Below are 44104 nucleotides of genomic sequence, written 5' to 3' on the forward strand. Positions count from 1 at the left end.
TTAAATAATTCGCGCCTTGAAGCCGACCCTTTTAAAGGGAAAAAAAGCGGTCGATCTTCGTAGCTTCCCGCAGGGTGGGATGGCTCCGAAACCTGCGCTGTCCTCCAATCGACCAAGACAGCGGTCGAGGGATGGCTCCGAAACCTGCGCTGTCCTCCAATCGACCAAGAAAAGAAAATATTCCTTATATTCAATTCCGTAGCGGTTAAAACCCGAGGTAATTATCAATTATCCATTAATGAAATATACCTAATGTATAGCTAAAATGATACCTATTTAAAAGGAATTAGTATTCAGAAGCTGATACCTGAAAAGCCGTTCCCAGTTTCAATGCTCTTATCAGGACATGATGTTACTCGATATACTGGCAAGGTTAGCTGATCTGCTTTTATATCAAATCCAGTTAAACAGTTATAGATTGGTTAAGTCTTTAGGAGTCAGGAGTCAGGAACAACAAGTCAGGAGGAGAGAGAATCACAAAGATTGAGTAGTTATGACAATTCGATATTTTTTGATGTCCAATTCCCCCAAATTTGATATTACCCATACTTTCTTTAAAGACAATGAAGCTTATAGAACCCATTTGGTATTTTTCGGCGATTCAGTTTTTTGCGAGGAGTCAGGAGTCAGGAACAACAAGTCAGGAGGTGGAGGGAAGGCATAAGGGAAAAAACGGATGCGACCCCGCGCCCTTCGGGTTTGGCAGTTGCGTGACTGTCGGGGGACCCGCAAGGGCGCACTGCACTCACCGTCGCACGGCGCAAGCGGTCAGACCCCGGCGTTAGCGGAGCGGCTCTGTCAAGAGCTGGTTTCCTCGCCATGGGAATGCTGACCAACAGAGGGAACGTGCACCAAGCAGGTTGAAAAATACTCCCATCTCCCCATCTCCCCAACTCTTTTTAAATAGCTCTCAAATGGGTTCTATAGCTGATGGGTGACGGCTGAATGCTTACATATTAACTTAATCAAAAAAATAATTAAAAAAGTAATTATCCGAGTTTGAACTCAAAAAAACGATTAAGATAATTTACCAATAAACAATTAAAAGGAAATCAAGATGGAAATTAGAGCAATCAATACACCTCTGTTAGAATGGACCGGAGATGCCCTAGCCATTGGTTTATTTGAAGATACCGATAGCATATTAACCGGGGATATGGCCTATTTGAATGAAAAGCTGACTGACACTTTATCTGAACTAATTGAAGAAACAGAATTTAAGGGTAAAGTCAACAGCAGTGCTTCGACTCGTGTGGGCAGCAAAAAATCCATCCGCAAAATTATTATAGTGGGCCTTGGTAAATCGGAAGAGCTAAAATTAGAAACTCTGCGCCAAGCAGCAGCAACTTGTGGACGCTTGGCAAAAAAGGAGAGGTGCAAAACTCTAGGCATTAGCTTGCCAATATGTGACAATGCTGAAGCTACAACTGCAGCCATTACAGAAGGCATTGAGTTAGTCCTCCATCAAGATCATCGCTTTAAATCTAAACTGGAAGACCAAGGGCCAGATGTAGAAAAAGTAGAGTTAATTGGTTTAGCTGGCTCTGATGAAGCCATTGCCCGTGCCCGAAAAATCTGTTCTGGGGTGATTCTAGCCAGGGAACTTGTAGCTGCACCTGCTAATTCCTGTACCCCAATAACTATGGCTGAAACTGCTGAAGCTTTGGCTCAAGAATTTGGGTTAACTATAGAAATTTTAGAACAAGAAGATTGTGAAAAATTAGGCATGGGAGCTTTCCTGGGAGTTGCTAAAGCTTCCGATATTCCACCAAAATTTATTCATATCACCTACAAACCAGAAGGTACTCCTCGTAAAAAGTTAGCAATAGTAGGAAAAGGCTTAACTTTTGACTCTGGTGGCTTAAACTTAAAGCCTTCTGGTAGTGGGATTGAAATGATGAAAACCGACATGGGTGGAGCTGGTACAACTTTTGGTACTGTTAAGGCGATCGCTCAGTTAAAACCAGATGTGGAAGTTCATTTTATTAGCGCTGTCACTGAAAATATGGTTAGTGGCCACGCTATGCACCCTGGAGACTTCCTCACTGCTTCTAATGGCAAAACTATTGAGGTTAACAATACGGATGCTGAAGGGCGTTTAACTTTGGCCGATGCTTTAGTCTTTGCCGATAAATTAGAAGTAGATGCGATCGTTGATTTGGCTACTCTCACAGGTGCTTGTGTTGTGGCATTGGGTAATGATATTGCTGGTTTATGGAGTCCGGATGATGATTTAGCTGGGCAACTGGCGACAGCGGCAGAAAGTGCTGGTGAGAAACTATGGCGGATGCCTTTGGAGGAGAAATATTTTGACGGGTTGAAAGCTATGCACGCTGATATGAAAAATACTGGTCCTCGCCCTGGTGGTGCTATTACTGCTGCTTTATTTTTGAAGCAGTTTGTTCAAGATACACCTTGGGCGCATTTGGATGTTGCCGGTCCTGTATGGATAGATGCTGAGAATGGTTACAATAATGCTGGTGCAACTGGTTATGGCGTTCGGACTCTGGTGAATTGGGTTTTGAGTTAGAATTCAGGAGTTATCACTTGTTCGGATAAGCTATAATAGCGTAGGTTGGGTTAAGCGACAGCGCAACCCAACAAAAATCGGATAAGCTATACAGCGCTTTTCATATTGATGAACCACATCTTCACAATCACAACCCAGTAGGGGCGATTTCCTACGGAATGCTCCGCAAACGCGAATCGCCCCTACTGTAGTCTACGCAAATGAAAACCGCTGTAATACCGTAGGTTGGGTTAAGCAGCAGAGAAGGGAGCAAGATGCTCGAAGGGATGGGAGCAAGATGCTCGAAGGGATGGGAGCAAGATGCTCGAAGGGATGGGAGCAAGATGCTCGAAGGGATGGGAGCAAGATGCTCGAAGGGATGGGAGCAAGATGCTCGAAGGGATGGGAGCAAGATGCTCGAAGGGATGGGAGCAAGATGCTCGAAGGGATGGGAGCAAGATGCTCCCACTACCGTGATCATACCGTAGGTTGGTTTTTGTTTCGCAACAGTCTAGTAGTGGACTGTTTCAACTAAAATGATGCAATAGGAAATTGGCTAGAGATTGCTTCACTATCGTTCGCAATGACAATTCTAATGCACTATTTAAGATGAAACAGTCCAGTAGGGTGCGTTACATTTCATTAACGCACCGCCTATCTCAAATTTTTCGCTCAGTTACGCTACCGCTAACACACCCTACTGGACTGACTAAAAATATACCAAATGGGTTCTATAAATAAATGACGGAGTCCTCAGGAGTCAGAAGGTAGAAAAATGCTCCCCTAACTCCCCCACTTCCCTACTCCTCTACTCCCCTACTCCCTATACCCCGATCGCTTAAACTATTTACCGTAGCAGCTACATCAATACCAGTAGTTTGTTTGAACTCCTCAATAAAGGCAGCCATTTTTGTGGCATTGCTCCCACCTTGGGTATTAATCACAGTCACATTATCCACTTCAACCTCCGGCACAGTAGATACCATAATCTTTAGCAACTCTTCCAACTTCTGGTACAGAAAAACTTCTCGTGCATTTGTACCAGCAGCTTTCCAAGATTCTGCCAACTTCTTAATACCTTCAGCTTGTGCTTTTCCTGGTTCGACAATAGCAGCAGCATCTCCTTTAGCACTAGCGATCGCTCGCTTACATTCAGCTTCTGCGGGAGCAACGACATCTGCTTGTAACTGTTGTTCTACTTGCTTAATACGCTCATTCTGCACTGCTACTTCAGCTTGAGTCCGCGCTACTTCTGACCCAATGTCAGCCTCCGCTTCCGCTACCACGGCTTGCCGTTTTGTCACCGCATCTTGAATACGTTTTTCAGCTTCTGCACGAGCTACAGCAACTTTAGTTTCAATCTGTTTGAAAGAAGTATTTTTTTGGTTTTCTGCCTCTCGAATAATTGATTCTGCCTGGGTTTTTGCTTCAGCAATACGAGAATCTCGCAACAATTCTGCTTGTTGTTTTCGACCAATAGAATCAAGATATCCTACATCATCAGCAATATTCTGAATTTGTAGAGTATCCAAAACTAAACCTAATTTTTCTAGGTCGTCTTCTGCTTCCTCCAGTAAACTTTTGGCAAAAGCAATTTTGTCTTCATTTACTTGTTCTGGTGTCAGAGAAGCTAACACACCACGCAAATTTCCTTCTAGAGTTTCCTGGGCTAATTTTTCAATTTCCTGGCGAGTTTTGCCTAGCAGCCGCTCGATCGCATTGTGAATAGTAGGTTCTTCGCCAGCAATTTTGATATTTGCCACACTCTCAACTGTGAGAGGAATACCACCTTTAGAATAAGAATTATTAACCTTGAGTTCAATAATCATATTACTCAAGTCCATGCGGAAAGCTTGTTCCAACAGGGGGACGCGAATGCTACTACCTCCCTTGACGAGACGATATCCAACTTTTTTATCGCTGTCTCCCACACGGTGACGACTTCCAGAAAAAATTAGGACTTCACTTGGTTGACAAATGTAATAAAGGTTGCGAATGACAAAGACACCTGCACCAGTACCAAGACCGAAAACTGCTAGTAATGCTAATACTATTTCCATGATTTTTTTACTCCGTTATTTTAGTTATTGTAAGAAGGAAGAGGGAAGAAGGAAGAAGGAAGAAGGAAGAACTGGATGGAGAATTAATACCATTTCACGGCAGTCAGAAGTCAAAACTCATATCAAGTCTCATGAAGAACGCCATAATAAATTAGCTATCTTGAAGATGACTAAAGATGAATTCTGCTGAACTTAGAAACTTATGGCATTGCATAATTGCGGGATGATTTAATTCAGAGAGGATCAACTATAATCCCCGTGTCTCCGTGTCCCCGTGTCTCCGTGTCTCCATGTCCCCGTGTCCCCGTGTCCCCATGGATGAATTTTGAGCCTCCAGAGACTTAATTTCTTTCCCATTCCCATTGCTGAAATTACCTGTCACATCAACGCCAAGGGTTTGATTAACATTGTTGAGAAACTGGCGGAAGATTTCAGGATAAGCATTCACCAAACTAGCGATCGACTTGCCATCTCCACTATCAATAACTTTGACATTTTCCAATTTAACTTGTTCTGTCACTTTCGCGGACTCACGCAAAATCATACTAATTTGCTGTAAGTAGAACAACTCCGCAGCATCGTTGCCAGTTTCGTGCCAAACCTGGGAAAGCATATCGTTAACTAAAGCTTCAGCTTGAGCATTTTCTGAAACAGAAGCAGCATTTCCTTTTGCTATGAGTTCTTTTGCTTGCCGTTGTGCTTCTGCTGGCAATACTTCATCTGCTTCTAAACGCAATCTCTCTAACTCAGCGCGGACTGTTTGCAATAGTTGTTCTGCTCTTGCCCTTGCTTCTTTAGCTGCTGCTTTGGTTCGTTCTTCTTCCGAACGAGCTTTCTGATCCCATTCTGCTCGAATTTTGCGGAGTTCGTTTTCTTTCTGGACGATCAATGTTTCTGACTGAGTTTTGGCAATTTCTGACTGTCGTTGGCAGTCAGCTTCTATTTGTTCTGCTTCTGCTTTGGCGTTAGACTCAGCTATTTCTGCATCTCGGCGAATCATGGCAATTTGTTGACGGCCGATGGAGTTTAGGTAGTCTACGTCATCGGAAACGCTTTGAATTTTCAGGATGTCGAGTTGTAGACCCAATTTTGCTAAGTCGCGACTCACGTCTTCGGCAATGCGTTCGGCAAATTGAAGGCGGTCTTCGTTGAGTTGTTCAGGGGTCAGGGTGGCGACTACACCCCGCAGGTTTCCTTCTAGGGTTTCTCTTGCTACACGGGTAATTTCTGAGCGGTCGCGGTCGAGAAATCTTTCTATGGCATTGCCTACTATTTTGGGGTCATTGGAAACTTTGATATTGGCGATCGCTTGAATATTTAGTGGAGTACCGCCTTTGGAGTAAGCATTCCGCACTTCCACAGGTACTGGCATGGTGCGTAGGTCCATTGTTTTGGTTGTTTCTAGAATTGGGATGGGAATTGCTCTACCACCGAAGATTACGCGATAACCAACTGTTTCTCCTTCTTTTGTCCGCCGTTTTCGACCGGATAAAATTAGTATTTCATTGGGTTTACAAATTTGTATGAATGTGTTGATAAACCAGATTAAAACTATTACTCCAAATATAGATAGAGCGATGGGTAAACTTGTAGAAATTTTTCCTGTAAAATTCTGAATTGGCTGCTTTTGTATTACAGGAGGAATTTGTGCTATTTCTACAGTGGTTAATTCTGCTTGATTTGATTCTAAATTTTTACTTTTCATTAGTTAAGTTTCCTCATTTATTTTTGTGAAATATAGTATTTTTCATGTAGTAGTATGGAAGTTCGAGTTAACTGGCCTACAAATCGTTTTTTTACCTAAAAATATTTGTGGTTATTCATTATCTTTGTCTGTGGTGGGTTTAATACCCCACCGTCAAGGGGGGTGCTTAAAATTGTTTGGGGTTTGTAGACACGGAGTGGCGTGTCGAAGACTATCCATAAGCAATTTTCCCTTCTGCCTTCTGCCTTCTGCCTTCTGACTTCTGACTTCGTTAAGCCTTCTGCCTTCTTCATTTATGATTATTCCTGGTGTTGAAAAGATGATTTGGAAATTACCCACACCTGATTATTTTCTGTGCCAATAATAAATACTTCTTCTCCCTTAGTAAATTCTTTAGATTCTTCTGTTGTACGGGCAATTAATCCTATGCTAGTTCCTTTAACATTTAGACTAACTTTACCTTTACTATGAGTATCAAATGGAATTTCCACAGTGCAGGGTAGACCTAAAAAATCTTGAGGACTGACAAGACTATTTATGACTTGGTTTTGTCGAAAAATCGACAACAATAATACTATTAACATCCCACCAAATATTCCTACTCCCACTGAAATATAGGCTAACATTAAAAGTTGATTTTTCATGCTGATTTATTCATATCGCAACTATATTTAATACCAAGCGTGAAAAAAGAATGTTACAAATAAACTGGCTAGTAAATAATTAATAATTAATAATTTACCGAATAATTAAGGTTTAAAGCCTCTCACTCGCTGTGGAGAAACAAGCGGTCGTTTGCGGAGCATTCCGTTAGGATGGGATGGATGGGTTTCCTCACCATATCTAATCGACCAAGAGAGAAAAAATTTTCCTTTTATTCAATCCTCTTCCTTTTGGGGAGAGGTAATTATCAATTATCAATTATCCATTATCCATTATCAATTATTGAACACGCCACCTAGAAAGTTATTTGTAGCAAACATTTATCAATTTGGTATAAGTTGTGCAGAAAACCTCTTGAAATTGGGGAATTGGGAAATAGTAATAGAGGATAGCTTAAAAATATTAAGATTCATCCTCTGATGTTCTATCTATATAATCTTCTGATACTACCCATACTCTATGATTTTCTATTCCCACGATAAATGCTTTTTCTCCTCTAGTAAATTCCCTAGATTCTTCAGTAAAAGCCATCAATTCTATAACAGAATTTTTCACATTTAATCTAATTTTTCCTCTACTATTTTTATCAAAAGGAATCTCCACAATTCCAGAAAGACCTACAAGGTCGCCACTACGCACCAAGCTATCAGCTTGACGGTTTTTTAAGGTATATAATACCCATGCCATAATTGTGCCACATAAAATACCAACAATTATAGAAATAATGGCAATTATTGTTGGTGAAAGAGTGGAAGAAATATAGGATAACAAAATTCCAGTTAGCCCAAAGAAACAACTGCCAAAAGTCCAAAATTTGAGGCTGAACAATGGTAGCCATAATCTTCTGCGACGCTGATATATTGAAGTATTAACTTGTCTACTTGATTGGTCTGTAATTTCTAAGTCTGGGTCAAAGTCTTGGTCAAAATCTACACCATCTAGACCCGCAAAGGCGGAGAGTGCCACAAATGCTCCACCAATAATTAGACAGAAAAAATAAGCTGATTCCATAGGTTGTCCTTCATAATTTTTAATAGCCTCTTGGTCTATTTATATTCTGGCAAATTAGTTTCTATTCAGCCTATTTGTAAAAAAAATTTGTGTTTGACTAGAAAACTACTTTGTTATAGCCATCCTATTTCAGTTATGAAAAAAATATTTTTGAATTTAAGGAAAAGGGGTAAACTAATACGCATTTTAAATGCGTATTAGCAAGCCAGAAGTCAGAAGTTAGAAGTAATAAGGCTTCTTCCCTCTTGCTTCTTGCTTCTTACTTCTTCCTTATTCCTTCTACGATAACAATACTGACTGTTGATAATTAGGATTATAATTAGGTAAAACTTCTACGCTAGGTTGAGTAACTCGTAAAGTTAAGGATAGTCTAACTTTACCGCTAGTATTACATACAGAGCGATGAATAAGTTCATCTGTAAACATCACAAATTGACCTGGTTTGAGAATGACGGGTACTGAATTTTCTGCCAATTTTTCTGTAACTTCAAAGAAATTATTGCCACTAAAAGGGTCTGTAATTTTTACAGATAAATTGTGGTCTTTTTTAGCATTTGGTATAAATTCAAAGCCATTAAATTTATTGACTTCAGTCAGAGCAATATAAACATTAATTGTTTTACCTACACCAGAAAGCAATTTTGGATAAGAGTCTCTGTGCCACAAGGGGATTAATTGTTTTGCGGGATAATTTACCCAGAGTTCAGAACGCCATAATACTAATTTTTCTCCTAAATATTCTTGCAATTTTGCTAATAATTTTTCATCCTGACATATTTTCCAAATTTTAGGGGAATCAAGATGTCTTTCCATGTGAAATTCTTGTTTCCAAATTTTAACTAATAATAGAAATGCTGAACCAAGTTTCAATTTCCATAAAAAATTTAAAAAGCGTAAAAATAATAATTTTCCTGGAGGTTTTGGTAAGATTTCTGCAAAAATTGTTTTGGTAATTTGACCAATTTCTTGACTGTCTAGTTTGAGAGTGTAGGGACCGGAGATTCCAGAATAATTATCATAATTAATTGTTTCGTTAATTGTTGTATTCTGGCATCCACTCCAGAGTAAACTTCTTTCCCAAAGTTGTTTTGCTAGATCAATATCTGTTGCTATTTTTGGCAAATGAATTTCCTGGGTTTGGGAATCAAAAAACTTACCACTTATCTCTTTTAGTTGACTAGACTGGGCACAGAATAATGTACTATTTGCACATTTTTCTGGAGAAATTCCTAAACCTAAATATTTGCTCAGACTATGCCAAATTGTAATATTAGATTGTACAAATCCTGGATGAACAGGATTAACAGTTACATTTGTATTTTCTAATTTTCTGGTAAGTTCAGTTGTCAACAGCAATAAACATAATTTAGAGACAGAATAAAGTTCTAAAAAGTTGAGAGATGTTTTTTTGACTAATAAATTCCAAGGAATAGTTTTTGGTTTTAATGCCAAATCGGAAGCCACCATAATAATTTTACTAAAAGCAGAACTCTTGAGTTTTTCTAACAAAAGATATGTCAGTAAAAAATGACCTAAATAGTTGGTACCCCAAATTAGTTCAAATCCTTCTTGAGTAATACCTCTTTGATTAAAAATTCCAGCATTGTTAACTAAAATATGTAGAGGAAGTTGCCTAGCTACAAACAAATCAACAAATTGACGAACTGAATCTAAAGAAGCTAGATTTAAAGGTAAAAACTCAACGTTTTTATTGCCACTAACTTGACGAATATAATCTACAGCTTTCGTGGCTTTACTAATAGAACGACAGGCAATAAATACATGACATCCAGCTTTGGCCAAACCAACAGCAGTCATTAAACCAACACCAGAATTACCACCCGTAACAATACATACTTGATTTTGTAAATCTTGATTCATAACTTACAGCAGTTTTCGAGTCTTGGAGGTACAAAGTTTTATTGCCCCAGGGAATAGGGAACAGGAAGTATAACAATAATCTTACAACTGTACCTCAATATTGACAATGAACAATTAATAATTGCCTTTCCTTATAGCTGATTTATAAAGTAAACATTAAGAGGCTGGATGCTCTACAGTGCAAAGGTTTGGTCATATATAAGCCTTTGGGCATAATTTCCAACAAGCCTAGTCGAGAAAGAGGTGTAAACTAAGTTTACAAATTCAGTTCTAAACACGCTAGGAACCAAATAAATGATACCTAAAATCACTCGTCTCAATCAACATCAGTTAGAAGTTTTTTCGTTTGCTTGTAAGCATTCAGGTATATCAGATATACAGTTAATAATTTTGAAAGCCAGATAAAGCACCCGGTCATCATAAAAAAAGCAATATGTAATTATCAAAAAGCAATAGATTGAGCAATTCGTAATTATCAAAAAGTAATAAATTAAGCGATTCGTAATTATCAAAAAGCAATAGATTAAGCAATTCGTAATTATCAAAAAGCAATAGATTGAGTAATTCGTAATTATCAAAATTTAATTATATAAATAATATACAAATTAACCGGATTTTTTCAAAATATATAGATAGTTTGATTACAAGTCTAATAACCTGATTTAATATTGCTAATACTGTTTTAGTTTGACAAAATTAGAGTTTATTAGGAACTTACAAAATTAAACAAAATTAATCTATGACTAGACCTACACCCACTACTACAAAAAAATATCAAAAAATAACCAGCCTATTAAGCTTAAACAGACTGGTTGAGGTTTTAATTGTCTCTTTAATCTCATCTAGCATAACTTTGCAGGTTCAACCAAATGGTATCCAATTACAGGTTAAACCTAACGAAGTAATAATAGACGTTAATACGTCTAGTAAATCTTTAGCAATTCGATCTTTAGAAAATCGATAGAATTGTCGATCAGATGAATTCTTACTGCCAATAGGAATTCATCTTAAGCTAGATAATTTATATTTGTCCTAATCACTATAAACACTCTATAAAAGTAATCAGCAAGGAGGAAGGTAAATTAACTCTAAAATATGCCGTTAAAAATTTATCGGAAATTCACTTCTGTAGGATGACCAAATCCCTTTTGTTCAGGTACTAGAGGCTTGAGTATTTCCCATTATTTATATCTAAAAGTTAACTTTTTGAGAAAACCACAAAAATAGGGAACAATAATTATTATCAGCTGAAATTGAGGCAAATATTTATGAATAGGCATCGTTATGGATTTTTACTAAGTTTACTATTATTAGGAACAGGCTTAATATTATCAATTATATTTAATCCTACTATCGGTATTGAAGTAACATCTATAAATATTGAAATAGACTCTCAACGAAATTTAGTCAGTCGTATCTATACCCCCACCACAGCAAAACCTCATCCAGTAATATTGTTGTGTCATGGTGTCAACAATAGCAAAGAAATGATGACACCTTTAGCAGTAGAATTGGCAAGACATGGAATAGCAGCGATCGCTTTTGACTTTGGCGGTTATGGCGAGTCTTATTCACTGAAAAATAGAGAAAAGTCTATAGAAAACTTAGACAAAAACACCAAAGCAGATGCTAAAGCAGTTCTCGCATACATTCGCGATCGCCCAGAAATTTTTGACCAAGACCGCATTGGTATTCTTGGTCATTCTATGGGTGGTGCAACAGCATTAAAGTTGGGGCAAACAGAAGAACTATTGCGCTCGACAATTATTTTAGGTATGAGTGGCAGCGCTACTATCACTACTCCTCGAAATCTATTTTTGGGCGCTGGTGTATACGAACAAATTAACCCTCCTGAAGATTTACGAATTATGTTGCAGCAAGCAACGGATAGCAAAAACTCTGTTTGCATCAACGACAGTAATAATATTTGCGGTAGTTTCAGTAATGGTACTGCTCGACTGTTAATAATTTCTGGCACTGCTGACCATATCATTGCCACCTACGACCCACAGTTAATGACGGAAGTTATCAAGTGGGTGCAACGTAGTTTAGATGTTAATTCTGCTAAGGAGGTAAAATTAGCTGCACCCGGTTTAATCATTTCTATGTTATTAACATTTGCAGGTGGTATTGCTTCTGGTGTTTGTGTATTGCTCCGACCTGATGAAAAAATCAGAATGCAGACTACAGAAACGAGAGGAGAAAGTTTGGTAGAAGAAATATATTTTCGTCAGATCAAAAAAGCAGCAACGTTAAAAGTACAGTTATTATGGCGACGTTGCGTTACCTGGTTATTGGCAATACAAATGACCGTTATTTGGTTGATGGCAATAAGAGGTCTGGCACTGACCAGAAGCGCGAGTAATATGCTGGTGTTTTGTTATGTTTTGCAACTGTGTAGTAATTATGCTTTACGTCGTTCTGACAAGTTGACTTCTATTTTGCGAGTTGTCTGTTTATATGTTTTGCTTTTGATAGTGGCGTTTTTATTGCCGACATTATTATGTGGAGTCAATGAAATTTTAACTACGCCAAATTATCTGGTAAATTTACCTCAATTTTTGCTCCAGTGGCCGTTTTTTGCCTTCTATAACTACACCATAGCAGCTAAACTAATTTTGATTCCTACTTATACTTTAGAGTTACAGGTTAGTTGGTTATTTGTATTATTAGTGTTGTTAGAGTTGATGTGGTCTGGGATAACTTTGCTAATAGTGGAGCAAATTTTAGTGGGGAGTGTGAAATGGTTACGTCGTCCGTTTGTTTTCACTGGAGTGAGTAATATTTCCCAGAAACAAATTGGTTTATTAGGGTTATTATTGTTGGCTTTTTTCGGGGTATTGTATCAGCGAGCGAGCGACGGTTTATTGATAGTAGTAATGAGTAAAGGAATATTAGCATTACAGATGCTTGGATTATTTTTATTTTTGCCTATAGGAATTATTGTGGTTACTGTTAGGTCTTTCTGGTTTCAAAATTTAGAGTCTCTATTAAAAGAAGAGGGAAGAAGGAATACCGTTTCACGGAAGTTATAACTCAAAACTCAAAACTCAAAAATAAGATTTTATAGCAGAAAAAGGAATACCATTTCACGGAAGTTATAACTCAAAAGTCAAAAGTCAAAAATAAGATTTTATAGCAGAAAAAGGAATACCATTTCACGGAAGTTATAACTCAAAAGTCAAAACTCAAATTTTATAGCAGAAGAAGGAAGAAGGAAAAATATTGCGTTGTCTGAGTTTTAAGCTCTTGAGCTGTCCTAACTTTTCCTTCGACTTCTATATCAGCTTAGTTTCGTGCCTTGTGCGTAAGTCTTGATCGAATTAATTTTTCCGAAATTTATTAACAGTTTAATGTAGTTAAAATTGACAAAATATAATCATTTAATTGATGCTAAGATTCGCCAATATTTTTAAACAAAAACAAAGACTATTGAACAACTATATTTATTTATAAGCAAAAAAAATGAGTATTTCAAAATATCTATATATACCCATTGTGGCTGAATTAATTAAATACTGTGTAAGCATTCAGCAGTCAGCTAACCTCATAAGCGCAGAACTGCGGACTTCAGTTATCAGCTTTATAGAATTAAAAGTATGGAAAAAGTCCATCACTTAACCTTAGCAGTCTATCGAACCACATCTACAATTTCCCTCCATATAGTTGAAAATGTAATAGAAGTTAAATAAATGCTTGTTTCATTCATTAAAAAGCTGTTTGCGCAGCATTCCGTAGGAAGAGCTGACCGCTAATAGCTGAATACTTACAATATTATATACTAAAAATACTGAGGTGCCTGAGGAAATAAAATATGACAATACAACTTCCCTTATCCCAAACTAACTCAGAAATAGTTTATCCAGATAGCGATGGACAACCCATAGCAGATAATACAATTCAATTTCGTTGGATTACAGTTATTCATTATAATTTAGCTTGGTTATTTGCAGATAATACTGAAGTTTTTGTGGCAGGAGATTTACTTTGGTATCCGGTAGAAAATAATCGTAAATTACGACAAGCGCCAGATGTCATGGTGGTTTTTGGAGTGCCAAAAGAAGACCGAGGTTCTTATCAACAATGGAAAGAAAATAATATTGCTCCACAAGTAGTATTTGAAATTCTTTCTCCAGGAAATACACCTAAAGAAATGGAGCGTAAATTATTATTTTATGACCGCTATGGAGTGGAAGAATATTATTTATATGACCCGCAAAAAAATAGTTTAACGGGATGGTTACGTTCTGAACTTTTCCTAGAAAGAATTGATGAAATAAATGGTGTTGTTTCGCCTAGGTTAGGAATTAGGTTTGAGTTAACAACAGAAACACTAATTTTGTACCGTCCTGATGAACAACCATTTACAGATTACATTGAAGTGCAGCAACAACTTGAGGTGTCAGAAAATCGTGCTTTAGAAGCAGAAAGTCGTGCCACTGTTGCTGAAGAAGAACTTCAACAGGAACGTCAAGAGAAGGAAATTGTTCAAGAGCGCGCTAAACGGTTAGAACAATTATTACGAGAAGCGGGTATCGATCCAGAAAGCAATGGATAGGTTGAATTTTGAGAGAAAATAGGCGTTCGCGGAGCGTTGCGTCAGCAGTATCGCTAAATAATTTGTAGGAGTAAATTTTATGAAAATTAAAAAATTTCTGAATCTGACTTTTTACAGTATCTTTTGGGTCTGGAATGTGACATTTTTGGGAGCTGTATATTTCTGGATTTTGCCAACTATTGGATGGTCTTTAATTGAAGATACTTTCTCTGGTTTAATTCCCAGTCAATTTTTAATTACTTTCATTGGAATAGTAGTAATTCCTACTGTTTTTACTATCATTGGTGGATGGCGGTTTCGGAAACAACCTCTGCAATTAATTCGTTTATTTTATGGGGTTGAAGCTCCCTTATTTTTACTCTGTCTTTTACGTTTATTCGTACTGCGAGAACTTACTCAAGCTAGCACTTTAATTTTAGCCACAATATTCATTAGTATTATCGCTTTTGGTCTGGAAATGTTAAATGGTTATGCTAATCAAAATCGGTTATTATCATGGCTACAAATGTTTGCCCACACTCTAATGTTATTAACAGGTTTATATGTGGGAGCATTACTACTATTCTATGCCGTGCCAGTATCCGTAATGTTAGTACGAGAATTTTTCTCATTTTACTGGCTTCTAGGAATTATTGCTGCTTTAACTTACTCTCCTAGCGATGTATTTCTATACCTCTTCTTGTTATTTATATTGGCTTTAACAACAACTTTATTTGTGTTTATGCCCTCAGCATTAGCCAGTTTATACGTTCATTCTGGACAAAAAATACTCAGAATATTTGCTAATCAATATAGTCATCAACGTACATTTCAGGGAATTATTGCGGTAATAACTGCCTGGATGATTTTGTTTGTTTCATTTCAACAACAACCCCAAGTTGTAGCTTTTCAAATGTTAGATTTACCAGTCAGAAATGAAGGCGATCGCCAAGAACTTTTAGCTAATTCTAATTTAATTAAAGATGGATTAGTCAATGCCTATTTATCCTCATATCGTTATCTCGGTACAGCCGCCCAAAGTAACCAAATTCGGATTATGTATAGAAGCACACTTGGCTTACCAGAATCGATAAATCAATCATTACAAAATTACTTCAATCATCTAATTTCACCATTCTTATATCAAGGCTCTTCTAAAGACAAAGAAAAAGCAGGAAAACTATATAGTCAATTTTTCGATACTCCCATCCAAAAAGGAGAACAAAAAACAATTCTTCAGGCTATCCAATCAACAGCAAATCGAGATGAAGTTAAGGCGGGATTATTAAATATTGGTCAACAAAAAGTCTGGCTAAAAGAACAAGAAATTACAGTGACAGAACATGGAGACTGGGCAGATATAGAACTATATGAAATTTATGAAAATCAAACCTTTGAACCCCAAGAAATACTCTATTATTTTACCCTTCCAGAAAGTGCAGTTATTACAGGTATTTGGTTAGGTGATACTGACAACTTAGAAAAACGTTTTCCTTTCAAAGTTTCGCCCCGTGGTGCAGCTCAAAAAGTTTACACTTCCCAAGTACGACGAGAGCGACCCGTTGACCCCGCACTCCTAGAAAAAGTCGGACCCAGGCAATATCGTTTACGAGCATTTCCCGTACCAGCAAAATTGTCCGCAACCCAACAAGAAGAAAACCCCGAACAACCCACTCAAATGCACCTGTGGTTGACTTATCAAGTAATGGCACAAAACAATAGTTGGGCATTACCGCAGTTGACAGAAAAACGCAACATATATTGGAATAAAGACACTCAACGAATGTACAACGCCGAGTTTGTCAGAAATTATCAAGAAACATGGTTGCCACCCACGGTATCAGCGATCGCCGAACAAACTCCCCGACAACATCAGATAAATTTCCCTAACAACTACAGTATTTCTGCTCAACCCCTAGAAACACCAGAGGAATTTTTAGTAGAAAGCGGACGTTTTGCAGTGGTACTTGATACTTCCTATAGCATGAAAGCTCAAACCAAAGAACTCAAAAAAACAATTAACTCCTTGCTGGAAAATGGTTTTGGAGACCTGAGTTTTGGCAATGGTGATGCTGACTTATATCTGACTAATGTTACACTGCCACCCGAACGCATTGACGATATTAGTCAGTTTGATGTAGAGAAAGTAACATTTTTCGGTACACTCCAATACAAAGAAATGCTGGAACAGTATCTCCAGTTACGAGGTGACACTCGCTACAAAGGAGTAATATTGGTCAGCGATGAAGGTAGTTATGAATTATCTAGAAACAACAAAGAGATGCCAAATTTATCTGCACCTTTGTGGATGTTGCATTTAGGTACGATGCCGCCTGCTTATGATGATGCCACATTAAAATTGATTCAACAAAGTGGGGGTGGAGCAGCAACAAAACTTGCCCAAGTCTTCCAACAAGTGACCGCAAAATCAAATTTCGGAGAATCTGTTGTCAGCGTTGCCGATGGTTATGCTTGGTTTCTGGAGAAAAAATCTCGTGGGGAAACGACAGAAGATAATTTTGCACCTCTGGCAGCTCAACAGTTAGTTTTGGGGTTGAGTAAACAAATGAACTTAGAAACTCTTGATGAATTAGATACTATTCACGCGATCGCCAAAACCTATAAAATAGTCACTCCTTATTCTTCCATGATAGTTTTAGTTAACGACGAACAACGGGAAGCACTCAGACGCGCAGAAGCAGCAGCAGACCGTTTTAACCGCAAAGTTGAGGATGGCAAGGAGCAGTTAACTGACCCCAATAACCCATTAGAAAATGTAAGTGTACCCGAACCTGGTATGGTATTAGGAATGGTGGTAATGGGAATAGGGTTATGGGTAAGTCAAAACAAGTTAAAAGTCAAAAGTCAAAAGTCAAAAGTAATTTCTGACAACTGATAACTATAGCGATTTTCAAATTAGGTTGTAAAATTGTATCCTAGTGGACTGTTTCATCTTAAATGATGCAATAGAAAATCCACTAGAGATTGCTTCACTATCGTTCGCAATGACAATTCTAACGCACCATTTTAGCTATGTCGGTCTACTACCAGCTACCAGCTACTTCGTTAAGGGAATGCTCAATTATGAATTTACAGGAAATTATCAATTCACTAGAAACTTTATCTCAAAAGGAACAGTCTGTTTTATTTGAGATTTTACGGGAAAGACAAAACCAAGAAAAGAAGGATTTTCTAGTCCGATCATTACGGGGAAAATATGCTCATGTTGCAACCAGTAGTTATGACTTTGCTCGGAGAAAACAGAAAGAAATCGATCTAGAGGATAAGGCCAGATGAATATTGTTTTAGACGCTTGTGCTGTTATTGCTTTCTTTAGAGATGAGTCGGGAGCAGAAAAAGTAGAAAAATATTTATCTGATAGTCAATATAATTCTTTAATTCATGCAATTAATATGTGTGAAGTTTATTATGATTTTTGGCGTAGCGAGGGAGAAGAAGTTCGGAGGAAATTGTTCAAGATTTGCAAAGTATAAATGTCATTATTCGAGATGATTTAAAAGTTGATTTTTGGCAACAAGTGGGAAAATATAAGGGAACAATTAAAAGGATTTCTATAGCTGATTGTTTTGCTTTGACTTTAGCTAATCGAGAAAGTGCAATATTGGTGACTTCTGACCGCAAAGAGTTTGAACCAATTATTCCTTTAAATATTTGTCAGATTGATTTTATTCGTTAATAGGAAAACTTGTGCAGTAATGTTAATTATCATTAATGAGCCATAATAAATTAGTTATCTTTGGTCATCTTGAGATGGCTTCTGCTGTGAGCCAAGAAATTTATTTCTTGGCGAATTACTTGGTGTATTACTTATTTTTTCCAGAATTTTAATCCCATAATTTTTAGTCTTTTAAGGAGAAATAATGACAACTCTTAAATTTCCTTCCCAAGTAGGGGAAGATGAAATTGTACCGATAATTACTGAAGAGCAAAAATCTCGATTAGAATGGCAGAAATTTATTGACGAAACTTACGGTTCTTTGGCTGATGAAAATTTACAAAGACCGCAACAAGGCAATTATGAAGTTAGAGAAATAATAGAATGATGATTTACAAATTGCTGCTATTGCTTTAGCTAATAATCTAATATTAGTGACTCATAATGTCAGAGAATTTAGCAGAGTAGAAGGATTAAAAATTGAAGACTGGGAAGCAGATTAATAGTTAAGAACTTTTGGTTTAATACGGAATCTAAAAAGATGCTTTTGTGGTCTATAAAGAAAAGCGATCGCTCTATAATCAAATTATCTTTTAATTAACCAAATCAAAATTACCAATGACTAGATCGTCCCCAAACCATTCTCACAATAATTCTCTAGGAGCTGTAAATGTTAACTGGTTAGTAATAACGACAGCAATAGCTACGGTTGCTGCTATTGTTGGTATTATTGCTGATGGAGGCACTATTTTTAACTGGTTTAAAGGATCATCTCCAACAAAAACAGATAATGATAATGTTACTCTTGTTGCCCCCCCTTCTCCGACTAGAGAAAATCAGACACCTAGAAATTATGATAATGTCACCGCATCTCAAACCCAGGATGCTAAAACTTACTATAATCGCGGTAAAGAGCATTACGATCTGAGAAATTATGAACAGGCGATCGCTGACTTTAACCGAACTATTCAACTTAATCCCAAATATGCTATAGCTTACATTTACAGAGGTCTTGTTTACTATTACCAGGGAAATTATGAACAGGCTATCGCTGACTATAACCGAGCTATTCAACTTAATCCCAAAGATGCTTATGCTTACAATAACAGAGGTGTTGCTTACGGTAAGCAGGGAAAATATGAACAGGCGCTCGCTGACTATAACCGAGCTATTCAAATTAATCCCAAATATGCTGATGCTTACAACGGCAGAGGTATTGTTTACTATAACCAGGGAAATTATGAACAGGCGCTCGCTGACTATAACCGAGCTATTCAACTCAATCCCAAATATGCTGATGCTTACAACGGCAGAGGTATTGTTTACTATAACCAGGGAAATTATGAACAGGCGATCGCTGACTATAACCAAGCTATTCAACTCAATCCCAAATATGCTGAAGCTTACAATAACAGGGGTATTGTTTACGAGAAACAAGGAAAGTATGAAAAGGCACTTGCTGATTACGGGGAATCCATCAGGCTAAACAATTCTGAACTTTGGTTCCCTTACAATAACAGGGGTATTGTTTACGAGAAACAGGGAAAATATGAACAGGCGCTCGCTGACTATAACCGAGCTATTCAAATTAATCCCAAATATGCTGAAGCTTACAACGGCAGAGGTATTGTTTACGAGAAACAGGGAAAATATGAACAGGCGCTCGCTGACTATAACCGAGCTATTCAACTCAATCCCAAATATGCCAATGCTTACAATGGTAGAGGTATTGTTTACAAAGAACAGGGAAAGTATGAACAGGCGCTCGCTGACTATAACCAAGCTATTCAAATTAATCCCAAATATGCTGATGCTTACTATAACAGAGGTAATGTTTACAAGGGTAACAACTCTATTGAAAAAGCCATATCAGACTTTGAAAAAGCTGCCGACTTATACAAACAACAAGGAAATCAAAAGTGGTATCAAAACTCTCTAGATCAACTCAAAGAATTACGAGGAAATTAGTATTTGTAGGTTGGGTTCAGGTAACGTTAGCGCCAGCTTATCCGTAGGATAAACCCAACATCAGCCCAAAACGCCAAGGTGTTGTTGGGTTTCACTGTCGTTCTACCCAACCTACTTTTATCGAGTTCAACACTTCCCAAAAACGATCTTTACTTCAACCAAACCATCAATAGCAACTGATAACTAATAACTAATAACTGAAATAGTCAAGGAGAGACTTTAAACCTTTCGGCGTTAATTATCAATTATCCATTATCAATTATCCATTAAATAATCAGCCCATTCGCGCACCCGACTATGGGCTACTGAAACCCCCTGACAACGATAATCCTCAAGGGATAATTTACTTTGCTCAACCATTTCCTCTTCCGTCAAAGATATAAAATTTAACGTTGAATCTATCTCTCCGTAATCTAGTAATTATTCTGTTTTTTTATCGAATTCATTTATCAGTAATTCCTCAAAATATTCTAAATTACCAGATGAATTTACCAGCCATTTTTGGAGCAGATTTTTAACTTGCTCTCCCGGTAGTGGCTCCAGGCGTTCTCATATTTTTTGTCTGAGATTATTTGCTTTCATAAATATCCAGATTAAATTATAATTTATAGTCTACCATAAATCATAGAAATTATAGGAAATATATAACCATGACATTTATCAGCCCTAAAATCGACTTTGCCTTTAAAAAAATCTTTGGTTCTGTTCACAGTCAAAAAATCCTCATTAGCTTTCTCAATGCCATAGTTTATAACAATCAAAATGTTATTCAATCTCTCAAAATAATTAACCCCTATAACCCTGGAGTTACTAACAATATCAAAGATACTTATTTTGATTTCAAAGCACTTTTAGATAATAATTATACCGTCGTTATTAAAATGCAAGCATTGAAGATAGATGATTTTGAAAAACCACAAATTTATAACTTAGCTAAAGCTTATGGAAATCAATTAGATAAAACGCAGGGTTATATGATGTTGCAACCTTTTATAGCTTTAACAATCGTCGATTTTGTTTTGTTTGAAGATACTGAGAGAATGATTACTAAATTCAGACTTCAAGAAGAGAAAAAATCGATTTATTACGAAGATGAATTAACATTAATGTTTGTAGAATTACCCAAATTTAACAAGAAATTATTAGAATTAGAAAGCCTCAGCGATAAATGGATATACTTTATTAAATCCGCTCCAAATTTAGAAGTAATACCAGAATCATTGGAAGAAGTATCAGAAATAGAAGCAGCATTAAAGATAGCAAATCGAGCCAACTTAAACAATAAAGAATTAGAGGAAGTAGAGCAACAAGAAAAGTTGATGAGAGATCAACAAGGACAAATTAGTTTCGCGAGAAACGAAGGAATTGAAATTGGAAGGGAAGAAGGAATTGGAATTGGAGTAGTGAAACAAATCTTACGTCAAATTCGCCGAAAATTTGGGGAAATATCTCCAGAAGTCCAGACTCAGATAGAGAAATTATCTTTGGAAAAATTAGATATTTTAGGTGAAGAAATTTTTGATTTAGCAACAGTGGTAGATTTGGAAAACTGGCTAAATAATAATGGATAATTGATAATGAAAAAGTTTTTTAAGTCTCTAGTTTTCTAGAAAACTCTCTATTTTAAAGTCTCATTCATCTTGAGTTAGCTTAACCGCAGCATTGAGAATATCGTCCTCAGTTACCAAAGAATCTAACCAGTCTTGATTTAGCTGCGGTTTAATTTTTTCTATTTGACGACGATAATCCTCAAGGGCTAATTTACTTTTCTCAATCATTTCCTCTTCTGTCAAAGATATAAAATTTAATGTTGAATCTATCTCTCCGTAATCTAGTAATTCTTCTGTTTTTTGATGGGATTCATTTATCAGTAACTCCTCAAAATATTCTAAATTACCAGATGAATTTACTAGCCATTTTCGGAGCAGATTTTTTACTTGCTCTCACGGTAGTTGCTCCAGGTGTTCTAATATTTTCTGTCTGAGATTATTTGCTGTCATAACCGTTTTTTGAGTTGTCAGTTTTTAGTTGTTATAGCATGAATTAATAAGGTACAGTATTATTTAGTTTTGATAATTCATTTAACTATTGTCCAATAGTTAAGGAAGCAAACTCACAAAGTAGCGATCGCTTGATTACTCAGTTTTGATAATTAACAGGACTTACGCAAATTCTTAGACAATACGCTATCGGTATGGGGCGAATGCCATTCGCCCCTACTAGATATGGCGGTTCTGCGTAAGTACTGATTAATTTAACTATTGTCCAATAGTTAAGGGAGCAAACTCACAAAGTAGCGATCGCCTGATTATCCATACTGAATAATTCATTTAACTATTGTCCAATAGTAAAGGAAACTGACAAGGTAGCGATCGCCTGATTATTCAGTCTCAATTATTAATTTAACTATTGTCCAACAGTTACAGCAGATTCCAAGTATATGAAGTACAGATATTAATAATTAAATGTTCTTAGTGCGAGCATCTTGCTCGCGCGGGTGTACCTCACCAAAGTGGAATCCGCTGTAACAGAGGAAACTGGCAAGGTAGCGATCGCCTAATTATTCAGTCTCAATTATTAATTTAACTATTGTCCAATAGTTAAGGGAGCAAACTCACAAAGTAGCGATCGCCTAATTATTCAGTCTCAATTATTAATTTAACTATTGTCCAATAGTTAAGGGAGCAAACTCACAAAGTAGCGATCGCCTGATTATTCAGTCTCAATTATTAATTTAACTATTGTCCAATAGTTAAGGGAGCAAACTCACAAAGTAGCGATCGCCTAATTATTCAGTATCGAGCATTAATTTAACTATTGTCCAATAGTTAAGGGAGCAAACTCACAAAGTAGCGATCGCTTGATTACTCAGTCTCAAGCATTAATTTAACTATTGTCCAATAGTTAAGGGAGGAAACTCACAAAGTAGCGATCGCCTAATTATTCAGTATCGAGCATTAATTTAACTATTGTCCAATAGTTAAGGGAGCAAACTCACAAAGTAGCGATCGCCTGATTATTCAGTCTCAATTATTAATTTAACTATTGTCCAATAGTTAAGGGAGGAAACTCACAAAGTAGCGATCGCCTAATTATTCAATCTCAATTATTAATTTAACTATTGTCCAATAGTTAAGGGAGGAAACTCACAAAGTAGCGATCGCCTAATTATTCAGTATTAGACATCTCCAAAAATCAAAAATAAAATCAATTATTACCCAGAAATTATCAATTATTCTTCCCTGTTCCCTGTTCCCTGTTCCCTGTTCCCTGTTCCCTGTTCCCTGTTCCCTGTTCCCTGTTCCCTGTTCCCTCTTTTATGGAAATGTCTATTGTGATGATTGATATCAGTTTTGCCTCACTTGCCAACCTACGGTATTATGACTCAATAATATTAAGATTACTTTTAACTCTTAACTTTTGACTTTTGATTTTTGAATTTTGACTTATTATGTTAACTCCAGGAAAAATTTTAAAAGAACGTTACCAACTACAAAAACAATTAGGTCATGTTGTAGCAGGTCGTAAAACTTGGCTAGCATTTGATTCCCAGTCACAAGAACAAGTAACCATCAAAATGTTAGCTTATAGCCCAGAAATGTTAGGGCAAGAATTAAATTTATTTGAGGCAGAAGCCCAAATTTTACAAGCCCTAAATCATCCTCGCATCCCTAATTATCGCGATTATTTTTTATTATATAAAGAAGCTGATGCAGGTTTATCATGGTTTGCATTAGTACAAGATTATATTCCCGGTTTTTCCCTCCAAGAATTATTAGATAGAGAGAAAAAATTTACAGAAGCAGATGTCAATAAAATTGCCAAAGAAGTATTAGAAATTCTGATTTATCTCCACGAACTAGAGCCTCCTGTTTTGCATCGAGATATTAAACCAAGTAACTTAATTATGGGTGCAGACCAACAAGTTTATCTGGTAGATTTTGGCGGAGTCCAATCTCAAGGTAATGCTAATGGAGCAACTTTTACTATTGTAGGAACTATAGGTTATGCACCCCTAGAACAATTTTGGGGTAGAGCAGTTCCAGCTTCAGATTTATATGCTTTAGGAACAACTTTAATTCATTTACTAACTGGAATTATCCCCGCAGATTTACCACAAAAAAATTATCAGATTCAATTTACTGACAAAGTTGATATTAGTCCTAGTTTAGGAACATGGATTAGTAAAATCACAGAAATGGATTTGGAAAGACGTTTTAAAAGTGCCCGTGAAGCATTATTAAACCTCGAATCACAAGCTAAATCTCAATCAAAATCACAACCGAGACTTATCTCCTCCAAAAAATCTGCAATTTTGAGCAGTATTATTAGTATTAATAAATCTTCAGACCTAATAGAAATATATACTCATGCTCCTAGTTTGAGAGAGCTAAAAAATTCTGGAATTGTTGGTGGAGCGCTTTGTATATTTTTTGGTTTACTGTTAACTAATCCAATTTATGGAATATTATTTTTTATCATTATTTTTGTGGGAATATATATACTATTTGGAGAAAAGAATTATATTTATATTGACCGTAATAATTTTCAGGTAGAACGACATTTATTTGATTTTGTTTACGGGAAATGTCAGGGAAATACTAGAGATATTTTACAAGTATTATCATCTAAATTTGAATCTGGTTATCAAGTTACAATTCAATCTCAAATAGATAAATCTCAACTCGAACGAGCGATGAATGCAAAAGATAGCACGCGGTTAGCTCAGGAAATTAATGAATGGTTAAATCAAAAACCAGATTGAAGAAGCAAGAAGGAAGAAGCAAGAAGCAAGAAGTGGATGGGGATAGTCAACGACCTGCCACTTCGTGTCTTATAGTAATTTGATAAATGTTTGCTACATTTTATTGAGCGGGGCAGTAGGAGAGTATTCAACAATTAATAATTAATAATTAACCATTAATAATGGCTTTGTTGCATAAAAGTTGCGATATAGCTGCCGCTAGGCTCCGCCAACGCAGCAAACCCCCTCCTAACTACTAGAATATTTATAACAAATATTGATCGCACCTGATCTTATACCAATTCCCAAAAATAATGCCATACTTCATTGGCATTTCAGTTATTAAGTAATTAACTTATGTCGAAAAACTTTTTTGCTACTCTGAGGTAAGTTAATGTTAATTATTCTTATGTTTACTTCCCCTCCTGGGAGGGGTTAGGGGTGGGTTTACTTCCCCTCCTGGGAGGGGTTAGGGGTGGGTTTACTTCCCCTCCTGGGAGGGGTTAGGGGTGGGTTTACTTCCCCTCCTGGGAGGGGTTAGGGGTGGGTTTACTTCCCCTCCTGGGAGGGGTTAGGGGTGGGTTTACTTCCCCACTTCCCTACTCTCCTACTATGCGAAAATATAGAAAAGTTTTTCAGAAATGGTATTATACTATTGGTCTGTCAAGATAGTTTTGAGAGTTAGCATTACCCAAAAATCACAGTTACAAAAATCTATCCATCATTTCAAAGTTGACAGACCACTATAGTGCAGATTTGAATAAAATATTTTTTAAAAGTTTATTAAAATTACTGAAATTATAATATTGCGATATAATCTTATTGCAAATAATTATTAATAGTGATTATAAAACTTATGTATTTATTCAAACGGTACACAGCCACTGGAATAGTAGGATTTGTTGGCATCAGCCTTTCGATCGTTGCTACCTTCATGGTTCACCGCTGGGAAGTTGCTAAAGATAGACAGCGGTTTGAACAAAAATCTACGGTATTAGTCGGTGAGTTGCAAAGGGAATTAGATAGCTATATCCAAATCACCAGATCGGTTGGAGCATTATTTAATACCGCCAAAATAATCACTAGGCAAGAATTTCAAGAATTTTCTAGTTCTCTATTACCATATTACAAAGGTTTGTTGGGATTAGGTTGGACTAAAAAAGTAGATGCTCAGGAACGCCAGATTTATGAGCAAAAGTTACAAATCCAAGGAATAATTAATTTTCGGATTCGCGAGTATGATTCAACAGGAAAACAAGTTGTGGCAGGCGATAGACCTGTTTACTTCCCCACAACCTACTTTGAACCCTTGGATCGATGGCAAAATTATATTAGTTGGGACGCAGTATCCGATCCGAAACGTTTGCGGACTATAAAAAAAGCAGAACGTCTTGGTGTGAGTGTGAGTACCCCTTTAGTGCAGTTGGAAAATGGCAAACCAGGATTTGTGCTTTACTCTCCTGTATTTACTTCTAATAACATCAATGTAAAAAATTCTCTTGACAAAAAACAACTTAATTCCCAGACAAAATTTCAAGGAGTAGTATTTGGTATTTTTGAACTTCAGACTTTCATAGAAAAAGCAGTAGCTCATCTCGATCTCAATGGACTTGATTTCTATCTATATGGTTTGCCAGAAGATCAGTTAGACTCAGCCTTAAACAAAACAGCAATCACAGCCACTGAATTTTTCCTAATTGCTTACAAAGCTGATACCGAAACTTTCACAAAATCCGCTCAAGTTGCAAAATTGGATTTTCTTGAACGCCCCATAATTCAATCACCAAACCCCTGTCATTATACTAATGAATGGCAATTCTGCATCCGTTCTCTTAATCTGGCGCAACAGGAACTTTCCCTGCTAGTCTTACCTTCTTCCAAACGTTATATTTATAGTTGGCGACCTGCAACAGTTCTAGCATTTGGGTTATTAGCGACCGGATCTTTAATGATGTATTTATTAATCTCCAAGCAAACAATGTTGAAAGTTGAGAATAAAAATCGCAAGTTAAAGCAATTATTGCAACAGCTAAAACAGACCCAATTACAATTGATACAAACTGAAAAAATGTCTAGTTTAGGGCGGTTGGTAGCGGGTGTTGCCCATGAAATTAATAATCCGGTCAATTTTATTACAGGAAATGTTGAATATGCCAGCAAATATTGCCAAGAGTTGTTGTATTTGCTTGACCTCTATCAAACCCAATATCCTATACCTACTCCAGATATTGAAGCAGTAATTGAAGAAATTGAGCTAGATTTTATTGCCCAAGATTTACCCAATTTATTGAATTCTATGAAAGTTGGGGGTGAACGTATACACGAAATTGTCTTATCTCTGCGTAAATTTTCCCGGTTAGATCAATCAGTAGTTAAAGATGTAGATATTCACACGGGTATTGAAAGTACATTGATGATCTTAGATCATCGGCTCAAAGCTCACTTCGAACGCCCCGAAATTCAGCTCAAGAAAGACTACGGTAATATACCTCTGATTATATGTCATGCAGGTCAATTGAATCAGGTATTTATGAATATCTTGAGCAATGCAATTGATGCCTTAGAAGATTCCATGGCAGTAGGCAAGTTCAAAGAGCGATCACCCATGATTTTCATTCAAACAGCTCAAGTTGATACCGGCTGGATTACGATCAAAATTGCCGATAACGGTCCTGGCATTGCACCAGATGTTCAAACTCGCTTATTCGATCCATTTTTTACAACTAAACCAGTTGGTAAAGGAACAGGATTAGGACTTTCAATTAGTTATCAAATTGTTAGAGAAAAACATGGAGGTTATTTAATATGTTCATCTGAAGAGGGAAAGAATACAGAGTTTATCATTAAGTTGCCGATCGCCATCAATTATTAAAAGTATTTTGAGAAGACTGCTAGCGTTGGTGATTTTAGCTATGATGGTTTGAGTCGTATCCACACTTGATCGTTTGTGTAAACCTAAGGGTGAATATCTAGAGGAAATTTAATAGCGGTACTTGATCATTAATAATAGACATCTCCAAAAATCAAAAATAATATGAAATATAAAAAAGAATGCTACGGATAATTTAGCTGGTTAAAAAACTTTACCCAGAAATATCGATTTGACTAAAAACAGAGTTTTACTCTAATAAATGATAACATAAGCTATTCCTACTGACTCCTGAGGACTGACTTCTTAAAACAGCAGTGCGTATTTGTAGCAAAAATTTGATATTTCATATAAAATCAATTATTGTACATAAATCATCCATTATTTCCCCCCTACCCCCTGCTCCCTACTCCCTCTTTTCTGGAGATGTCTAATGACAATGCACAACCATTAATGACAATAAACAACCACCAAAACATTAACTGTTAACTGATGTTAAGAGCAAAAAATTTTAATTTCTTTTGACAAAAAATGAATTATGAGGTATAATGTTAATCCCATCTATATGCATCACAAATGCAGATAGATATTGATTTAATTATACATAATTTAAATTCCCAAAAGTTTCTAGAAGTGACTGCTAACGTTAATGCTATTACCCCACTGGAGCTAAAGTCTGCCATTATTAGAGAACCATTGATTGTATCACCTGATACTCTGGTCATAGATGTCATTGTAAAAATGAGTGGTGTGCGATTGCGCTTTAACACGACAAGAACACTGAACAGTAAACTAGATAAACTCTACTTAGAAGCACTGTCAAGCTGTGTGATAGTGGTGGAAGATGGCCAGGTAATAGGTACGATCTCAGAGAGAGATATAGTACGTCTAAGTCTCCAGCCGCAATCCTTCGATTGTTTAGAGGCACGACAAGTGATGTTACCTCCTGTCGTCACTATGCGCGAGTCTGAATTCACCGATTTGTTTTTTGCTATGAACTTCCTCCAGCAAAATCATATTCGTCATTTACCGATCTTGGACGATCAGAAACACCTGGTGGGAATTGTCACCAAGGAAACACTAAAAGAAATCTGCCAACCAATGGATTTGTTGCGGTTACGTCAGGTAGCTGATGTGATGAGCCGTGATGTGATTTGTGCTACCCCAGATCACTCAATGCTGGAGATTGCTCAACAGATGATAGATCGCTGCGTTAGTTACATCGTGATTGTAGAAGCAAGAGAAAGTCCTCAGATACCCTGGAAAATTCCGGTAGGGATAATAACCTATCGGGATCTGGTACAGTTTCAGGCATTAGGCTTAAATCTAGAATCCTGCACTGCTGAAACAGTAATGAGTAAGCCAGTTTTTGCAGTTAAACAAGAAGAGACACTCTCTAAAGTGCAGCAGATAATGGATCGGCATTTAATCCATCAGCTAGTAGTGGTGGGAGAGCAAGGAGAGCTATTAGGTCTTGTCTCCCAGAGCAATCTGCTCGCAACACTTAACCCCCGAGAACTATACAATTTAGCAAAGATTCTGGAAAAAAAGGTAAAACGCTTAGAAGCAGAGAAAGTGGCTTTGCTAAAAAGTCGCATCATTGAACTAGAGCAACAAGTGGAAACCAGATATGCAGCTCTCCAAGCTAAAGCTCAACGGGAAAAGTTAGTTTTAGAACTAGCTATGCAAATCAGATCGTCTCTGAGCTTACAAAAGATGTTAGATACAACTGTGGAGCAAGTGCGACTGCTGCTAGATTGCGACCGCGTTAATATTTGGCAGTTTGAAGATGACTGGCAAAGCATTGTTGTGGCAGAATCTACTGAATCGTCACTATCCCTTGTAGGCGAACGGATAGATAACAACTGGTTCAAGCAACAGCCAAGTCATATCTATTCCATGGACTGGGTTAGCATAGTGTCAGATATTTATACCACACCAATGTCAGACTCTGAGAGAGAAATGCTCATCCGCTTACAGACACGAGCTAAAATCTGGGTGCCACTGCTGTGTGGGAATGAGTTGTGGGGCTGGCTTAATGTCACCGAAAGTCATTATCCTCGTGAGTGGCAACCGGAAGATGTAGAGCTACTGCAAGCATTATCAATACAACTAGCAGTTGCTATTCAGCAAGCAGTTACATACGAGCAATTGCAGGTAAAACTTCAAGAACAAAAGCAATCACAAGCCCGTCTGCAAGAGAGCGAGCAACGCTACTCTAGTCTAGTTAAAGCATCTCCCGTGGGAATTTTTCATACTGACACCTTAGGCAACTGCATCTATGTCAATGAGCGCTGGTGTGAAATTGCTGGAATTTCTAGAGAGGCAGCGATGGGAAAGGGATGGCAAGAAGGTCTACACCCTGATGACCGCAACCGAGTAGTGGCAGAATGGGAGCAATGTGTCCAAGAAAACCGTCAAGTTAAGATTGAATATTCTTTGCAACGTCCCGATGGTGAGACAGTTTATGTTTATGCACAGTCAGTTGTGCAACGGGATACCAAAGGCCAAAGAATTGGCTATGTGGGCACAATTACTGATATTAGCGATCGCAAGAAAATTGAACTAGCTCTGCAAAAAAGTGAAGCACGATACCGCAAGCTAATAGAGACAGCAAATGAAGGAATATGGATCATAGATGCCGAGAACAAAACCAGCTTTGTTAATCTCAAAATGGCTGAAATGTTAGGCTATAATATAGATGAAATGCTCGGAAAATCTCTTTTGAATTTCATGGATAGCTCGGGCATTGCTATTGCTACCCAAAATTTAGAGTCTCGCCGTCAAGGAATTGCCGAACAACACGACTTTAAATTTCAGCACAAAAATGGAAGCGATGTATGGACAATAGTTTCTACGAACCCAATTTTAGATGAATTGGGAAATTATGTTGGAGCACTCAGCATGATTGCAGATATTAGCGCCCGCAAGCAAGCTGAAATTCGTCTGCAAGAGAGCGAACAACGCTACGCCTCTCTGGCAATGGCAGCTCCGGTTGGAATTTTTCGCACTGATGCTATGGGAAACTGCACATACATCAACGACCGCTACTCTCAAATCAGTGGACTATCTATAGAAATGGCGATGAAAGATGGATGGCGAAAAATCATACACCCCGAAGATCGTGACTGGGTTGTTAGTGAATGGCATAAATTTGTTTTAGAGATTAGTCAATTCCGGCTTGAATGTCGCCTTATGCAACCAGATGGTACGATAAATTGGGTCTACGCAAAGGCAGTTGCTGAACGAAATGCTGATGGAACAGTAGTCGGATATGTGGGGACTATCACAGATATTAGCGAGCGCAAAAAAGCTGAAACTGCTTTAAGGAATAGCGAGCAGCGATTCCGCAACCTTTTTGAATTAACTCCTAAAATTGCAGTCCAAGTATACGACCGCCACCGCCAGATAATTTACTGGAATAATGCTAGTGAGGACCTTTATGGATATACAAAAACAGAGGCGATCGGTCATAAACTTGAAGATTTGATTATTCCTCCAGAAATGAGGGAGTGGGCGATCAATCTTATAGATGGTTTTTTTGCCAAAGGAGAGCCAATATCAGCAGGGGAATTAAACTTTATATGCAAAGATGCTTCTAGAGTTACAGTCTTCTCTAACCACATCATCATGACTAATTCTGAAGGCGAGCCAGAAATGTATTGTGTGGATATTGACATTAGCGAGCGCAAAAAAGCGGAAATTGCTCTACAAAACTTGATAGAGGGTACTGCTGCTACCACTGGTAAGGACTTTTTCCCAGCCTTAGCAAGACACATTGCAGAAGCTCTGAATGTCTCCTATGTCATCGTAACTGAACGGGTTGACGATATGCTTCATGCCTTAGCTTTTTGGGCAAATGGTTCCTTGCAACCAAGCTTTTCCTATCATCCAGCAAAAACTCCATGTGAACGAACATTGCGAGACGGAAAATATTATTGCAAATACTTCGTGCAACAAGAGTTTCCTGAAGATTTAGATTTGGTAGAAATGGCAGCAGAAAGTTATCTCGGCATTGCCTTACGAGATAGTAATGGCAAGGCAATTGGCGATTTGTGTCTCCTCAATGAGCAGCCTATTTCAGACCCAGAGCGAGCCGAACAAATTCTGCGGGTTTTTGCATCTCGTGCTTCCGCAGAGTTGGAACGTCAACGGGCAACAACATTACTAGAAGAACTTAATCAAAAACTAGAAACTAAAGTCAAAGAGCGCACAGCCAAACTACAGGAGCGAGAAACCCGCTATCGAGCCCTAATGGATGGAGCAAGCGATGCTATTTTGTTGGCAGATCGGCAAGGAAATTTACTGGAAGCTAACCATAAATTTGAAGAATTGTTGGGCTACACTTCTACAGAAATAACCTCTATGCACTTCACTCAGCTACATCGACCAGAAGAATTACCACAAATAATCGCAGAATTTGAGTGTGTAACTAACCAAAAGAGTTCCAAAATTTTGGATATTAATTTTCTCCGCAAAGATGGTAATATAGTTCCTGTTGATGTTTCAGCTTCTGTCATTGATATTAACGGTGAAAAAATCATCCAGAATATTTTGCGAGATATCAGCAATCGCAAAGCAGCAGAAAAAGCCGTAATGATGACCCAGTCAGCAGTAGACTTTGCTGCGGATGGAGTATTTTTTATGCGTTCAGATGGTAGCTTCTATTCTGTTAATCAAGCAGCTTGTTCCATGCTGGGATATAGTCGAGAAGAACTACTGAATCTATCAGTGTTTGACATTAACCTCAATATATCCCCTGACTGTTGGATTGAACATTGGCAAAATGTTAAGGAAAGAAAGAACTTCACAATAGAATCTCGACATCAAAACAAAGATGGTCGCGTCTATCCTGTAGAAGTTAGTCTTAATTACCTAAAATTTGATAGTGAAGAATACAGCTTTACTTTTGTCAGAGATATCAGCGAGCGTAAGCAGGCAGAGAACGCCCTACGTCAATCTCAAGAATTCTTACAAGCTGTTCTCAATGTATTACCACTTTACGTCTTTTGGAAAGATAGACAATCAGTATATTTAGGCTGTAATCAAAATTTTGCTGAAGTAGCAGGGTGGTCTAACCCAGAAGCAATTATTGGCAAAACTGATTATGACCTACCCTGGAAGAATACAGAGGCAACCGCTTATTGTGCTGACGACCTGGAGGTCATGGAGTCTGGTGTGGCAAAACTGGGGATTATCGAATCCCAGTTACAAGCTGATGGTAGTCAAAAATGTATCGAAACTCACAAAGTTCCTCTATATAGCCTTGATGGGGAAATTATCGGCGTTTTAGGAGTGTATTTGGATATTACTACTCGCAAACAAGCAGAATCAGCCCTAAAACAACAACTTGCTGCCATTGAAGCGGCAATTGATGGCATCGGTATTCTCCAAGAAAACAGTTACCTCTATGTTAACCAAGCTCATGTGAATTTGTTTGGCTACCAAAGCGCGGCCGAAATTGTAGGCCAACCCTGGAGCGTTTTTTATTCTCCAGAAGAGAAGCAAAGGTTTGAGCAGGAAATTTTTCCACTACTAGAGCGCGGTCGTTCCTGGCAAGGAGAAGCTATCGGTACTCGCAAAGATGGCTCTACCTTTACCGAAGGTCTATCACTAACCCTGACAGAGGATGGGCTATTAATCTGTGTATGTCGCGACATTACAGAACGCAAACGAGCTGAAGAACAACTGTCTAAAAGTGAGGCAGCATTAGTTGAGGCACAACGAGTTGCTCATATTGGGAATTGGGAGTTTGATGTCAAAACTCAAAAACTTACCTGGTCAAAAGAACTTTTTCGGATGTTTGGACTCGACCCAAATCAACCAGAACCTCCTTATGCAGAATATCTCCAAATCATTCATCCTGATGACCTCAATCTACTCGAACAGCAGGTAGAATCAGCAATAGCTAATGGAACTCCTTACACAATTGACTATCGAATTGTCTATGCTGATGGCTCCACTCGCTACCATGAGGGACGTGCAGAAATTGAACGAAATGCTAAGGGACAAGTAATTCGCCTATTTGGCACAGCCTTAGATATTACCGAGCGCAAGCAAGCAGAAGATCATCTACGGGAGTTGTCTACTCGCCTAAATCTGGCAGTAGAGTCTGCCGGTATCGGCATTTGGGATTTTGATATTATACAAAACATTCTGATCTGGGATAAACGAATGTATGAACTATATGGCATAACCCCAAGTAGTTTTACTAATGTTCGTGAAGCGTGGCTTAACACATTACATCCTGACGATCGCGCCATGGTAGAAACTGCTTCTATGCAAGCTTGGCGTGGTGAGAAAGACTATAATACAGAATTTCGAGTCATTCATCCCGACGGTTCTATCCATTTCATTAAAGCTAGTGCTCTAGTGCAACGTAACCTCCAAGGAGAAGCTCAAAGGATGATCGGGATTAACTATGACATCACCGAACAGAAACAAGCAGAAGCAACACTAAAACAAACCAACGAGGAACTTGCCCGCGCCACTCGCCTCAAGGACGAATTCCTGGCCAGTATGAGCCACGAACTCCGTACCCCCCTCAACGCCATCTTAGGTATGAGCGAGGCGCTCCAAGAAGAAGTGTTTGGCACGATCAATGAGCAACAACTCAAAGCATTACAAACTATTGAAGACAGTGGCTCTCATTTGCTAGAGTTAATTAATGATATTCTCGATGTCGCCAAAATTGAATCAGGTCGTATAGAACTTGACTATACCCAAGTTTCAATCTATCATCTTTGTCAATCTAGTATAACCTTTGTTAAACAACTAGCACTGAAAAAACGTATCCAGCTAGAAACTAGACTACCACAAAATTTGCCCGTTCTATTAGTCGATGAGCGACGTATCCGCCAAGCCTTGATTAATCTACTCAATAATGCCGTCAAATTTACTCCAAATGGGGGACGTATCACTCTCAGTGTTAACCTGAAACAGCGCCCGTTGAACCCAGGTGTTTCCGATTTTCCCTGGCCAAACTATATCCAAATTGCCGTCATTGATACAGGTATCGGCATCACTCTAGAGAATCTCAAAAAATTATTTCAGCCCTTTATTCAAATTGATAGTGCTCTAAATCGTGAATATAATGGGACAGGTTTAGGGTTGGCCTTGGTGAAGCGTATTGTCGATCTTCATGGTGGGCAAGTTGGAGTTACCAGTGAAGTCGGGGTTGGCAGTTGCTTTACCATGGATATTCCTTACTCTACTACTGTACCTGGCTTTGTAGAATCAGAAACTCATCCTGAAGCTACGATCAAACCTAGTCAGTCAGAAGAGAATATATCCCCGTTAATACTACTAGCAGAAGACAATGAAGCAAATATCATTACGGTTTCAAGCTACTTGAGAGCCAAAAATTATCGCCTGATTGTGGCAAAAAGTGGAGAGGAGGCAATTGCCCTTGCCCAGTCAGAAAACCCTGAGTTGATTCTAATGGACATTCAAATGCCTGGAATGGATGGGTTAGAAGCCATAAAACATATCCGTCACGATCCAAACTTGGTAGATATTCCGATAGTTGCCCTTACTGCTTTAGCCATGGAAGGCGATCGCGAAGATTGCCTAGCTGCAGGAGCCAATAATTACTTAAGCAAACCCATTAAAATGAAAAAATTAGCAAATACTATTCAAGAACTGTTAAATGCCAAAAAAAAAAGAGGATAACTGATGAAGAAACCATCCATAGTCAATCAAAGCCACTCACCCGAAAAAAAACCTAAAAAGCTTCGGGAGGAAGTACGCAGTGCCCGTTTTAACGGCTGGTTGAATAACGACACGCGGGTAATAAAGCGGCGTTACTTTCCGGTTTGGTTTTCAATGTATTTTCTAACAGTCTCCGTTGAAGCATTTCCTGTTGTAGCACAGAAAAAGCGCTTGAGTCCAAAGTGTAGGTAATTTTAGCAATAAGCGGAAAGAATTTCCTCAAATGATGTGAAGCTCTGCCTTTGACACGCTTAATTATTACAGAAGGGGCAAAAGTTGGGTCAACTTCTAAAAATAAGTGTACATGGTCTGGCATTATTTCTAATGCTATTAACCTCCAATCATGCGAGCGTACATAACTCAAAAATAATCTGTTGCAACCGTTGTTTTACATCTCCTACCAATACTGATTTTCTACGCTTTGGACAAAATACGAAGTGGTAATTAATCAGTGTTACTGAGTGAGGATTTCTTCTATATTCGTCTGGCTTTTTTTTTCCTACGGAATGCTGCGCAAACATAATGAGTGTAGACATATTATGTTTAATAGTGCTATTATATCTACAGGAGGTGATTGTTAATGTACGGATGCCAACAACATCTGGTCAACAGTAGTCCAGAAGTAATGGCTATTCTTGAATACCTTTGTACACAAGCCAATAAGCTTACTAACTGCGGGATTTATTATTGCCGTCAAATGCTGTTTAAAGTAGGGTGCTTTCTGTCTAAAGCTGAACTAGACTTTGAGTTAAAAAGTAATCCACATTTCAAAGCTATGAGGTCAGCTTGTGCCCAACAGACATTACATTCAGTAATTGAGTCTTTTAATTCCTATGCAAGAAGTGCCAAAATGTTTAACTCAGGCGAACTAACACAAAAGCCAAAACCACCAAAATACCGTAAAAAAGATGGTTTAGCCGTTGTCAGTTATCCGGCACGGTGGGTGAAGTTGGTTGATGGTATGCTTAAGTTCCCATTAGGCAAGCAAGTAAAAGTATGGTTCGGCATTGATCATTTCTTGTTGCCAATGCCTAGCAACTTAGATTTCGACCAAATTAAAGAATTTAGGTTTGTCCCAAGAAATAACTGTTTCTATCTAGAATTTGCGCCTCAGCAACCACAGTTAGAAAAAGCCAAGCCAATAGCAGAAAATGTTTTGGGTATAGACCCTGGTTTGAGTAATTGGTTGACCTGCGTCAGTAATGTTGGGAAAGCTTTTATAGTTGATGGAAAAAAAGTTAAATCTCAAAATCAATGGTACAACAAGCAAATAGCTCAAATAAAATCAGGCAAACCTGGTGACTATTGGGATAACCAACTTGCTGTTATTACTGAAAAGCGTAACCGCCAGATGCGGGACAATGTGAACAAAGCAGCCAGATTTGTGATCAACTGGTGCATTGAGCATCAAATAGGTGCGATAGTTTTTGGTTGGAATCAAGGCCAAAAAGATAGTATTAAAATTGGCAAGATAAATAACCAGCAGTTCGTTCAAATACCTACGGCAAAGTTAAAAGCCCGGATAGCTGAATTATCTGAGCAGTATGGGATTGAGTTTGTTGAGACTGAGGAATCGTATACTTCTAAGGCATCGTTTTTAGATGATGATTTTCTGCCGAAATTTGGTGAAAAACCCGTTTGCGTAGCATTCCGTAGGAAAAGGTGGGAAGCATCAGGAAAGCGCGTTAACCGTGGCTTGTACCGTTCGGCAACAGGTAAATTGATTAATGCAGATGCTAACGGTGCAGCTAATATCATCAAAAAAGTAGCAACACAGCTAGAAATCAATCTAGCCAAGGTCTGTAGGGAAGTTTTGATGCTTCCACAACGATATAAACTGGATTCTCTAACCAAAAAATATCGTAAGCAGTGCGTAGCGTGGCAATAGCGCCCGCGTAGCACATCCGCTTAGAATCTAGGGTGTTTTAACCCCTAGAGACATCAAACCACACTCAATAATCATTCTAATACCTGACCTCATATCATGTCCGGTAGCATCGGTTTCATGAGATGGGGAGATGGGGACCCACCCCTCGCCCCTCCCCCTCCCAGGAGGGGAAAATCAAGAAATATTTGGTAATGGTTGAAGATGGAACATTTTTTTATACCGAACCCGAACGGATTTGAGATCAGGAGAGAAAACAGTTATAAAGATTTGGCAATGGTGAAGATGGACAATATTTTTATACCTACAGGACTTACGCATGAGGTACGAAAAACTAGGACTTGAGATTGCTTCCCTATCGGTCGCTTCGGACGGAAATACGTTCTAGTGCGTAATATCATGTCCCGATAATCAGTGATCAAAAAACTTTATCCCTTCTAACCTTTTCTTCCCTTCAGCTCCCGCTGCCTTCCTTCCACTAAAGTATTAAGTATTCAAGCGGACATGATATAAGTCCTAACCTAATTAAACGGATTTGATATCATACCAAATCCTGTTTAGCTAGACCACAAATAATTCAACTACAATCCTGTCTATTGCTATAATTCCCACTTTGATCCTTCCTTTCTACTGACTCCTGACTCTTTTCTACTGACTCCTGACTCCTCAATCAATAGGATAACTAATTATTTGGATACTATATGAAAATCATTACTTGTTTACTACTACCAAATTAATAAAACTAATAAGACTAATCTTAATTGTTAATCATTATATCTTGATGAAAGGTATAAATTCTACTAAATTAAATATTCATGTCTGTCACTCATCAGCCCAATCACTTATCGCCTAGCGATCGCCTTTTACAGGGAATTGCAATTGCCACTAATCGCCTATTGACTGTCAAAGACTACCATGAGTCAGTCCAGGAATCCCTAAATGCCCTTGGGCCAGTTATGGATGTCGATCGGATCTATATTTTCCAAAATCATCTTCATCCTGAGACTGGGGAACCTGCTAGTAGTCAACGTTGGGAGTGGGTAGCTAAGGGTGTACAGCCAGAAATTGACAATCCCAAGCTGCAAAACCTTCTCTATCCAGAAATTCTGCCCCGTTGGTATTATACTCTTTCCCAAGAACAGCCAATTTTAGGTATAATAAGAGATTTTCCAGAAGTAGAAAGATTGCTGCTACAACCCCAAGGAATTCTATCCATCCTGGTAGTGCCTATTTTTATTCGGGACTACTTCTGGGGATTTACCGGGTTTGATGACTGTCACCAAGAGCGTCAATGGGATGATAGTACAAAAGCAGCACTAATGGCGATCGCTGGAAGTATTGGTGGCGCAATTTCCCAGTGGCAAACTGAAGCTAACCTCAAGCAACTCAACGAAACTCTGGAGCAGCGAGTTAAAACCCGTACTGCTGAACTTGAGCAGGCAAAGGAAACTGCTGAAGCTGCTAACCATGCTAAGAGTCAATTTCTGGCTAATATGAGCCATGAACTTCGTACACCACTCAATGGAATTTTGGGCTATGCTCAGATCCTCGATCGTTCTAAAGAATTAGGGGAAAAAGAGCGCCATGGCGTTCAAATCATTCATCAATGTGGCTCTCATTTGCTAACCTTGATTAATGACATATTAGACTTGTCCAAGATAGAAGCTGGCAAACTGGAACTTCATCTCAAAGAGATTCACTTTCCTTCTTTCTTGCAAGGAATTGTAGAAATCTGTCGTGTCCAGTCTGACAAAAAAGGACTTAACTTGATTTATCAGCCTGATGCCAATCTGCCCACAGGGGCGATCGCGGATGAAAAACGACTGCTACAAGTGCTGATTAACCTCCTTGGTAATGCTATTAAGTTTACAGAAAAAGGGAGTATTACTTTCAAAGTTAAAACTGTAAAATTATCAGACCAAACTATAGAAAATGGTATTGTCAGGATTGGGTTTCAAGTTGAAGATACAGGAGTTGGTATTGCTACTTCCAATCTGGAAAATATATTCCAATCCTTCGAGCAAGTTGGAGACAAAAAACGTCAATCAGAAGGTACAGGCTTAGGTTTGACAATTAGCAAAAGAATTGTTGAGCTGATGGGTGGCAAGATTAAAGTCTTGAGCCAACTGGGGGTAGGTAGTATTTTCAATTTTGAGGTAGATTTGCAGATTGCTGATAACTGGACACAACAGATTTCGGCGAGCAATGGGCAGCAAATTATTGGCTATGAAGGAGTGCTTCGCCATCTGCTTGTTGTAGATGACCGATGGGAAAATCGCTCAGTTTTGGTAGAATTGCTAGAGCCACTTGGGTTTAAGCTAACTGAGGCAGAAAATGGTCAAGAAGCATTAACCAAAGCTAAACAACAAACATTCGATCTGATTATAACTGATATACAGATGCCTGTAATGAATGGCTTTGAGATGCTCAAACAGTTACGCAACGATAATGCCCTGAAACATATAACAGTAATTATTTCATCTGCTTCTGTATCAGATATGGATCGACAAATGAGCTTAGATGCCGGAGGTAATGATTTTTTACCCAAACCTGTAAATGCTGAGGAGATATTCTCTCTACTTACTAACCATCTACAAGTGACTTGGAAATATCAAACAATTAAGTCAGTCTCAACTTCTGCTATCATCTTGAGTGATAGTCCTGAAATAGTTGCACCGCCACTAGAGGATTTACAAATTCTATTTGAGTTGGCCCAGGATGGCTTACTGCTCAAGCTAGTAAAAATGGCTGAAAAAATTGGGCAAAAGAGCGATCGCTATCTGCCCTTTACCCAGCAAATTTCACAACTGGCAAAGCAATTTCAAACAGAAAAAATTGAAATATTAATTCAAAAGCACCTTAATTATAAGCAGTATCTAAACTCTCCCAAGCCATGAATCAAGAATTAGCAAAACAAACAGGGATTATTTTAATCGTTGATGATATAATAGCCAATTTAGATATCCTTTCTGAAACACTCAGTGCAGTAGGATATGATGTGGCGATTGCCAACAGTGGAAAACGAGCGCTTAAACAACTAGAGCGAAAATTACCAGATTTAATTTTATTAGACATCACAATGCCTGACATGGATGGCTTTGAAATCTGTAAAAAACTCAAATCCAATCATAGGACTTGCAATATCCCTGTAATTTTTATCACAGCTTTATCAGATACAGAAAGCAAAATTAAAGGTTTTGAGCTAGGGGCAGTAGATTATATTACTAAGCCATTTCAAGAGCAAGAAGTCCTCGCCAGAGTTAAAACTCATTTACAGTTAAGAAGGCTGACTCAAAACTTAGAACAAGAAGTTGCACTAAAGGTCTTTTCGTTAGAGCAAGCAAAGCAAACTGCCGAAACAGCAAACATGGCGAAGAACCAATTTCTCGCCAACATGAGTCATGAACTCCGTTCTCCCCTAAACGTAATTTTGGGCATCACAGAAGGGCTGCAAGAGAAGATATTTGGCAGCGTTAATGAGCAACAAATGAAAGCTCTACAAAAAATTGAGAGCAGTGGAAACGATCTATTAGAACTCATTAACGACATTCTGGATGTTGCCAGAATTGAATCGGGTAAGCTAGAGTTTAACTTTACACTCACTACAGTTTCTTCTCTCTGTCAAGCTAGTCTAGCCTTCATCAAACAACTTGCTGAAAAGAAATGCATTCAACTAGAAATGAAACTGCCCCCAAACCTGCCTGAGTTATTCGTGGATGAACGACGCATCCGCCAAGTCTTAATCAACCTACTCAATAATGCTGTCAAATTTACCCCAGATGGGGGCCGTATTTCCTTGGAAGTCCAAGTCAATCGCCAGCAGTTCAACCCAGAGGCCAATAAATTCCAAAAATTCCTAAGAATTGCTGTGATTGACACTGGCATTGGCATTGCTCCAGAAAACTTCAAAAAACTATTTCAGCCTTTTGTCCAAATTGATAGTTCTCTAAATCGCCACTATCAAGGGACAGGCTTAGGACTTGGCTTGGTGAAACGTATTGTTGAGCATCACGGCGGGCAAGTGGGAGTCACCAGTGAAATAGGGGTTGGTAGTTGCTTCACCATTGACCTTCCTTACACTTTGACAATAGAAACCTCCAACCAATTGGAACTACAGCCTGAACCTAGCATTGAACTGACTCAGCCTCAAGAGCAAATATCACCATTAATTATGGTGGCAGAAGATAACAAAGTAATTATTAGTACAGTTTCGAGCTATCTGAGAGCTAAAGGTTATCGAATTCTCCTGGCTAAGAATGGAGAGGAAGCAATTACCCTCGCCCAGTTGAAAAACCCCGATCTGATTCTGATGGACATTTCAATGCCAAAGATAGATGGCCTTAAGGCTATAGAGCAGATTCGCCGTATTCCTGACCTGGTCGATGTGCCGATAGTTGCACTGACTGCTCTAGCGATGGTAGGCGATCGAGAACGTTGTCTGGCTGCTGGAGCTAATGATTATCTCAGCAAACCTGTTAAACTAAAACAGTTGGCAAACACGATTCAAAAACTTTTAAAAACAAAATAAATGAATTTACCGTCTATTTTAGTTATTGATGATGAACCCAACAATTTTGATGTGATTGAAGCTCTTTTGAGCGACCAAGACTATGAATTGTATTATGCTGCCAGTGGTGAAGAGGGGATCGCTAACCTAGAAACCTACAACCCAGACCTGATTTTACTTGATGTGATGATGCCGGGAATTGATGGTATTGAAGTTTGTCGGCAAATTAAAGCTACATCAGTATGGCAAGCTGTTCCAATTATTATGATAACGGCATTAAGTGCAAAGTCAGACCTGGCAAATTGTCTAAATGCTGGAGCTGACGATTTCATTAGTAAACCGGTTAATGCAATTGAACTGAGGGCAAGAGTTAGCTCCATGCTACGAATTAAGTACCAGTATGATAACCTACAAACTATGCTCAAATTACGGGAAGACATGGTAAAAATGGTCGTTCACGATTTACGAAATCCTTTGACTATTGTCTTGTTTGGCTTAGAACTTTTGAAAAATCCTAATTATCCTCAAGATAAGCAAAACCTTAAACTAAATCAAGTTTATTCGTCAGCACAAACATTACAAGTATTAATTGATGATTTATTAAAAATGGCTTTACTAGAATCTGGTCAAATTCGTCTCAATTGCACAAGGGTCGATCTATGCAGTCTGATCGAGTCTGCTATCTCAAATTTTGAAGCGATCGCCGAGCAAAAAAATCAGTCCCTATTTAGTCAACTCCCAGAAGTTATCTGTAAAAAAGTTGCTATTGATGTTACTTTGTATCATAGAGTATTGGATAACCTCATCTCAAATGCTATTAAGTTTTCCCCACATAACAGTCAAGTTATCGTGAGTTTAGAATTACTCAAATCTGGAGATTACAAAATTGAGGTCCTAGATTCAGGTCCTGGCGTTCCAGAAAAATTGCGACAAAAGATTTTTGAGAAATACGAGATTGGAACTATGATGTCTGGTGTCTCCCAAATAGGATTGGGTTTAGCCTTTTGCAAAATGGTTGTTGAGGCACATGGAGACAAAATTTGTGTGAGAAATAACCAACCACAAGGAGCAATCTTTGAAATAATTCTGAAATCTAATGAAGAAAGAGTAGGCAATGAAGAAGAAAATGCAATAGAGTTGTTGGGAAATAAGGAAGAAGGGATAAATATTGAAAAAAATGGAAAAACAATATAAATAACTATCTAAAATGAACTGGAATAGCTATTTTTAAGCATATTCGACCAAGGTCTACCTTTTTGTAGCATTCTTTTTTCAAATTGGTATAATACCAAGCGTGATAAATAGGGTTTGCGCTTCACTAGTCTTTTTAAGGAGTAGGGGAGTAGAGGAGTAGAGAGTAATTAGGAGAAACGAGGAATTATAGAGGAGATAGTCGGATATATTTGTCAGAGTGATTTTTTTGCTATTATTTCATAAAGCAATGAATTTATTTGAGCTATTACCAATTACCAATTACCAAATTTCCCCAAAATGATTGATTACATTCGCAATGGCGAAGAAATTTACCGCAAATCTTTTGCCATGATTCGCTCCGAAGTTAATCTAGAAAGATTTTCTCAGGATTTAGCTCATGTTGCAGTTAGACTGATTCACGCCTGCGGTATGACAGATATTGTAGAAGATTTAGTCGCTTCCACAGATGCAGTGCAAATAGGACGTGCTGCGTTAATTGATGGTGTGCCAATTCTTTGTGATTCTCAAATGGTAGCTAACGGAATTATACGTCATCGGTTGCCAGCTAACAATGAAGTGATTTGTACTCTTAATCATCCAGAAGTGCCTGAGATGGCTCGACGAATTAAGAATACTCGCTCTGCAACAGCGATAGAATTATGGAAACCTCTAAGCAATAATTCTGTTGTTGCTATTGGCAATGCACCGACGGCATTGTTTCACTTACTAGAAATGCTGGATGAGGGTATGGCAAAACCTGCTCTAATTTTAGGCTTTCCTGTGGGATTTGTGGGTGCAGCGGAATCAAAAGCTGAACTGGCAGCAAATAGTCGAGGTGTTCCATTTATTACTCTCCATGGAAGATGTGGAGGTAGCGCGATCGCAGCTGCGGCAGTGAATGCTTTAGCAAAGGAGAGCGAGCTATGAGATGGGGAGATGGGGGGGATGGGGGGGATGGGGAGATGGGGAGATGGGGAGATGGGGGGGATGGGGAGATGGGGGGATGGGAAGATGGGGAGATGGGGAGATTAAATATTAGATATCTGCTAAAATTCAAAATAAAATCAATTCTTATCCATCAATTGTCAATTATTTTTCCCTGTTCCCTGTTCCCTCTTTTCTTCATATGTTTATTGTAATTATAGAATTATAAATCTATACTATATAACCTGATTATATATGACA

The 44104-nt window shown here is 38.1% G+C and carries 27 protein-coding genes and 1 pseudogene; 20 read left to right on the forward strand and 8 right to left on the reverse strand.

The features are described from left to right. Positions 1-1057: 1057 nt before the first annotated feature. The gene (locus F6K15_RS26040; RefSeq protein WP_293066342.1) at positions 1058-2530 is read left to right on the forward strand and encodes a leucyl aminopeptidase; all 1473 of its coding nucleotides are present in this window, start codon (positions 1058-1060) and stop codon (positions 2528-2530) included. 779 nt (positions 2531-3309) lie between these two features. Here the strand turns inward: F6K15_RS26040 and F6K15_RS26045 are convergent. Continuing rightward, positions 3310-4569 (reverse strand): flotillin family protein, encoded by a 1260-nt coding sequence (locus F6K15_RS26045; RefSeq protein WP_293066345.1) that lies wholly within the window; start codon positions 4567-4569, stop codon positions 3310-3312. Here F6K15_RS26045 and F6K15_RS26050 point away from each other — a divergent pair. After that, positions 4568-4759: a hypothetical protein gene (locus F6K15_RS26050; RefSeq protein WP_293066348.1), complete on the forward strand. Its 192-nt coding sequence runs from the start codon at positions 4568-4570 to the stop codon at positions 4757-4759. The two genes, F6K15_RS26045 and F6K15_RS26050, sit on opposite strands and share 2 nt — an antisense overlap. Positions 4760-4816: 57 nt before the next feature. Here the strand turns inward: F6K15_RS26050 and F6K15_RS26055 are convergent, their stop codons facing one another. From F6K15_RS26055 to F6K15_RS26075, 5 genes are all read right to left on the reverse strand, one after another. After that, on the reverse strand, positions 4817-6274 hold the full coding sequence (locus F6K15_RS26055; RefSeq protein ID WP_293066350.1) for a flotillin family protein: 1458 nt from the start codon (positions 6272-6274) through the stop codon (positions 4817-4819). A 95-nt stretch (positions 6275-6369) separates the two neighbouring features. Beyond that, positions 6370-6567, reverse strand: a complete 198-nt coding sequence (locus F6K15_RS26060; RefSeq protein WP_293066353.1) for a hypothetical protein — start codon at positions 6565-6567, stop codon at positions 6370-6372. A gap of 6 nt (positions 6568-6573) precedes the next feature. Further along, positions 6574-6918, reverse strand: coding sequence for an NfeD-like protein (locus F6K15_RS26065; RefSeq protein WP_293066356.1), 345 nt, complete (start codon positions 6916-6918; stop codon positions 6574-6576). Between the two features lie 421 nt (positions 6919-7339). Continuing rightward, positions 7340-7948: an NfeD-like protein gene (locus F6K15_RS26070; protein ID WP_293066359.1), complete on the reverse strand. Its 609-nt coding sequence runs from the start codon at positions 7946-7948 to the stop codon at positions 7340-7342. 279 nt (positions 7949-8227) lie between these two features. Further along, positions 8228-9829: an SDR family NAD(P)-dependent oxidoreductase gene (locus tag F6K15_RS26075; RefSeq protein WP_293066362.1), complete on the reverse strand. Its 1602-nt coding sequence runs from the start codon at positions 9827-9829 to the stop codon at positions 8228-8230. 739 nt (positions 9830-10568) lie between these two features. On the opposite strand from F6K15_RS26075, the gene F6K15_RS26080 reads away from it, so the two are divergent. The 10 genes from F6K15_RS26080 to F6K15_RS26130 all read left to right on the forward strand — a co-directional run bounded on the left by F6K15_RS26080 (position 10569) and on the right by F6K15_RS26130 (position 21581). Then, positions 10569-10793: a hypothetical protein gene (locus F6K15_RS26080; RefSeq protein ID WP_293066365.1), complete on the forward strand. Its 225-nt coding sequence runs from the start codon at positions 10569-10571 to the stop codon at positions 10791-10793. A gap of 304 nt (positions 10794-11097) precedes the next feature. Beyond that, on the forward strand, positions 11098-12864 hold the full coding sequence (locus tag F6K15_RS26085; RefSeq protein WP_293066367.1) for an alpha/beta hydrolase: 1767 nt from the start codon (positions 11098-11100) through the stop codon (positions 12862-12864). Positions 12865-13643: 779 nt separating this feature from the next. After that, positions 13644-14387 (forward strand): Uma2 family endonuclease, encoded by a 744-nt coding sequence (locus F6K15_RS26090; RefSeq protein ID WP_293066370.1) that lies wholly within the window; start codon positions 13644-13646, stop codon positions 14385-14387. 79 nt (positions 14388-14466) lie between these two features. After that, positions 14467-17262 (forward strand): TIGR02921 family PEP-CTERM protein, encoded by a 2796-nt coding sequence (locus F6K15_RS26095; protein WP_293066373.1) that lies wholly within the window; start codon positions 14467-14469, stop codon positions 17260-17262. A gap of 188 nt (positions 17263-17450) precedes the next feature. Beyond that, complete coding sequence (locus F6K15_RS26100; RefSeq protein WP_293066376.1) at positions 17451-17663, forward strand: hypothetical protein; 213 nt, start codon at positions 17451-17453, stop codon at positions 17661-17663. Beyond that, on the forward strand, positions 17660-17860 hold the full coding sequence (locus tag F6K15_RS26105) for a PIN domain-containing protein (RefSeq protein WP_293066378.1): 201 nt from the start codon (positions 17660-17662) through the stop codon (positions 17858-17860). Before F6K15_RS26100 ends, F6K15_RS26105 begins: the two co-directional genes overlap by 4 nt. After that, positions 17848-18063 carry a hypothetical protein gene (locus tag F6K15_RS26110; protein WP_293066379.1) on the forward strand — a complete coding sequence of 72 codons (216 nt, stop codon included), beginning with the start codon at positions 17848-17850 and terminating at the stop codon, positions 18061-18063. The genes F6K15_RS26105 and F6K15_RS26110 overlap by 13 nt, the downstream gene beginning before the upstream one ends. 184 nt (positions 18064-18247) lie before the next feature. Next, positions 18248-18430 carry a hypothetical protein gene (locus tag F6K15_RS26115; RefSeq protein WP_293066381.1) on the forward strand — a complete coding sequence of 61 codons (183 nt, stop codon included), beginning with the start codon at positions 18248-18250 and terminating at the stop codon, positions 18428-18430. A gap of 230 nt (positions 18431-18660) precedes the next feature. After that, complete coding sequence (locus F6K15_RS26125) at positions 18661-20010, forward strand: tetratricopeptide repeat protein (protein WP_293066384.1); 1350 nt, start codon at positions 18661-18663, stop codon at positions 20008-20010. Between the two features lie 650 nt (positions 20011-20660). Then, on the forward strand, positions 20661-21581 hold the full coding sequence (locus tag F6K15_RS26130) for an Rpn family recombination-promoting nuclease/putative transposase (RefSeq protein WP_293066387.1): 921 nt from the start codon (positions 20661-20663) through the stop codon (positions 21579-21581). 60 nt (positions 21582-21641) lie between these two features. Here the strand turns inward: F6K15_RS26130 and F6K15_RS26135 are convergent, their stop codons facing one another. Further along, the gene (locus F6K15_RS26135; protein WP_293066390.1) at positions 21642-21803 is read right to left on the reverse strand and encodes a hypothetical protein; all 162 of its coding nucleotides are present in this window, start codon (positions 21801-21803) and stop codon (positions 21642-21644) included. Between the two features lie 1658 nt (positions 21804-23461). On the opposite strand from F6K15_RS26135, the gene F6K15_RS26140 reads away from it, so the two are divergent. The 3 genes from F6K15_RS26140 (at position 23462) to F6K15_RS26150 (ending at position 35294) form a co-directional block, all read left to right on the forward strand. Further along, positions 23462-24775, forward strand: coding sequence for a serine/threonine-protein kinase (locus F6K15_RS26140; RefSeq protein WP_293066393.1), 1314 nt, complete (start codon positions 23462-23464; stop codon positions 24773-24775). A gap of 835 nt (positions 24776-25610) precedes the next feature. Beyond that, on the forward strand, positions 25611-27626 hold the full coding sequence (locus F6K15_RS26145; protein WP_293066396.1) for a CHASE domain-containing protein: 2016 nt from the start codon (positions 25611-25613) through the stop codon (positions 27624-27626). Between the two features lie 573 nt (positions 27627-28199). Next, entirely contained in the window at positions 28200-35294 is a 7095-nt protein-coding gene (locus tag F6K15_RS26150) for a PAS domain S-box protein (protein ID WP_293066399.1), read from the forward strand. 131 nt (positions 35295-35425) lie between these two features. Here the strand turns inward: F6K15_RS26150 and tnpA are convergent. After that, positions 35426-35854 (reverse strand): annotated as a pseudogene (gene tnpA / locus F6K15_RS26155) (IS200/IS605 family transposase). Positions 35855-35913: 59 nt separating this feature from the next. On the opposite strand from tnpA, the gene F6K15_RS26160 reads away from it, so the two are divergent. From F6K15_RS26160 to F6K15_RS26180, 5 genes are all read left to right on the forward strand, one after another. After that, the gene (locus F6K15_RS26160; protein ID WP_293066402.1) at positions 35914-37221 is read left to right on the forward strand and encodes a transposase; all 1308 of its coding nucleotides are present in this window, start codon (positions 35914-35916) and stop codon (positions 37219-37221) included. A gap of 812 nt (positions 37222-38033) precedes the next feature. Next, entirely contained in the window at positions 38034-40115 is a 2082-nt protein-coding gene (locus tag F6K15_RS26165; RefSeq protein WP_293066405.1) for a response regulator, read from the forward strand. Then, entirely contained in the window at positions 40112-41746 is a 1635-nt protein-coding gene (locus tag F6K15_RS26170) for a response regulator (RefSeq protein WP_293066408.1), read from the forward strand. The genes F6K15_RS26165 and F6K15_RS26170 overlap by 4 nt, the downstream gene beginning before the upstream one ends. Further along, on the forward strand, positions 41747-42919 hold the full coding sequence (locus F6K15_RS26175; protein WP_293066410.1) for a hybrid sensor histidine kinase/response regulator: 1173 nt from the start codon (positions 41747-41749) through the stop codon (positions 42917-42919). It begins immediately after the preceding gene. 297 nt (positions 42920-43216) lie between these two features. Beyond that, complete coding sequence (locus F6K15_RS26180) at positions 43217-43846, forward strand: precorrin-8X methylmutase (protein WP_293066413.1); 630 nt, start codon at positions 43217-43219, stop codon at positions 43844-43846. Positions 43847-44104: the final 258 nt, after the last annotated feature.

The organism is Okeania sp. SIO2B3, assembly GCF_010672525.1.
In the GTDB taxonomy this organism is placed as follows: Bacteria; Cyanobacteriota; Cyanobacteriia; order Cyanobacteriales; family Microcoleaceae; genus Okeania.

Bases quoted from the DNA above. Each gene is read 5' to 3' on its own strand.
- F6K15_RS26040 (WP_293066342.1), top strand. From the start codon at position 1,058: ATGGAAATTAGAGCAATCAATACACCTCTGTTAGAATGGACCGGAGAT.
- F6K15_RS26050 (WP_293066348.1), top strand. From the start codon at position 4,568: ATGATTTTTTTACTCCGTTATTTTAGTTATTGTAAGAAGGAAGAGGGA.
- F6K15_RS26045 (WP_293066345.1), bottom strand. From the start codon at position 4,569: ATGGAAATAGTATTAGCATTACTAGCAGTTTTCGGTCTTGGTACTGGT.
- F6K15_RS26055 (WP_293066350.1), bottom strand. From the start codon at position 6,274: ATGAAAAGTAAAAATTTAGAATCAAATCAAGCAGAATTAACCACTGTA.
- F6K15_RS26060 (WP_293066353.1), bottom strand. From the start codon at position 6,567: ATGAAGAAGGCAGAAGGCTTAACGAAGTCAGAAGTCAGAAGGCAGAAG.
- F6K15_RS26065 (WP_293066356.1), bottom strand. From the start codon at position 6,918: ATGAAAAATCAACTTTTAATGTTAGCCTATATTTCAGTGGGAGTAGGA.
- F6K15_RS26070 (WP_293066359.1), bottom strand. From the start codon at position 7,948: ATGGAATCAGCTTATTTTTTCTGTCTAATTATTGGTGGAGCATTTGTG.
- F6K15_RS26075 (WP_293066362.1), bottom strand. From the start codon at position 9,829: ATGAATCAAGATTTACAAAATCAAGTATGTATTGTTACGGGTGGTAAT.
- F6K15_RS26080 (WP_293066365.1), top strand. From the start codon at position 10,569: ATGACTAGACCTACACCCACTACTACAAAAAAATATCAAAAAATAACC.
- F6K15_RS26085 (WP_293066367.1), top strand. From the start codon at position 11,098: ATGAATAGGCATCGTTATGGATTTTTACTAAGTTTACTATTATTAGGA.
- F6K15_RS26090 (WP_293066370.1), top strand. From the start codon at position 13,644: ATGACAATACAACTTCCCTTATCCCAAACTAACTCAGAAATAGTTTAT.
- F6K15_RS26095 (WP_293066373.1), top strand. From the start codon at position 14,467: ATGAAAATTAAAAAATTTCTGAATCTGACTTTTTACAGTATCTTTTGG.
- F6K15_RS26100 (WP_293066376.1), top strand. From the start codon at position 17,451: ATGAATTTACAGGAAATTATCAATTCACTAGAAACTTTATCTCAAAAG.
- F6K15_RS26105 (WP_293066378.1), top strand. From the start codon at position 17,660: ATGAATATTGTTTTAGACGCTTGTGCTGTTATTGCTTTCTTTAGAGAT.
- F6K15_RS26115 (WP_293066381.1), top strand. From the start codon at position 18,248: ATGACAACTCTTAAATTTCCTTCCCAAGTAGGGGAAGATGAAATTGTA.
- F6K15_RS26125 (WP_293066384.1), top strand. From the start codon at position 18,661: ATGACTAGATCGTCCCCAAACCATTCTCACAATAATTCTCTAGGAGCT.
- F6K15_RS26130 (WP_293066387.1), top strand. From the start codon at position 20,661: ATGACATTTATCAGCCCTAAAATCGACTTTGCCTTTAAAAAAATCTTT.
- F6K15_RS26140 (WP_293066393.1), top strand. From the start codon at position 23,462: ATGTTAACTCCAGGAAAAATTTTAAAAGAACGTTACCAACTACAAAAA.
- F6K15_RS26145 (WP_293066396.1), top strand. From the start codon at position 25,611: ATGTATTTATTCAAACGGTACACAGCCACTGGAATAGTAGGATTTGTT.
- F6K15_RS26150 (WP_293066399.1), top strand. From the start codon at position 28,200: ATGCAGATAGATATTGATTTAATTATACATAATTTAAATTCCCAAAAG.
- F6K15_RS26160 (WP_293066402.1), top strand. From the start codon at position 35,914: ATGTACGGATGCCAACAACATCTGGTCAACAGTAGTCCAGAAGTAATG.
- F6K15_RS26165 (WP_293066405.1), top strand. From the start codon at position 38,034: ATGTCTGTCACTCATCAGCCCAATCACTTATCGCCTAGCGATCGCCTT.
- F6K15_RS26170 (WP_293066408.1), top strand. From the start codon at position 40,112: ATGAATCAAGAATTAGCAAAACAAACAGGGATTATTTTAATCGTTGAT.
- F6K15_RS26175 (WP_293066410.1), top strand. From the start codon at position 41,747: ATGAATTTACCGTCTATTTTAGTTATTGATGATGAACCCAACAATTTT.
- F6K15_RS26180 (WP_293066413.1), top strand. From the start codon at position 43,217: ATGATTGATTACATTCGCAATGGCGAAGAAATTTACCGCAAATCTTTT.